Below are 56893 nucleotides of genomic sequence, written 5' to 3'. Positions count from 1 at the left end.
AGGCGCACATGCAGGAAGCCGGTGCCGGCGATCAGGAAACCGACCAGGCCGACCAGGCGCAGCGCCGGGTCCAGATCGTTCTCGCCCTTGCTCTCGCGCTTGAGGCCGAACATGGCGATCCACGCCAGTGCGCCGAGCACCACCGGCAGCAGGAAAGCGATGTAGCCGAACAGCTGCAGCAGCACGTCGGCAATCCAGGCCCCGGCGCGGCCACCCAGGTTGTGCACCGGCGCGACCACGCTGCCGGTATGCGACCAGCCCGGATCCGTGGCTGAATAGGTGAACAGACTGGCCGCCAGGTACAGCAGGGCCGGCGCGATGGCGATCAGGCCCAGATCGCGCCAGAGGCGCTGGCGGCGTGGATTGTCGGTCGCCGCCGCCGCGGCCGTGCGACGTGACGCCTTGCTGTCGTCGGACTTGGAGCGTTCGGGGACCTGCTTCGCCACCTTAGACCATACCTTTGGAATGCGCTGTTAGTGATTGATAATAAATGAGACGGCGTCAGTTTTCAGTTATGCGACGCCCGACAGGGCAATCCGAGGCCCGGAACCACCGTTGGATGACGGCGTTCTGTTCATCCGCTTGAATCGCCCTGCCCCAGCCGCCACTCTATGACCTGCCTTGGATGCTGCGCAAACATCGCCAGCGCCTTGTCCCATCTACCTTTTCGCGAGTTTACATGAGCACCAGCCTGCCCTCCCGCCACCAGCGCCTCGTCATCCTCGGTTCCGGACCGGCCGGCTGGACCGCCGCCGTCTACGCCGCCCGTGCCAACCTGAAGCCGGTCGTCATCACCGGCCTGCAGCAGGGTGGCCAGCTGATGACCACCACCGAGGTGGACAACTGGCCGGGTGACGCCCACGGCCTGATGGGCCCGGACCTGATGGCGCGCATGCAGGCGCACGCCGAGCGCTTCGAAACCGAGGTCATCTTCGACCATATCCACACCGCCGACCTGTCGCAGCGCCCGTTCAAGCTGATCGGCGACAGCCACGAGTACACCTGCGACGCGCTGATCATCGCCACTGGCGCCACCGCCAAGTACCTGGGCATCCCGACCGAAGAGACCTTCAAGGGCCGCGGCGTCTCCGCCTGCGCCACCTGTGACGGCTTCTTCTACCGCGACCAGGACGTGGTCGTGGTCGGCGGCGGCAATACCGCCGTGGAAGAGGCGCTGTACCTGTCCAACATCGCCCGCAAGGTCTACCTGGTCCACCGCCGCGACACCCTGAAGGCGGAAAAGATCATGCAGGACAAGCTGTTCAGGAAGGTGGCCGAAGGCAAGATCGAGACCGTCTGGCACCACCAGGTGGAGGAAGTGCTGGGCAACGATGCCGGCGTGACTGGCGTGCGCGTAAAGTCCACCTTGGACGGCAGCACCCGCGACATCGACGCCCACGGCTTCTTCGTGGCCATCGGCCACCATCCGAACACGACCCTGTTCGACGGCCAGCTGGCGATGAACAACGGCTACCTGGAAATCCGCTCGGGCCTGGGCGGCAACGCCACCCAGACCTCGGTGGAAGGCGTGTTCGCCGCCGGCGACGTGGCCGACCAGCACTACCGCCAGGCGATCACCTCGGCCGGCTTCGGCTGCATGGCCGCGCTGGACGCCGAGCGCTACCTGGACGCGCAGGGGAAGGCCAGCTGAAGCGCTGGTTATGCTCTGTAGAGTCGAGCCATGCTCGACTCAGGCAAGGTCGACGCGAAAGCGTCGGCCTTTGTGCTTTCAGTAGTGCCAGGCCATGCCTGGCAGACCGAAGCCTGCCCTCACGCCCGTACGCACGCCTGCGAGAACTCGACCGGTGCCGTGGCAACGCCATCCGCGTCGCGCAGTACAGCAATCCAGCGCGCGACACCCGGGTCTGGGCCATTGCAGGCGAGATTGATGGTCAGCGGTTTGGCAGGGTCATCGAACGTCGTCGCCGATGGCGTGCACGCGCCTTCCTCCGAACAGGACGCCAGCGAGAGCTCAACCGACACCGGATACTGGGGATTCCCGGCATATCCAAGTTCAATGTCCCGGGCCGCTTGGATCGGCACGTCGGTATCCGGCACCGGATGCAATGCCAGGGGCTCGCAGGTCTTTCCTGATACCCACAGGCGATAGCCCTTCTCCACCCCTTTCATCGACGCCGAGCGGAAGACGGGGTCCTGCAGCGCCTTGGCATCATCCGGATTCGTGTGAAACGCCGTCTCTACGATGATCGATGGCATGTGCGCCTCTCGGTTCTCCCCCTTGTTCAGCGCGTGCGGAGCGGGAGCCACGGTGAATGCCGCATACTCAGGTAGCGAGTGAATCAGCTCCTTCATCGAGCACAGGACACTCTCTGCAAGAGCAGCATCCATCGGCCTACCAGGTTGCACGATCACACGAGTACCGCGCGCGGCCCCCGAGGGTTCTCCATTGCTGTGCAGATGAATCGCCACCTCAGCTCCGTGGTGGTTTGCGAGAAGCGGCCGACTGTTGATGTCTTCACGCTCCTCCCGATCCCAAAGCGTACTGCCTGCGTACGTGTTCCATATCTTTGTCTCGGCCGGATACTGCTCGGCAATCGCGTAGCGCGCAGCTATGGTCCACCACTCCTCACCACTCGGAGGATGAGTCGTTCCCGTGATCTGAACGCGCGGGCGGATGACAGGCATTTGACTCCTTTGCTCGATCATCGCCTTCAGGTCCGCGGCGTACGACGGAGTCAACAGCCCCTCCGAGACGCCATTCCATTCATCCCTTGAGGTCACCCACCGGTTGTCCTTGTAGCTGTAGAAATACCCATGCCCGGCTGCGACAAACGCCATCCCGGACCCAGGCGTTCCACGCGTCCGCCGCAGCGCTTCCCCCGCTTCCCGCGCCGCATCGTCCGCAGCCTTTATCTCAGGAAAGTAGTATTCGATCTCTTTCCCGTCATACAGAAAAACGACACGACTGAACGGAGCCGCCTGCTCGGCCCAATGCAGTAGTCCAAAACTGATCTCGCTTCGCTGATCCTCGAACGACGGCCCGTAATCGGCAGGAAGGAAGACCCGATCCAGCGCCACGGTCACTACACCGTTGGCGATATCTGCTGATACCTCAACCCGGCGACTCCGCGCCTGGCCATCTACAAGACGAACGCTCTCCAGAATGTCGCGCGCCTTCTGGGTCAAGAGGATGTCGAGCCCAGTGTCCTGCTCCACCGCACGAGGAGCGTCAACGGCCTGCGCGGGGCTGATCAACAGTCCGCCGCCCACAAGAGACAGCAGAACAGAAAGGGATCCAAGGCGAAGCTTCTGGTTCATTTTGGCTACTCCATGCAAAGAGTGAATGCACCGCTCCAGCGGCGCAGCTCACTCTGTCCTTTCGAATTCAGGCATTCCGCAACCCAGCGCACACGGATGGACAATTCAAACTTTCCTCATCCCCAACCGGAACAAACCAACCCAGCCCCGCCAGCACCGTTCGCGATCCACCTGGCCTATCCTTGCCAACCATGCCCTCCGCCCGCTTCCTCGACTCCCTGCAGTCCATTCCCGCCACCGACTGGGACGCCCTGCACGACGGCCAGAATCCGTTCGTCAGCCACGCCTTCCTCTCAGGCCTGGAACAGCACGGCTGCCTGCGCGAGGACTGGGGCTGGCAACCCCGGCACTTCACGCTTTGGGAGGGCGAGCGCCTGATCGGCGCCATTCCGGGCTACCTGAAGACCAACTCCCACGGCGAATTCGTGTTCGACCATGCCTGGGCCAACGCCTATGCCCGGCATGGCCGCGACTACTACCCGAAATGGCTGGGCGCGGTGCCGTACTCGCCGGTCACCGGGCCGCGCCTGCTGGCCCGTCACGATTCAGAGCGCACCACGCTGCTGTCGGCGTTGCGCGACGCACTGCCAGCACTGGAGGTGTCATCGGCCCATATCAACTTCCACACCGCAGTGGACGAGGCCCTGTTCGGCGATGACTGGCTGCTGCGCGAGGACGTGCAGTTCCAGTGGCAGAACCCGGGTGACTGGGCGACATTCGAGCAGTTCCTCGGTGCGATGAACCACAAGCATCGGAAGAACATCCGCCAGGAACGGGCCAAGGTCACCCGCCAGGGCATCACCTTCCGCGTGGTGCATGGCGACGACGCCAGCCGCGCCGACCTGCAGGCGATGTACCGCTTCTACCTGCAGACCTTCCTTGAGTACGGCAATGCCCCGGCGCTGACCGAGGCCTTCCTGCGCCATCTGGCCATTTCATTGGGACGCGGGCTGGTGCTGTTCCTGGCCGAGCAGGAAGGCCAGCCGATTGCCGGCGCACTTTGCCTGCGCGGTGGTGACACGCTGTACGGTCGCTACTGGGGCGGCGCCACATTGCCCGGCCTGCATTTCGAAGCCTGCTACTACCAGGGCATCGAATACTGCCTGCGCGAAGGCCTGAGCCGTTTCGAGCCGGGCGCCCAGGGCGAGCACAAACTGGCGCGCGGCTTCCTGCCAGCACTGGTGCGCAGTCGGCATTGGGTGGCCGACGCGGATTTCGCCGAGGCGTTGCAGGAGTGGTGCCGGCAGGAGCGGCGCGATGTGCGGCGGTACCGGCAGGAGCTGCTGGGGCACAGCCCATTTCGCGCGGACGGGTGACCAGCCAACCAGGGTTGGCATCTACCGCGGCATTCGCGCGGGGCCGCGACGACTACAATGCCGGCATGACCCGTCAGCTGCCCTGGCGCCTGGCCGATGCGCCGGACGCGCCCTTCCCTCCGGCCGAGACCGCCCTGCACCAGCCCGACGGCCTGCTCGCGGTGGGTGGTGACCTGCATCCAGCGCGCCTGCTCAACGCCTACGCCGGCGGCATCTTTCCGTGGTTCAGCGAGGGCGAGCCGATCCTGTGGTGGTCGCCTGATCCGCGAATGGTGTTCCGCACCGATGGCGTGCACCTGTCCAGCCGCTTCCGCCGCCAGCTGCGCGGTAGCACGTGGGAGGTCACCGCCGACACCGCCTTCAGCCAGGTGATGCGCGCCTGTGCGGCGGCACCTCGGCCCGGCCAGGACGGCACCTGGATCAGCCCGGCGATGGTCGAGGCCTACAGCCAGTTGCACGATCTCGGCTTCGCCCATTCGTTCGAAGTCTGGGACCGTCAGTCGCTGGTCGGCGGCATCTACGGAGTGGCCATCGGGTCGATGTTCTTCGGCGAGAGCATGTTCAGCGGCGCCAGCGGGGGTTCCAAGATCGCGCTGGCGGCACTGGCGTCCACGATTCACGGCTGGGGCTGGGAGCTGATCGACGCCCAGGTGGAAAATCCGCACCTGCTGCGGATGGGCGCCGAACACCTGCCGCGCTCGGAATTCCTGCAGCACGTGCGCCAGGCCGTGCGCCATGACGGCCGTGAAGGCTCGTGGACACAGGCCGTCGGACGCTTGCCAGCCCGGCATTTGGCCGGCGGTTAACACAAACTTTGCAAGCTGGGCCGGTCACGCGTAAAATACCGCGCCTTAGGCCCAGCGTGGCCGTTTTCTGAACCGCACAGGACTACATGTCGAAAGACGATTCCATCGAGTTCGAGGGCACCGTCAGCGAGACGCTGCCGAACACCACTTTCCGCGTTCGTCTGGAAAATGGGCACGAAATCATCGCCCACATCTCCGGCCGCATGCGCAAGAACTACATCCGCATCCTCACCGGTGACCGGGTCAAGGTTGAAATGACCCCGTACGACCTGACCAAGGGTCGTATCACCTACCGCATGAAGTAAGCGGTCGGCGCGCTGCGCCACTTCGACAAGGCCAGCCCTGGTTGCTGGCCTTTTGTCATGCCTGCCATCCGGCCCTGCCGGAGGTCATCGTGACCGAACTCACCGTGACGTCGGTCAGCCCTGCTTGCGGCAGATTCGCATCTGCATCCGTAGCAGCATCGTGGGACCCGGTCCAGTCCGGACCGCCACCCCCCTGCCCTGCCATGAACATGCTCCCGCTGACCGCTCTGCTCGTCGCCCTTGCCGTGTCCGCCAGCGCGCTGCCTGCGCACGCCGCCGATGCCCCCGCTGCGGCGAACGCCGCTGACTGCATCCAACTGGGCAGCGACCAGCAACTGGTGCGCGCCGGCGCCTCGCGCAACATCCTGCTGCGCAATGGCCAGGACCACTACCTCGTGCATTTCCAGGACGACTGCTCGGCGGCAGGCTACTCGCGGAAACTGAGCTTCGCCACGGACGGCCAGCAGGGCCTGCTGTGCGCTGCCGGCCGCAGCCAGCTGAACACCGATTCCAGCCGCTGCATCGTGTCGCAGATCGAACCAGTTGACGAGGCAACCTTCAAGAAGAAAGCCCGCCAGCGCAGCCGCTGACGTCGCGTACAACAAGGGCGGCCGAAGCCGCCCTTGTCATTTCAGGTCCGCCGAAACCGGCCGGGGGTCAGTTCATTCCACGGTGACCGGCAGCAGGCGCTCCGGTTCGGCCTGGGTTTCGACCACCAGCTCGTCGTCGCGCACATCGATGCTCACCTTGCCGCCGTTGACCAGCTTGCCGAACAGCAGCTCGTCGGCCAGCGGACGCTTGATCCTGTCCTGGATCACGCGGGCCATCGGACGCGCCCCCATCAGCGGGTCGAAGCCGTGGTGGGCCAGCCAGTCGCGCGCGGTTGGCGTGGCCGAAAGGCTGACGTGCTTGTCCTGCAGCAGCATCTCCAGCTCGATCAGGAACTTGTCGACCACGCGCAGGATGTGCTCGAAGCCCAGCGCCTGGAACTGCACCACCGCATCGAGGCGGTTGCGGAATTCCGGGGTGAAGCTGCGGCGGATGGTCTCCATCGCGTCGGTGGCGTGGTCCTGCTTGGTGAAGCCGATCGAGCGCCGCGAGGCCTGCGCCGCGCCGGCATTGGTGGTCATCACCAGCACCACGTTCTTGAAGTTGGCCTCACGACCGTTGGTATCGGTCAGCACGCCGCGGTCCATCACCTGCAACAGGATGTTGAAGATGTCCGGGTGCGCCTTCTCGATTTCGTCCAGCAGCAGCACGCAGTGCGGCGTCTTGACGATCTTCTCGGTCAGCAGGCCACCCTGGTCGAAGCCGACGTAGCCCGGAGGGGCACCGATCAGGCGGCTGATCGAATGCGGCTCCATGTACTCGGACATGTCGAAGCGGACCAGCTCGATGCCCAGCTGCAGCGCCAGCTGCTTGGTCACCTCGGTCTTGCCGACACCGGTCGGGCCGGCGAACAGGAAGTTGCCGATCGGCTTCTCCGGGTTGCCCAGGCCCGAGCGGGCCAGCTTGATTGCCGAGGACAGCGTCTCGATGGCCGGATCCTGCCCGAAGATCACCATCTTCAGGTTGCGCTCCAGGTGCTGCAGCACATCCTTGTCGGTGGCACTGACCTGCTTGGTCGGGATGCGCGCCATCTTGGCGACGATCGCCTCCACTTCCTCGACGTCGATCAGCTCCTTGCGCTGGCCTTCCGGCAGCAGGCGCTGGCGGGCACCGGCCTCGTCGATCACGTCGATGGCCTTGTCCGGCAGCAGGCGGTCGCCGATGTGCTTCACCGACAGGTCCACCGCAGCCTGCAGCGCTTCATCCGAATAGGTCACGCTGTGGTGCAGCTCGTACTTGGACTTCAGGCCCTGCAGGATCTCGTAGGTCTCGCCCACGGTAGGCTCGACGATATCGATCTTCTGGAAGCGGCGGGCCAGTGCCCGGTCCTTCTCGAAGATGCCGCGGTATTCCTGGAAAGTGGTCGAACCGATGCAGCGCAGCTCGCCGGAGGCCAGCGCCGGCTTGATCAGGTTGGACGCATCCATGGTGCCGCCCGACGCCGAGCCGGCGCCGATGATGGTGTGGATCTCGTCGATGAACAGCACTGCGTTGGGCACCTTCTTCAGCGCGGTCAACACACCCTTCAGCCGCTTCTCGAAGTCGCCGCGGTACTTGGTGCCGGCCACCAGCGCACCCAGGTCGAGCGAGTAGATCACCGCGTCGGCCAGCACGTCGGGTACCGAGCCCTCGACGATGCGGCGGGCCAGGCCCTCGGCGATGGCGGTCTTGCCCACGCCGGCCTCGCCCACGTACAGCGGGTTGTTCTTGCGGCGGCGGCACAGGACCTGGATGGTGCGCTCGATCTCGTCGCCACGACCGACCAGGGGATCGATGCGGCCGGACCGGGCCTGTTCGTTGAGGTTGCTGGCGAATTCGGTCAGGGCATCGCCCTTCGGCTCGCCCTCCCCGCCTTCCATGCGGCCCTCGCCGTCGGAGGAGGAGGACGGCTGCTCGCCTTCCTCGCCCAGCTTGGCGATGCCGTGGGACAGGTAATTGACCACATCCAGCCGGGTCACGTCCTGCTGGTTGAGGTAGTAGACGGCGTGGGAGTCCTTTTCGCCGAAGATGGCGACCAGCACGTTGGCGCCGGTGACCTCCTTCTTGCCCGAGGACTGCACGTGGTACACGGCCCGCTGCAGCACCCGCTGGAAGCCCAGGGTCGGCTGGGTGTCACGGCCGTCATCTTCGGCCAGGCGGGACACCGAGGCCTCGATGGCCTGCTCCAGCTCCTGGCGCAGGCGTTCGGCGTCGGCACCACAGGCCTTCAGTACGGCCTGGGCGGACGGGTTGTCGAGCAGTGCCAACAGCAGGTGTTCGACCGTCATGAACTCATGCCGGGCCTCACGGGCGCGCTTGTAGCACTGGCCGATGGTGTGTTCGAGGTCTTTGCTGAACATGGATTACTCCGGCGGCAGATGGGAACAATATGCGGCCTGACTACGCGATTTCCATCACCCTAGCGGATTGCTGCGTTCAGATGGCGTTAGCACTGCAGAACGCTTGATCTTCGTTCACTCCAGAAGACCTCAATCGGCATGAGCGAACCCTACCTGAGCCGCTGGCGATTGCGGCGTGATGGCCCGGCCATCGAAACACCTCACGCCCGGCTCTGGCCGGTGCTGACCGCTGCCGGCGAGCCGGCGATGCTGAAGATCAGCAGCGAAGCGGAGGAGCAGAACAGCCATCGCCTGCTGCGCTGGTGGGACGGCGATGGCGCTGCCCGCCTGCTGGCCCACGCCGGGCCGGCGATCCTGATCGAACGTGCCGGCGGCGACTCGCTGCGGCAACGCTCGATCGAGGGCGACGATGAGGCCTGCACCACGATCCTGTGCCAGGTCCTGCAACGGCTGCACCGGCCACGGAGCGCGCCGCCAGCGGAACTGGTCTGCCTGCGTACATGGTTCGCCGATCTGCTGCAGCCAAGGGCCGCGCTGCCGCCACTGCTGGAACAGTGCAGATCACTGGCGGAGGGGCTGCTGCGTGACGAACAGGAGATCCGGCCGCTGCACGGCGACCTGCACCACGACAACGTGCTGGATTTCGGCGCGCGCGGCTGGCTGGCGATCGACCCGAAGCGGCTGCTGGGCGACCGTGCGTTCGATTACACGACGCTGTTCAGCAACCGGGATCTCTGCGGCCCGGGCATCCACGTTGCGACGCGGCCCGAGCGGTTTGCCGCACGGCTGGAACAGGTCACTGCGCTGGCCGGCCTGGAACGTACGCGCCTGCTGCGCTGGATCGCGGCGAGTGCGGGGCTGTCGGCGGTATGGTTCAGGGATGATGGCGACCCTGCCGAGGTCGACGAGGCCGTGGCGCGGATGGCGCTGGAGGCGCTGGCGGCGGGGTGATCTCGACCTGTAGAGCCGAGCCCATGCTCGACTGTGCTTCCGGGAATGCGGAACATCTGAACGAAAAGCAGCCGAGCGCAGCCTCGGCTCCGCAGGCCTCTGCTTCGGTAGGTGCCCGCCTTGGTGGGCACACTGGGTCCGGGATCGTTGTGCCCGGACGAGAATCGCCAGCCGGTCAGGCCTTTTCCATCGTGCACAGCAGCGGATGCTGGTTCATCCGCGAGTACTCGTTGACCTGGGCAACCTTGGTCTCCGCCACTTCACGGGTGAAGACACCGCAGACGCCGCGGCCGCGGGTGTGGACGTGCAGCATCACCTGGGTGGCCTTGTCCAGGTCCATGCTGAAGAACTGCTGCAGCACATCCACCACGAAATCCATCGGGGTGTAGTCGTCGTTGAGCAGCATCACCTGGTAGAACGGTGGCGGCGCCACTTCCGGGCGCGCGGGCTCTACGGCAACGCCGTGCTCGTGCTGGGAATCGGGGGAGGACTCATGGGGCATCCGTCCATTATAGGGGCTCGGGCAGGCCTGCGTCGGCCCGCCGCAGATTGGACGGCACGCACGCCCACCGTCACAATTGCATCCTCTCCCAACACTGTTTCACAGGATCTTCATGAAAAGGACCCTTCTTCCCGCCCTGCTGATCGCGCTGGCCGCTGCCGGCTCTGCCACTGCCGCAACCAGCGCCGACAAGTCCGTGGCCCGCCACCTGGACAAGCTGGGCTATACCTACGAAGTCGACGAGGATGGCGACTACCGCATGGTCTTCGACGTCGAGGGTGACCGCACCCAGATGGTCTACGTGCGATCGGCGGTGGAGGATTTCGGCAGCCACAACATCCGCGAGATCTGGTCGCCGGCCTACAACGCCAAGACCAAGCAGTTCCCGGTGGCCGTGGCCAACCGCCTGCTGGAAGATTCGCAGGACGCCAAGATGGGCGGCTGGGTGAAGCAGGACACCACCGCCATGTTCGTGGTCAAGATCGACGCCGATGCCACCCCGGACCAGCTCAGCGACGCCATCGATGCGGCCATCCGCACCGCCGACGCGATGGAGCTGGAGCTGACCAAGAAGGACGAGTTCTGAGTTGAACGCCACGCCGGACCCGCGCTGGGCACCGCACGCCACCGTCGCCACGGTAGTGGTTGACGGCGGCCGCGTGCTGCTGGTCGAAGAGACCATTGAAGGCCGCCAGGTGCTGAACCAGCCGGCCGGCCACCTCGAGCCAGGCGAAAGCCTGGCCGAGGCAGCCCTGCGCGAGACCCGGGAGGAAACCGGCTGGACCGTGCAGCTGACCCATTTCATCGGCTGCTACCAGTGGACTGCCGGCGACGGCACCGCCTTCCTGCGCTTCTGCTACGCAGCGCGCCCGGTCTCGCACGACCCGGCCCAACCGCTGGATACCGGCATCGACCGCGCGCTGTGGCTGACCCCGGCCGAGCTGCAGGCTGCCGGTGAGCGCCAGCGCAGCCCGCTGGTCTGGCAGGTGGTGGCGGATTACCTGGGTGGCCAGCGCCATCCGCTTTCGCTGGTCCGGGAGGTCGCATGAGCACGCCGCGCGTGGTGGTGGGCGTCTCGGGTGGTGTCGACTCTTCGGTCGCCGCCTGGCGCCTGGTCCAGCAGGGCGAGGCCGTGGCCGGCCTGTTCATGCAGAACTGGGCCGACGACGGCAGCGGTGACTGCCGCGCCGAGGATGACCGCCGCGATGCGGTCGCCGTATGCGGCCTGCTCGGTATCCCGTTCCACTTCCGGGACTTTTCCAGTGAGTACTGGCAGGGCGTGTTCGAGCACTTCCTGGCCGAATACGCCGCTGGCCGCACGCCGAACCCGGACGTGCTGTGCAACCGCGAGGTGAAGTTCAAGCATTTCCTGGATGCCGCCCGCGAGCTGGGCGCCGAGCGCATCGCCACCGGCCACTACGCGCGGGTGACCCAGCGCGGCCACCAGTGGCTGCTGCTGCGCGGCGCCGACCGTTCCAAGGACCAGAGCTACTTCCTGCACCAGCTGGGCCAGGAGCAGCTGGCGGCCACCCTGTTCCCGATCGGCGACCTGGAGAAGACCGACCTGCGCCGGATTGCGCGCGACGTCGGCCTGCCGACCCATGCCAAGAAGGACTCCACCGGCATCTGCTTCATCGGCGAGCGGGATTTCCGCGAGTTCCTCGGCCGCTACCTGCCGGCCAGGCCCGGCCAGATCCTCGACCCGGCCGACGGCAGCGTGATCGCCGAACATCCGGGCGTGTTCTATTTCACCCTGGGCCAGCGCGAGGGCCTGAACATCGGCGGCGTACGCGGCCGCCCGGCCGCACCGTGGTACGTGGTCGGCAAGGATGTGGCCAACAACGTGCTGTACGTCGACCAGGACCGCGACAGCCCATGGATGCTGTCCGAGCGCCTGCGCTCGGAGCCGGCGCATTGGATCGCGGGCTCGCCACCCGCGCGGCGCTTCGAATGCACCGCCCAGACCCGCTACCGACAGCCCGATGAGCCGTGTACGGTCAACGTGCTGGACGATGGCAGCGTGCTGGTCACCTTCGCGCGCCCGCAGCGCGCCGTTACCCCCGGTCAATCGCTGGTGCTGTATGACGGTGATGTGTGCCTGGGTGGCGCGGTGATCGCCGCCACCGATGCGCCGCTGGAACAGCGCCTGCGCACCACCCCCTCCCCCTTTTGAGGTAATCGCTGCATGAGTTTCACTGTCGACGACCGCGTCCTGGCCCTGGCCGGCATTGCCCAGGCCCTGCAGCAGGTACGCCGCATCGCCGATACCGGCCATTCCGACGCCGCCGCCGTGCGCACCGCCGTGGACAGCGTGTTCCGTGTCGATGCGTCCTCGCCGCAGGCGGTGTTCGGTGACCGCCATGCACTGAAGGCCGGGCTGCGCCTGCTGCACAACTACTTCCGCAACCAGGGCCAGGATCCGATCCTGCCGAAGCTGGCGCTGTCGGTGCTGCAGCTGGAGCGCCGCTTCGTTCAGGATGGCGCCACCGTGAACAAGGTTGCTTCGGGCATCGAGCGTGCCCAGCGCCAGGCCACCGAACTGGGCGACAGCGGCCACCCGGATGTGCTGGCCAGCCTGGGAAGCCTGTACGCGGACACCATCAGCCACCTCAAGCCGCGGGTGATGGTGCAGGGCAACCCGCACTACCTGGGCCAGGCCGGCGTGGTGGCCGAGATCCGTGCCCTGCTGTTGGCGGCGGTGCGCTCGGCAGTGCTGTGGCGCCAGCTGGGCGGCAGCTACTGGGACTTCCTGTTCGGGCGAAAGGCGATGATCGAGGCCGTGGACCGCCTGCTGGCCTGAGGGTGTGGGGTCAGAGCCCTTTCCCATGGAAAAGGGATCCGACCCCGAGACCGCACAGGCGCCGGAAATCCGGCGCATTCAGAATGCACTTCCAGGCACATCGACGTTAAAGAGAAAGGGGGCACGGCCGATACATCCTCCGTGCACCTCCCGAGAACGTCCATGTACTCACGCATTTTCATCCGTCTGGCCGCCCCCCTGGCTCTGACCCTGCTGCTCCCCTTCGCCATCGGATTCGAATGGCCGGCCGCCCTGCGATGGGCGATCCTGACCACGATGACGCTGAGCTGGCTCGGCTTTGCGTGGTGGACCACCCGCGCTCAGGCACACCGTTCCCCGGAACACGCCCGTGTCCTGCGTGAGCAGGACCAGCTGCTGACCGAACTGCGCAATTTCGTCGGCAACGAGATCGAGGGTTCGCGCGGCGAAGTGGAACGCGCCCGTGACCTGATCCGCCAGGCGGTCTCCAGCCTCGGTGGCAGCTTCGATGCGATGAACCGCAAGTCGCGCCAGCAGAGCCAGGCCCTGTCGCGTATCGTCGACCGCGCCGGCGATGAAGGCAATGCCGGCCTCGACGTTGCCCGTTTCGCCCAGCACGCCAGCCACCGCATGGAACAGCTGGTGGAAGCGCTGGAACAGGTGAGCGGCCAGAGCAGCACCACCGTGCAGCACATCGACCAGATGGCGCAGCACCTGGATGGCATCTTCGCGCTGCTGGAAGACGTCAAGTCGATCGCCGACCAGACCAACCTGCTGGCGCTGAACGCCGCCATCGAAGCGGCCCGTGCCGGTGAGGCCGGTCGTGGCTTCGCCGTGGTCGCTGACGAAGTGCGCAACCTGTCCGAGCGCTCGACCACCTTCAACGAGCAGATCCGCAAGCTGGCGCACAGCTCCAAGGACGCCATCGCCAAGGTGCGCGAGACGGTCTCGCACATGGCCTCGCGTGACATGGACCGCTCCCGCGAAGCGCGCCAGGAAGCGGCGGCAATGCTCGACAACGTCGCGCAGATCAATGCCTCGCTCGGCGACGGCATGCGCGAAGTGTCCGAGTGCGCCCGTGCGATCGATGGCAGCGTGGCCGAAGCCGTGCGCGCCCTGCAGTTCGAAGACATCGCCACCCAGGCGCTGGGCGGCGTGCACACCCACCTGGACCGCCTGACCGCGATCAACCGCGAAGCGGTGGCCCTGCAGGAGCTGCTGCACCGCAATGGCGGCGTGTTCGACGAAGAGATCGCCAGCGCCCTGCAGCGCACCGGCAACCGCCTGCGCGAGCTGCGCAGCGAATGGGAACGCCCGCCGCACAAGCCCGTCGCCCAGCAGAGCATGGGCGCCGGCACCGTCGAGCTGTTCTGATCCTGATGTCCGCTGCCCTCGCCGGCAGCCCGCAAGGCCCCGGTTCGTCCGGGGCCTTTGCCTGTAACCCGCCATTGGATGCATCCTGTACGCGCAACATGACCCTGATCCGCGCCCTGCCCGCCCTCACCGACACCGAGCGCCCGCGCAACGCGAGCGTGCGTGAGCAGCTGCAGCAACTGGAAGAGGTCGCCCGCGAGGAGATCCGCGAACTGCAGCAGTTGGCGGACGCGCGCCCCGCCCCGTCGCGGGCGGACGAGGCGCTGCTGGGCCTGGCCTGGGATCTCGGGCTGGATGGCGAAGCCCTGAAGTAGATCCACGCCATGCGTGGATGGACCGTCCCGCATGGCATGATGCCCCGGTCCCGTTCATGGAAGACCGATGGCCATCGCCCTGATCGCAGTGCTCCTGATCGAGACCGTCCTTCTGATGGCCTGGGTGACCGGCTATTTCAGCTGGGGCATCGCCCTGTTCAACGAACGCATCGCGGCATCATCGGCCATGCAGGCCCGGCTCTCGCTGGGCAGCCTGGAGCGTGACCTGCCGCAGGACAAGTGGCTGCGGCTGGCCTTCCATGCGCTGCCCGATGGCAGCATGACGTTCCGCGAGAGCTTCGCGCCGAGCTTCGGCCTGCGCTACTTCCCGGTGATGCGTGGACGCATCGTGCTCAACGCACGGCGGCACGAGGTACGGGTGATCGGCCTGTGCAGCTGGTTCGTGGCGATCCTGTCGCTGCTGCTGTTGCCACTGGTGGCGATGCGTCCGACGGTGGCGCCGATGCTGCTGGTGCTGCCGCTGTTCCTGGCCAGCTATCTGGTCCAGAAGCGCCGCTATGCCGCCATCGTCGAGGCGCTGCGCATGCAGTTGAAGGCGGAATTTTCGAGGTAGATCCACGCCATGCGTGGATGATGCCCCGCGACTCACGATTTTCGGATTGTTTGCATGGATCGTGAGCGCTCGGCCCTTCATCGTAAAGGGCCGATTCCGGTTCAGATCAGCCCGATGACCAGCGCCGCCCTCTGCCTTTCACTCGCTTTGCAGCTCCCGGTTGCTTCAGAACCGCTTGCCGTAGATCCCGACTCCCTGCTCGCCCTTCACCAAGCGCTCCAGTCCTTCGGCGAGTTTCAACAGCCCTACTCCGCACCTGTAGATGTGACCGATCCTGATGCAGGTGTGACCGATGCAACTGTCGAGATCTCCGCCGGGTGTGTGAAGGATGGTCCACAGGTCATCATCCTGGACGCGGATGTAGACGAGGCACCCGAGCGCTATCTGGTGCTGAACGAGCCCTGGCAAAGCCTTTCGGCCGGAACATTGTTGCTCGTCTCTGGAAACACAGCGGCCATCATCTCAACTCAGGAGGCGAACAAGGAAGCCACACAGGCCGAGCGAATGCTGACATTTCTGGATTATCTGCCATTCGACGCCGGGAGGAATGCGTTGGTGGAACCAGGCATCGAAGCGCAGGAATCAAGCTTTGAAACCAGGGCGTTCATGGAGAGCTTCAGTGCGAGCTCCCGGGGCGAGGCGCTCTCCGAGGCGACTCTTGCCGCATGGAAGGGCGTGCTGCCCGACCTGCTGCTGGCGCTGTGGCGACGCGACGGGTTCGCCCGCTATCGCGACGACAGGCTCATCTTGGTCGATCCGCACCTGTACTCAGGGGTTGTCGCAGCCTTCCTGCAGGGCACTCCGATGGAGGGTGCTGATCGGTTCCATGCCTATGCGGTGACACCTTTCGGCCAGATGCTCTTGTGTGGAGAGAACACCTCCATGCATATCAGCATCGACCCGCACAGCGGACAGGTTTCGGCGGACTCGGATGTAGCAGCCACTGCCGACGCGACTGAACGCAACTGGAAACTGGAGTTCCTGCTGCACGTCCTGGATGCGCCCGATCTCGATGCCACCGACGATGACGAGCAGCCCCTGTACGCACGCGCACTCGATTTACTGGGCCACCTGGCTCCCAACGAGATCTACAGCTTCTCACCCTCGGTTGTTGAAGGTGGCTGGCAGGCAGCGCACCTGGTCAAGCGGGATCGTCTCGCTGAATTGAAGTCACTCGCCAAGCAGACAGCAGCAAGACGGTCCTTGCGGTCTGATGCTGAAGACAGGTAAACCCGCGCCGTTCATTGCTGGTCGCGATCTCTGGCATCGGCGCCGACCAACGGTCGGCACCCACCGTGGCAGGCTCCGGCACTCGCCACTGCAGGTGCTGCAAGTAGAACCACGCCATGCGTGGATGATCGCGAGGTACATGCATCCGTGCCGACCAACGGTCGGCACCTACCAGCGTCGGGTGGTCAGCGCACCAGCACCGCTTCGCTGCTGGCGTCGGTGCGCATCGGTAACGGACGCTGCTGGCGCAGCCATTGCGCCAGGTCACGCGGGCTGAGCGGGCGCGAGTACAGGTAGCCCTGGATCTCGTCGCAGCCCTGGCGGCGCAGCATGTCCTCTTCCTGGTGCGTTTCCACGCCCTCGGCCACCACCTTCATGCCCAGCGCGTGGCCCAGGTGGACGATGGCCTGGGTCACCTCGGCCGTACCCGAGTCGTGCAGCATGCCCTGCACGAAACTGCGGTCGATCTTCAGGCGCCCCACCGGGAAGCGGTTGAGGTAGTTGAGGTTGGAGAAACCGGTACCGAAGTCGTCCACCGCCAGCGGCACGCCGTGACGTTCGAGCACGTCGAAGCAGTGGCGCAGGATGTCGGTGTCACGGATCAGCGCCGATTCGGTCAGTTCCAGCTCCAGCCGCTGCGGCGGCCAGCCGTGGGCATGGCAGATGTCGATCACGCGCTCGGCGAAGCCGCGATCACGCAGCTGCACCGCCGACACGTTGACCGCGATGCGGTCGAAATGCAGTCCTGCCCGGTCCCAGGCGGTTGCCTGGCGGCAGGCTTCGTTCAGTACCCAGTCGCCGATGCGCACGATCTCGCCGCATTTCTCGGCGATGGGAATGAACTCGGCCGGGCTGCAATAGCCGATGCCGGGGCGATGCCAGCGCAGCAGTGCTTCGATTGCCGGCGGCTCGCCCTGGTGGGCATGCAGCAGCGGCTGATAGGCCAGGCTGAACTCCTCGCGCTCGATCGCACCGTGCAGCGCGTGCTCAAGCTCCAGCCTGCGCTGGATGCGGGCCAGGGCATCCTGGCTGTAGTACTGGTAGGTGTTGCGTCCGGCTTCCTTGGCCGCGTACATGGCGGCGTCGGCAGCGCGCAGCAGTGAATCGAAATCGGTCTGCGCATCGCCCAGCATCGCGATGCCGACACTGGCACCGACCTTCAGCGTGGTCTCGCCACGGCGCAGCGGCTCGGCCAGCGAGGCAATCAGCTTGCGGGCGACATGTCCCGCATCCTCGGGCTCAGCCAGGTCGCGCAGTACGACGATGAACTCGTCGCCGCTGAAACGGCCAAACAGATCGTTGTTGCGCAGGTTCTGGTGCAGGCGGGTGGCGGCAGCCTTCAGCAGCGCATCACCCGTGGCGTGGCCGAAGCTGTCGTTGATGGTCTTGAAGCCATCCAGGTCGATGAACAGCATCGCCAACGAGGTGCCGCGATCACGCGCCTCCTCGATGGCCTCGGCAGTCTGTTCACCGAGCAGCACGCGATTGGGCAGGCCGGTCAGCAGATCGTAGTGGGCCAGCAGTTCGATGCGCTCGTTGGCCTCGCGCTCGCGGGTGATGTCACGGAACAGGACGACGAAGCGCGGCGGCAGTCCGTCACGACGATCCAGCTCGATCAGCACCTGCACCCAGACACGCAGGCCGGACTGGCGGTAGAAGCACAGGTCCAGCTGCTCGGGCAGGCCGCCGTTGGCGATGCGGGCCAGCGCCGCCTCGAACGCATCGCGCGAGTCTTCGGTATACAGCGCCATCGCCTGGTCGAGGGTGATCGGTTCCTTGCGCAGGCCGTGGATGCGGTAGCACTCCTCGGTCCACTGCATGCTGCGGGTCTGCACTTCGATCTCGCAGCCGCCGATGCGGCCCAGCGCGGAAACCCGGTTCAGCAGTTCGGTGCGCCAGCGGATCAACGCGTCGGTCTGGTGCTGTTCGGTGATGTTCTGCACCTGGCCGAGCAGGCGCTTGGGCTGCCCGTCCATGTCCAGCAGCGGCTGCATCCACAGCCGCAGGTGCTGTGATGGCTCATGGCCGCGGGTCAGCTCCAGCTCGAGATTGGCGGCACGACCATCGCGCCACAGCCGCCGCCATGCCGCACGCAACGCGCCGCGCGAGCGCGGGTGCAGCTGCTTCAGCCAGCGCCGCTGGCCAGGCACGGCGCCGTGCTCCAGCGCCAGCAGCGAGCGCAGCTCCGGCGACCACCAGAAATGCCCGCTGTTGGGGTCGAACGACCAGCTGCCCATGCTGGCGATACGTTGGGCTTCGCTCAGGTGCAGCTGCTGCTCCTGCAGCAGCGATTCGAGCTGCTTCTGCTGTTCGATATCGGTATGCGTGCCGACCATGCGCAGCGGCTGGCCATCGGCGGTGCGCGCGACCACGCGGCCGCGATCCAGCACCCAACGCCACTGGCCATCGGCCTGGCGGAAGCGGAACTGTGCACTGTACTGCTCGCTGCGCCCGCGCAGGTGCTCGTCGAGCGCGGCGCGCACCTGGTCAATGTCCTCGCAGTGCACGCGCGACAGCAGCTCAGTGGCCGTTTCGTCGCCCAGCGCCGGCGTGCGCGCCACCCGGTCACTGGGGATGTCCCAGTCCCACAGGCTGTGGCCGGCGCTGTCCAGTGCAAGTTCCCAGCGCCCGCCCCCGTCGACCGGCACCGGCTCGGGAATGCTCAGGGTGAACGCCAGCAGGTTGCCGGCACCGTCATGCACGGCGCGCAGGTGACCGTCGTAGTGGCCGCGCGGGCCGCCCGGCAGCGTGCAGGGCACGATGCCCCCATCGGCGGCCATCAGGCGCAGATCTTCCAGCATCGGCGCATAGGCAGCCACGGTAGCCGGCAGGCCATGCTCGCGCGCGGCTGGATTGGCCGCCAGCGGGCGCCCGGTACGGTCGACGATGACCAGCGCCGACGCAAGCGGGTGCTGCAGCAGGCTGGCGATGATCCCTTGGTCCACGCGATCTTGCTCCGGATGACACGCCCGTCAGCGGGGCACGCAGTGGTTAACGGCGCCTGCGGCGGATAATTGAGTGGTGACGGCACGCTGCGGGGTAAGATGACCGGCGCCCCTTTCACCCGCCCCGTCCATGCCCGCAGAACCGACCGGCAACGCCCCAGTTCCCGACCCGCGGATGGCGCAGGCGCTGAGCCGTGACCGGCGGCGGGTGGTGTTGAGCTACCTGGTGATGGCGCTGGCCTGGATGATCTCCACCGACAGCGTGGTGCAGGCGCTGGTGCCCGATCCGCAGCAGGCGGCCCTGTGGCAGGGCCTGAAGGGCTCGTTCTTCGCCCTGGCCAGCGCGGGCCTGCTGTACCTGCTGCTGCGCCCGCTGGCCGAGCATGTGCTGCATACCCACGCCCGCCAGCAGGCCTCGGAGCTGCGCCTGCGGCAGATGTTCGAGGGCAACCCCGGCCCGATCCTCGTCTATGACCTGGACACATTGGCGATCCTCGATGCCAACCCAGCCGCCTGCACCGCTTTCGGCTGGGAGCGCGATGAGCTGCTGGAACAGACCATCGACGCCTTGTGGCCACCCGGCCAGGGCCAGGCGCTGCAGGCCAAGCTGGAGGCGATCCGCGAGGCGCCCGAAGAGCTGTGCATCCTGCGCGCGCAGCTGCAGCTGCGCGATGGCGCGCTGCGGCACATGGAGCTGCGCTCCAACGCGATCAGTTACGACGGCCACAATGCGCGCCTGCTGATCGCCATCGACCGCACCGCCGAGGACCTGGCCCAGCTGCGTCGCGACCAGGCGCTGGCACGGGTGGAAGAGGCCCACGAACTGGCCCGCATCGGTGCCTGGGAGCTGGACCCGTCCACCGGGCTGGGCCGCTATTCCAACCAGGTCTATCGCCTGCTCGGCCGCCGCCCGCCCGAAGCGCGCCGCTGGCACCGCTTCGACGAACTGCTGGTGCCGGCCGACCCGGCCACCGCTACCCAGACCGAGCAGCTGCTGGCCGAGCTGTGCTCCGGCGAGCCGGTACAGGTGGACGTGCTGCTACCGCTGCTGTCGATGGACGGGCGCGCGCTGATGGTGCACCTGCGCGCCGCCAGTGGTCTTGATGAAGCTGGCCGCAACCGCGTGCTGGGCACGCTGCAGGACGTGACCGAACGCGAGCAGTCGCGGCGCCTGCTGCGCGAGCGCGAGGAGCAGTTCCGCGAGCTGGTGCGGGTACTGCCCGACGGCGTGGTGATCCTCTCCGACGAGCATGTGCTGTACGCCAACGCCTGGGCCGCCGGCCTGTTCGGCTACGGCAGCCATACCCTGCTGGGCGAGCCCTTGTCGGCGCTGGTCGCTGCCGCAGACCTGCCGCGGGTGCGCAGCCAGCTGCGTGCCGGCCAGCCACATCTGGGACCGGGCCACAGTAGCGTGGTGGCCATGCAGCGCGGCGACGGCCGTAGCTTCCATGCCGGCCTGGCGGTGGGCGACGTGCGCTACGGTGGCCGCGACTGCAAGCTGCTGATCGTGCGCGATCTCAGTGATTCCGAACGCATCCGCAGCGCGCTGGAAACCAGCAACCGCGAACTGCAGGCGATGGCCGGGCGGCTGTTCTCGCTGCAGGAAGACGAGCGTCGTGCGATTTCGCGCGACCTGCACGATGACATCGGCCAGGCCATCACCGCGATCAAGCTGTCGGCGCACGCGGCGCTGGAAGAGGACGATCCGCAGCGGCGTGGGCAGGATCTGGCGCAGATCGTCAGCCTGGCCGACACCACCGTGGCCAAACTGCGCGACATCTCCACCCTGCTGCGCCCCCCGCAGCTGGATGCACTGGGCCTGGAGGCAGCGCTCAGCTGGCAGGCGCGGGTTCTGTTCCGCTCCTCGCCGGTGGAGCTGCGGGCCGAGATCGAGCCGTTGCCGCATCGCCCCGACAACAGCATCGAACAGGCCTGCTTCCGCATCGCACAGGAAAGCCTGACCAATGCGCTGCGCCATGCGCGCGCCAGCCAGGTCCTGCTGCAGCTGCGCGATGTCGGCCAGCGCGGCCTGCACCTGCAGATCCGCGATGACGGCGAAGGCTTCGATCCGGACGGCCCGCGCGGCCTGGGCCTGATCGTGATGCGCGAGCGCGCACAGAGCGTCGGTGGCCACGTGCGGATTGAATCCGCGCATGGCGAAGGCACCCTGGTCGACGTCCACCTCCCCTACCAGGCGGCCAGCAGGGCTGCCGTCGATTCACCGGAATACTGAGCCTATGTGGAATCCCAACCTGCCCCCGGTCAGCATCGATGATGCCCCCGACCGCCTTGGCGCCGGCAACCCCGAGCTGCAGGCGATGGTTGCCGAGGCGGCCTCCGGCGGTATCGCGCTGATGCTGATGCACGTGGACATCGACCACTTCGCATCGGTCAACGAGAACATGAGTGCCGAAGTGGGCGATCAGGCGCTGGTGCTGGTGGCACAGCGCCTGCAGTCTTACCTGCGCGGGCGCGGCAAGCTGTGGCGGCATGGCAGCGACGAGTTCCTGATCGCGGTGCCGCGCACCGCCGATCTGCCGTTGCCGGAGGATTTCGCCGAGGAGATCCGCCAGCAGATGGAGCTGCCACTGTCGGTGCTGCCGTACACGTTGTTCATGACCGGCAAGCTGGGCGTGAGCCTGTGCCCGGAACATGCCAGCAGCACCTCGCGCCTGCTCGACCATGCCGAGGATGCGCTGTACCAGGCCGCCCGCGAAGGCGGCAATGCCGTGCGCATCCATGCGGTGGACACCCCGCCGAGTGCGCACAGCGAGAGCATCATCGCGCGCCAGATCGTCGATGCCATTCCCAATGGCGAGCTGAAGCTGCGCTACCAGCCGCTGGTAAGCGCGCGCGACGGCCACGTGGTGGGCATGGAAGCGCTGCTGCGTTGGCAGTCGCCGACCCTGGGCATGCTGGTGCCGGAGCGCTTCATGCGCACCGCCGAACGCCTGGGCATCATCGTGCAGATCGGCACCTGGGTGCTGGAAGGCGCCTTGAAGCAGGCGCGGCTGTGGCGCGACCAGGGCTTTGATGACTTCACCATCGCAGTGAACGTGTCCACCCTGCAGCTGCTACGGCCGAACTTCTTCGCCGAAGTGATGTCACTGCTGCAGGCGGCGGGCGTACCGGCGCACATGCTGACGCTGGAGATCAACGAGAGTGCGTTGACCAACAACGTCAATTTCGTCCACGAAACGCTGGCCAACCTGCGCAACGAAGGCATCAGCCTGAGCCTGGACAACTTCGGTACCGGCGACTCCAGCCTCAGCGCGCTGGTGCGCTACCCGGTGGACAAGCTGAAGATCGACCGCAGCTTCATCAAGAGCGCACCGGCTGGCAATCGTGAAGCGGCCATCGCCCGCGCGATCATCGCCATGGGCCACCAGCTGGGCATGACCGTGATTGCCAACGGCGTGGAATCACAGGCCCAGCTGGGCTTCCTGCGCCGCAACGACTGCGACGTGTTCCAGGGCTACCTGTTCGGCGAACCGATGTCGGCCGATGCCGCCGGCATGACCCTGCGCCGCCGCTACCTGCGTCCGGAAGCCTTCGCCGAGACGCGCCCGGACCGGACGCTGCTGCTGCTGGATGACGAGGAGAACGTGCTGCGCTCGCTGGTGCGCCTGTTCCGCCGCGACGGCTACCGCATCCTGGCCGCCGGCAACGTGCGCGATGCGTTCGACCTGCTGGCGATCAACGACGTGCAGGTGATCCTGTCCGACCAGCGCATGAGCGACATGAGCGGCACCGAGTTCCTGGGCCGGGTGAAGATGCTGTACCCGGATACGATCCGCCTGGTGCTGTCGGGCTATACCGATCTGAACACGGTGACGGATGCAATCAACCGCGGCGCGATCTATCGCTTCCTGACCAAGCCGTGGAACGACGACGAACTGCGCAAGCACATCCACCAGGCGTTCCGCACGTACGAGGAGCAGCGCCGCAGCAATGCCGGCCCGGCGCCGGTGGAGAGCGGAGATGGCGGCGAGGATCGCCCATTGCGGTAGCCATCCCCTCTGGTAGAGCCGGCCGCTGGCCGGCTGCTCTGGATATCGGGTTCAATGAGATTGCCGGCCAGCGACCGGCACTACCAGAAGCGGTCAGCGCGGCTGCTTGACCGGCAGCACCACGCGGAAGCGCGAGCCCACGCCGGGCGTGCTGTCCAGGTCGATGCGGCCGTGGTGCTTGTTGATGATGCTGTAGGAGATCGACAGGCCCAGGCCGGTGCCACTGCCCACCGGCTTGGTGGTGAAGAAAGGATCGAAGATGCGCTGGCGCAGTTCCGGCGAGATGCCACCGCCGGTATCTTCGAACTCAACCCAAACGTGATCGCCATCAACGCCGGTACGCACCGTGATCGTGCCGCGCTCGGCGATGGCATGGCCGGCGTTGAGCAGCAGGTTCATGTAGACCTGGTTCAACTCCGATGGCAGGCACTCCACCAGGGGCAACTGGCCGAACTCGCGCACCAGGGTGACCTTGTACTTGAGTTCGTTCCAGATGATGTTGATGGTCGATTCCAGGCCCGCGTGCAGGTCGACCAGCTTCCACGACTCGTCGCGGCCGGAATACGAGAAATCCTTCAGGTCGCGCACGATGCGGGTGACCCGCTCGATGCCTTCGCGCGATTCCGCCATCAGCTGCGGCAGGTCGCGGCTGATGAAATCGATATCCAGGCGGTCACGGATATCATCGATTTCCGGGATCAGCGCTTTCGGATCCGGCGCACGCAGGGCACGCTCGTAGGCTTCGATCACGGTGAACAGGCTGCGCAGGTACTCCTGCAGGCTGCCCAGGTTGGAGTGCACGTAACCGATCGGGTTGTTGATCTCGTGCGCGACGCCGGCGGCCAGCTGGCCGATCGACGCCATCTTCTCCGACTGCAGCAGCTTTTCCTGGGTGCCATTGAGGCGCAGGTAGGCCTGGCGCAGTTCGGCATGACGCTGCTGCAGCTCGCGTTCGTAGTCTTCCTGCCCTTCGATGTGGCGGAACAGGGCGAGGAAATGCCCCTGGCCGACCGGACCATGGTGGTACAGATGGGCGATGACCACGCCCTCGCCAAGCGGCAGGCTGCCATTCCAGTGACCATGCTGGCGAGCCTGTTCCAGCGCATCGGGCGGCAGCAGTTCGCGCAGGCGCTGCGGCGGCGGCAACCCGCCGTCCTCGCCACTGGCCAGCAGGTTCTGTGCGGCCGGATTGGCCAGGGCCACCCGCCCGTCATCGGTGAACAGCAGCAGGCCTTCGCGCAGGCGCTCAAGCAGGGCCTGCAGCACCGGCTGCGGCGGAAGGGGGGCGGTAACCAGGGCGTTGGCAGCGGACACGGCGACTCGGGACGTTCGAACAGGCGCCCAATATACGCGGTCATGCAGCGGGCTTCAGCCCGCCGGGAGGGGATATGCGACCGCCGTCGCCTCAGGCGACGGCGAGGGGCCGGCCGATGCTGACCGTGTGCGACTGGCCCTTGGCATCGTAGGCCGAGGCGTCTTCGGTGCGGCCGAGCTGGCGCAGCGCCCAGTTCACCTCGCGGCGGCGGCGCGACAGCAGTACGCCGTTGGCCCGGTTGCGCTCGGCCAGTTCCTGCAGCTGTTCGCCCTCGCCCACCGGCGGCGCGCCTTCCAGCGCACGCAACGCTTCCAGCTTGGCGCCGGTAGCCCGGATCAGGGCGTGCACGTCGTGCTCGACCAGGGCCTGGCGTTCAACGTCCAGGGCCTGGGCGAGACGCTGCAGCGGCTCGCTCATCGCCGCAGTCATCCGTGCAGCTGCTGGTCCAGATCGAGCATGCGCGATGCGATCGCGTCCGGATTGATCTTGTAGGTGCCGTTCTGCAGCGACTCGCGCACGGCGGCCACGCGCTGGGCGTCGATCGCCGGGGCGGTGGTCAGCTCGCGCTCGATGGCCTGCAGATTGGTGGCCTCGCCGGTCAGGCGCAGGCTGTCGGCCGCCTCGACCGGGCGCGCCGCCGCATCGGTGCTGACACCGGGCTTGTTGGCCGGGGTCGTCACGCTGCGCAGTGCCTGGGGGACCTGCAGGTTGCCGTCGATTTTCTGGCTCATGGGGTGTCCTGGAGTTGCCGTTCACAAGGGATAACGGCCGCAGGGCCGTGATCTTTAGGGATATTTTGCGGTAATTCAACGCGCCACGATTACGTCACCTGCGGCATCGACTGTGCCTTGCACGATCCGCCGCGAGGACAGGTTCTCGACCGAGACCCGTTCGTTCTCACCGGCATCACCCATCGCACGGCCGGCAATGCGGACCTCGACCGAACCGCGACGCGACACCAGGGAAACATTGTCTCCTCGCTTGATGAGACGCTGCACCACCAGATCGTTGTTCGACAGCAGGGCCCCGGCCTGCAGCGGACGGCGGGCGACGCGGCCGATCGCTGCATTGGGATCGGACAGCACCGCGCCGGCAATCCGGGCAGCGTCACGCTGGGCAGTGGTGATATCGGCGGCAGTGAGGGTTTCTCCAGTGCCGATTCCGCGGTTGAGCACCAGTACGGTCTGGTTGCGCCGCACCTTTACCGGCACGAACAGGCGCCAGCCGCCCGCATCCGGACAGCTGACCTCCACCGTGGTGTTGGCGGTGGGTTGCACCTGCAACGCGCTGCCACATTTCGGCAGGCGCAGCGCATCGGCCACCAGGGCCTCGCCCTCGCTGCCCGCCGGCAGCGTCGACAAGGCCGCCGCGCGGATGCTCGCCACCGGCTGCCAGTCGGCGGCAGCCGCCCACGGCGAGGCCAGTGCCAGCGCGATGGCGAATAGAGATGTGACCCGGCGCATGGCGCCTCCTTCAATCGGCAAGAGCTGGCCCAGGTGCGTGCAAGGCGTGTGCCAGAGGGGCAGAGCTGCCTCGGTCGAACATGGCGCGCCACCACAATTGCGGTGTGCAGCGCGCAGGTGGCAGAGCACCCTCAAGTTTGGCGCCCAACGCGCCGATACAGCAGCCATGTCCCATGACCTGCTCAACCGGATCGACCAGCGGACCCGCCTGGCCGGCCACAACCGCCTGGCGCTGCTGCTGTTCCGTCTCGGCGGACGTCAGCTTTTTGGCGTCAATGTCTTCAAGGTGCAGGAAGTCCTGCGGCGCCCGGAGCTGTTCCAGGTACCCGGCCTGCCCAGCCAGTTCGCCGGTGTGGCCGACGTGCGCGGCCGCTCGGTGCCGGTGCTGGACCTGGGCCTGGCGATCGGCCACCCCGAACGTGAGCCCGATGCCGATACCTCGCCGGGTTACCTGGTCGTCACCGAATTCAACCGCTCGATCCAGGGGTTCCTGGTCAGCGGCGTCGAACGCATCGTCAACATCGCGGTGGAAGACATCCACCCGCCGCCGGAGCTTGGCGCCGAGTCGAGCTACCTGACCGCGGTAACCCGCTTCCAGGGTGAGCTGATCCAGGTGATCGACGTTGAAAGCGTGCTGGCCGATATCGCCCAGGTGCGCGGTGACGCCGTACTCGATCCGGCGATGGCGATGCCCGCCGATGGCCCCCAGCTGCAGGTGCTGGTGGTGGACGACTCGCGCGTGGCCCGCCAGCAGATCCGCAGCGTGCTGGATCAGCTGGGCGTGGGTGCCACCCTGCTTTCCGATGGCAAGCAGGCTCTCGACCATCTGTTGCAGATCCACGCCTCGGGCGAAAACCCGGCCGAACGCTATGCCATGGTCATCTCCGACATCGAGATGCCGGCCATGGATGGGTACACGTTGACGACGGAAATCCGGCGCCACCCCGGCCTTGCCGGCCTCTACGTGCTGCTGCACACCTCGCTGTCGGGCGTCTTCAACAACGCCATGGTCGAGCGTGTCGGCGCCAACGCGTTCGTCGCCAAGTACTCGCCGCACGAGCTGGCTGACTTCGTGCTGGACCGCCTGCGCAAGGTGGCGATGGCGGCCTGACGGCCACTGATCCGGTAGTGCCGGCCGCTGGCCGGCAACCGCAGATCCATCGGGGAGCCGGCCAGCGGCCGGCACTACCCTCTCGAATTTGGCACACCCCTTGCAGCTTCCCGGGCAACGTTCCCGTGGGAGTGCACCGTGCGCAACCTGATTACCGACTACCTGGGCGTCCACGCCCAGGCCATGCCGTTGCGCGAACAGCGGATGAAGCTGATCGCCAGCAACCTCGGCAATGCCGACACCCCCGGCTACAAGGCCCAGGACCTGGACTTCGATGCCGCCCTGCGCCATGCCCAGGGGCAGGATGCCAACGGCCTGATGGCCACCACCCATGAGCAGCACTACGAAATCAGTAGTGGCCTGAACCCGTTCCAGATCGCGCGCGAGGGCGTGCAGCCCAGCCTGGACGGCAACACCGTCGATCCCGATGCCGAGCGTGCCGCCTATGGCCGAGCCGCGCTCGAGTACCGCGCCTCGCTCAGCTTTGTCGAGAGCAAGGTGCGTTCCATGCTGACCGCGATCACGGGGCAATAAGCCATGAGCAACCTGCCGATCTTCGATATCGCCGGCTCCGCGCTGCAGGCGCAGTCGGTGCGCATGAGCACCATCGCCTCCAATCTCTCCAACGCCGACACCGTGGCCGGGTCTGCCGACGCCGTGTACAAGCCGCTGGAGCCGGTCTTCCAGGCCGTCACCAGCAAGAACGATCCCAACATCACCTCGGTGAAGGTGAAGGAGATCACCCAGAGCGAAGCGGCGCCGATCAAGCGCTACGAGCCGGGCCACCCGCTGGCAGACGCCGATGGCTACATCTACCAGCCCGACGTCGATCCGGTGGCGCAGATGGTCAACCTGATCTCGACCTCGCGCAATTACCAGGCCGGCGTGGAGATGTTGACCACTGCCAAGGAACTGGCCCTGGCCACCTTGACCATGGGCCGCTGAGGCCCGCAGCACCGGATACCGCCATGACCACCGCCGTCAACAACCAGACCAGCCAGGACGTCTATTCCGCGCTGGGCCTGAACGCCCCCAACAGCAACGCCACGAAAAAGAAGAACACGCTCGACCAGGCCGACTTCCTGCGCCTGATGACCGAGCAGCTGCAGCACCAGGATCCGCTGAAGCCGATGGACAACACGCAGATGGTCGCGCAGATGGCGCAGATGTCCACCGTGCAGGGCATCACCGATCTGAACAAGACGGTGAAGGGCTTCCAGGAATCGATGGCCAGCGACCAGGTGCTGCGTGGCGCGGCGCTGGTCGGCCACCAGGTGCTGGTGCCATCGGAAAAGCTGGTGCTGGAGAAGGAAGGCAGCGTCGAGGGCACGGTGGCCGCGCCGTCGGCCGGCATCATCACCGTGGATATCACCGATGCCACCGGCGCCAAGGTCACCTCGCTGAGCGTGGAAGCCAAGGCGGCAGGCGAAACCGCCTTCCAGTGGGACGGCAAGGACGCCAACGGCAAGCGCATGGAACCGGGCAAGTACTCCATCGTTGCCAACCATGTCGATACCGCCGGCAAGAGCACCAAGCTGTCCACCTATGTGCAGGCGCCGGTGGAAAGCGTGACCGTCGGGTCCGACGGCCTGTACCTGAACCTCAAGGGCCTGGGCACGGCCCCGATCGACTACGTGCTCCGCGTCAGCTGAGCCGCACATCCCGCATCAACCAGGAGCATCCCATGGGCTTCAATGTCTCGCTGTCCGGCATCAATGCCGCCAACACCGACCTGAGCGTCACCGCCAACAACGTCGCCAACGTCAACACCACCGGCTTCAAGCAGTCGCGCGCCGAGTTCGCCGATCTGTTCGCCTCCACCAGCTATGGCCTGTCGAAGAACCAGACCGGCTCGGGCGTGCGCGTCTCCAACGTCGCCCAGCAGTTCATCCAGGGCCACAACGAGCAGACCGGGCGCAGCCTGGACATGGCCATTTCCGGTGAGGGCTTCTTCACCATGAACATGAACGGTTCGCGTGTGTACTCGCGTGCCGGCAACTTCCAGACCGATTCGGCCGGCTACGTGGTCAATCCGCAGGGCGCGCGCCTGCAGGTGTTCGCGCCGAATGCCGATGGCACCAACTTCGACGCCGGCCGCCTGGTCGACCTGCAGCTGTTGACCACCGACAGCCCGCCGAAGCAGACCAGCGAAGTGAAGGTGGGCTTCACCCTGCCGGCCAACGCCAAGCAGCCGACCGTGGCCACGTTCGACCCGACCGACTCCAACAGCTACAACCACTCCAGCGGCGGCATCACCGTGTACGACTCGCTGGGCGTGAGCCATATCCAGGTCTCGTACTTCGTGAAGGGCGCCAACCCCAACGAATGGACCGTGCACAACTATGTCGATGGCCAGCCCGCCGGCACCCCGACCGCGGTCACCTTCGACAACAGCGGCAAGCTGACCGCCCCGGCCAACGGCAAGGTTGGCCTCGGCACCTTCACCCCGACCACGGGCGCTGGCCAGCTGAACATGACGCTGGACATCAGCGGTTCGACCCAGTACGGCGAGAAGTTCGCCCTGCGCAACACCCAGCAGGACGGCTATGCCGCCGGCAAGCTCAACGAGATCACTGTGTCCGAGTCGGGCGTGGTCTATGCGCGCTACTCCAACGGCGACGACAAGCCCCTGGGCCAGGTCGCACTGACCACCTTCAACAACACCCAGGGACTGGAATCGAAGGGCAACAACCTGTGGGTGGAGACCTTCGAGTCGGGCACGCCGCGCACCGGCATGCCGGACACCTCCAATCTCGGCAAGATCCAGGCCGGCTCGCTGGAAGCGTCCACCGTCGATCTCACCGAGCAGCTGGTCAACATGATCACCGCGCAGCGCAACTTCCAGGCCAACGCGCAGATGATCACCACGCAGGACCAGATCACCCAGACCGTCATCAACATCCGTTGATGAGCTGCTGACCCTGTCACGGAACCCCCCGCATGGATAAAGCCCTTTACGTGGCGATGACCGGTGCCCGCGCCTCCCTGCAGGCGCAGGGAACGCTCAGCCACAACCTCGCCAACTCGGATACTCCTGGCTTCAAGGAAGCGCTGGCCAACACCGAAGCCTTCCCGATCAAGGGTCCGGGCTTTGCCTCGCGGGTGGATGCGCTGCACGTCGACGCCGGCTTCAACCGCCGGCCCGGCGCGCAGCACATCACCGGCAAACCGCTGGACCTTGCACTGCAGAGCGGCACCTGGCTGGCGGTGCAGGCGAGCGATGGCAGCGAAGCGTATACGCGCGGCGCAGCCCTGTCGGTGACGCCGAACGGCCAGCTGGTGACCTCTGGCGGCCGCACCGTGCTGGATGACAACAACAACCCGATCGCCATTCCGCCCTACCAGGCGATGGAGATCGGTGCCGACGGCACGATCTCGATCATCCCGCAGGGCGAAGGCCCGCAGACGATGGCGCAGATCGGCCGGATCAAGGTGGTGCAGGCGCCGGACGAGCGCCTCGAACGTGGCCTGGATGGCCTGTTCCGCAACACCGACCCGCGCCAGCCGTTCGCACCGGCACAGGGCACCGCCGTGCACAGCGGGCAACTGGAAGGCAGCAACGTCGATGCTGCCGGTGCGCTGGTGCAGATGATCCAGCTGCAGCGCCAGTACGAAATGCAGGTGCAGGTGATCAAGCACGGCGACGACAACGCGCGCAGCGCCAACAGCCTGCTCCGCCTGGGCAGCTGACGGATTTCCGGCGCCGCCCGGGCACGGCGCTGGCACACCGCTTGCACACCCGCTACCAAGGGCCGCATTGCGCGGCCGGCTTGACCCAGACAGGACTCCGAAGATGAACCAGGCATTGTGGATCGCGAAAACCGGACTGGATGCGCAGCAGATGCGCATGTCGGTGGTTTCCAACAATCTCGCCAACACCAACACCACCGGCTTCAAGCAGGACCGCGCCAGCTTCGAGGACCTGCTGTACCAGCAGGTGCGCCAGCCGGGCGGCTCTTCGTCGGCGCAGACGCAGCTGCCGACCGGCCTGCAGCTGGGTACCGGCGTGCGCGTGGTCGCCACCGCCAAGAACTTCGAGCAGGGTGGCCAGCAGCAGACCGGCCGCGCACTGGACGTGATGGTCAACGGCCGCGGCTTCTTCGAAGTGCAGATGCCCGACGGCAGCTCGGCCTACACCCGTGATGGCTCGTTCAAGATCAACCAGGACAGCGAGCTGGTTACCAACAGCGGCTACCCGGTGCAGCCGGGCATCCAGATTCCCGAGGGCGCGCAGTCGGTCACCATCGGCAGCGACGGCACCATCAGCGTGAAGATGGCCGACAACGCCGCCTCGGTGGAAGTCGGTGCGCTGACCCTGACCGACTTCGTCAATCCGGCCGGCCTGCAGGCGCGCGGCGAGAACCTGTTCCTGGAGACCACGGCCTCGGGCCCGGCCCAGAACGGCAATCCCGGCCTGAACGGTCTCGGCACCGTGGTGCAGGGTGCGCTGGAAGGCAGCAACGTCAATGTGGTGGAAGAGCTGGTGTCGATGATCGAAACCCAGCGCGCCTACGAAATGAATGCCAAGGCGATCTCCACCACCGACTCGATGCTCGGCTATCTCAACAACAAGATCTGACCGGCCCAACCGGGAAACCGCCATGTCGCCCATTTCCAACCTCGCCCGTACTGCCCTCGCCTGCACCGTGGTCGCTCTGCTCGGTGGCTGCGTGATCGCGGGCGACGTGCGCCCCTATCCGGCGATGGCACCGATCCAGCCGATCATGCCGCCGCAGGCCGCGCCGACCGCCGGTGCGATCTACGCCGCTGGCCCGACCCTGCAGCTGTATTCGGACCGCCGCGCGCGCGATGTCGGCGACCTGCTGACGATCACCCTGCTGGAAAACACCACCGCGCAGACCAGCGCCAACACGGCCACCAACAAGGAATCCAACCTGAGCCTGGGCACGCCGTCCATCCTCGGTGCGCCGGTCACCCTGGGCGGCAAGGACATCCTCAGTGCCACCGCCAAGGGCGCGCGTGACTTCACCGGCAAGGGCAACAGCGCGCAGAGCAACCGCCTGCAGGGCAGCGTCACGGTCACGGTGATCCAGCGCCTGCCCAACGGCAACCTGGTGGTGCAGGGGCAGAAGAACCTGCGGCTGAACCAGGGCGATGAACTGGTGCAGGTGCAGGGCATCGTGCGCCCGGGCGACATCAGCCAGGACAACACCATTCCCTCCAGCCGCGTGGCCGAGGCCCGCATCGTCTACGGCGGCCGCGGACCGGTCGCGCAGTCCAACGCGATGGGCTGGCTGAGCCGCTTCTTCAATTCCGGCCTGACGCCGTTCTGAGTATGGCCATGAAACTCTTCTCCTCTTCTTCCTGGCAGCGACGCATGGCGTCGCTCTACTGTGGCGTGTTCATGGTCTTCGCGGTGGCCGCCCCGGCCAGCGCCGAGCGCATCAAGGACCTCGCCCAGGTCGGCGGCGTGCGCGGCAATGCGCTGGTGGGCTATGGCCTGGTGGTCGGCCTGGATGGCAGCGGCGACCGTACCAGCCAGGCGCCCTTTACCGTGCAGAGCCTGAAAAACCTGCTCGGCGAGCTGGGCGTGAACGTGCCGCCGAACGTCAACCCGCAGCTGAAGAACGTGGCCGCCGTGGCGATCCATGCCGAGCTGCCGCCGTTCGCCAAGCCCGGCCAGCCGATCGACATCACGGTGTCTTCGATCGGCAACGCGGTGTCGCTGCGCGGCGGTTCGCTGCTGATGGCCCCGCTGCGCGGCGCCGATGGCCAGATCTATGCCATCGCCCAGGGCAATCTGATCGTGGGTGGCTTTGGCGCGCAGGGCAAGGACGGTTCCCGTGTCTCGGTGAACGTGCCCAGCGTCGGCCGTATTCCCAACGGCGCCACCGTGGAGCGTGCCCTGCCCGATCCGCTGGCCAACGGCGGCGACATCACCCTGAACCTGCACAACAATGATTTCACCACGGTCTCGCGCATGGTCGCCGCGCTCAACAACGCGTTCGGCGAAGGTGCGGCACGCGCGATCGATGGCGTGACCGTCGCCGTCACCGCACCGACCGATCCGGGCGCACGCATCGGCCTGCTGGCGCGCATCGAGAACCTTGAACTGACCCCCGGCAGCGCCCCGGCCAAGGTGGTGGTCAATTCGCGCACCGGCACCGTGGTCATCGGCCAGCAGGTGCGGGTCGGCCCTGCGGCGATTTCGCATGGTTCGCTGACGGTGACGATCCAGGAGAACACCAACGTCAGCCAGCCCAATGCGCTGTCGGGCGGCCGTACCGTGGCCAGCCCGCAATCCACCATCACTGCCACCAACGACGGCAGCCGCATGTTCAAGTTCAGCGGCGGCACCACCCTGGACGAGATCGTGCATGCGGTGAACGCCGTGGGTGCGGCACCGGGCGACCTGATCGCGATCCTGGAAGCCCTGAAGCAGGCCGGCGCACTGAGTGCCGAGCTCGAGGTGATCTGACATGCGCATCAATCCCGCATTCGACCTGCACCCGGCGCAGCAGAACGATCCGGCGAAGATCGACAAGGTCGCACGCCAGCTGGAAGGCCAGTTCGCACAGATGCTGGTCAAGAGCATGCGCGATGCGAGCTTCGGCGACTCGCTGTTTCCCGGCGAGAACAAGATGTTCCGCGACATGTACGACCAGAAGATTGCCGAGGCGATGACCCGCGGCAAGGGCCTGGGCCTGTCCGGCATGATCACCCGCCAGCTGTCCGGCCAGGCCGCCGAAGGTCCGGCACTGGATACCCGCGTGGATCCGGCCAAGGCCAGCCGCGCTTACCAGCTCAACGCGCCGGCCAGGCCGGCACCGTCGCTGCCCCTGGAAGATGGCAGCCAGGCCGTGCGCATGCTGCAGCAGATGGCCGCAGGCGCGCAGCACGGTGCGCAGGCCGCGCTGGCACCGATGGAGCAGGCACTGGACCTGATCGCCGGCCGTGAGAGCAGCGGCCTGCACCGCTCGTTGGGCACCGAGGATCCGTACATCGGCAGCCTGCAGGGCGAGGACTGGGCCGCCAACAGCGACCAGTGGACGGCGACGGCCAGCAATCGCGGCACGGCCATGAGCCCGGCCGATGCCCTGGCCACGCGCACCGCCGTCGCCCAGCTCGGCGAGCATACCCCGGAGGGCTTCGTCGCCAGCATCTGGCAGCACGCACAGAGCGCGGCCAGGGAACTGGGCGTGGATGCCCGCGCCCTGGTCGCCCAGGCAGCGCTGGAGACCGGCTGGGGCAAGCGCCACATCAAGCATGCCGATGGCAGCACCTCGCACAACCTGTTCGGCATCAAGGCCACTGGCTGGAACGGCCAGCGCGCCACGGCCGGCACCCATGAATATGTCGATGGCGTGCGCCGCAACGAAACCGCCAGCTTCCGCGCCTACGGTTCAGCTGCCGAGAGCTTTGCCGACTACGTGCGCCTGCTGAAGACAAGCCCGCGCTACCAGCAGGCCCTGCAGGCCGGCACCGACGTGCAGGGCTTCGCCCTTGGCCTCCAGCGCGCCGGTTACGCCACCGATCCGCGCTACGCCGCCAAGATCGCTGCGATCGCCGGCGGCCCGACCATCGAGCGCGCCGTAGCCGCCGTGGCCGACGCCGGCTCGCGCCTTGGCCAGACCTTCGCCAGCACCGCGACCGCGGCGCTGGGTATCACTCGTCGTTGAGGAACACCATGTCCAGCGTACTTTCCACCGGTACCGGTGCCCTGCTCGCCTTCCAGCGAGCGTTGGCGACCACCAGCCACAACGTGGCCAACCTCAATACACCCGGCTACAGCCGGCAGAAGGTCAACTTCGCCACCGCCGATCCACAGAACTATGGCTACGGCACGGTCGGCAACGGCACCCGCATCACTGACATCCGTCGCACGGCCGACCAGCTGGCGATCTCGCGCCTGCTCGACAGCAGCGGTGAGCTGGCGCGCCTGAAGCAGCTTTCGGGCATGGCCGACCGGGTCAACGCCCTGTTCTCCGATGCCGCCACGAACGTGGCCGGCGTCTGGTCGAACTTCTTCGACTCGGTCAGTGGCCTGTCGTCCAACGCGGCCGGCACCGCCGACCGCCAGAACATGCTCGACGGTGGCAAGGCGCTGGCCAACCGCTTCGTGCAGCTCAACACGCACCTGAACAATCTCAACAGCGAGGTCAACAACGGCCTGCTGGCCGGTGCGACCGAGGTCAACCGCCTTGCGCAGGAGATCGCGCAGATCAACGGTGCCATCGGAACCAACATCGCCTCGGCTGCACCGGACCTGCTCGACCGCCGCGACCAGCTGATCACCCAGCTGATCGGCTACACCGGTGGCACCGCGGTGATCCAGGACGGCGGCATCATGAATGTCTACACTGCCGGCGGCAACGCGCTGGTGGTGGGTACCACGGCGACCAAGGTCACCACCGTAGCCGATCCTTACCAGCCCGAGCGCCTGCAGTTGGCACTGGAGACCCAGGGCAACACCATCCGTCTCGACCCGAAAGCGGTCGGTGGCCAGATCGGGGGCCTGCTGGAATTCCGCGACACCGTGCTGACGCCTGCGCAGGCCGAACTGGGCAAGCTGGCGGTGGGCCTGGCCGAGAGCTTCAACCAGGTCCACCACCAGGGTGTGGATCTGTATGGCCAGATGGGCGGGGACTTCTTCAACATCGGCAGCCCACGCGTGACCGGCAACAACAGCAATACCGGAACCGCCAGCCTCAGCGCCACCTATGGCGACCTGGGCAAACTGGACGCGCAGAACGTGGTGCTGCAGTTCGATGGCACCACCTGGAAGGCCAGCCGCGCCGACACCGGCGCCAGCATTCCCCTGACCGGTACCGGCACCGCCGCCGATCCGCTGGTGATCAACGGCGTGAACCTGGTCGTCGGCGGCACCCCGGCGGCCAATGACCGCTTCCTGCTGCAGCCCACCGCCGGCGTGGCCGGCAGCCTGGAGATGGCCATCACCGATCCGTCGCGCATTGCCGCGGCCGCCGCAGTCAAGGGCGCAGCCGCCACCGCCAACACCGGTACCGGCAAGCTGAGCGGCGTCACCGTCACCGATTCGGCCAACGCGAACCTGCGCAATCCGTCGGCGATCGTGTTCACCTCGGCGACCACCTACACCATCGACGGTGGCCCGCCGCAGACCTATACACCTGGCCAGACCATCAGTGCCAACGGCTGGAGCTTCGTACTGGACGGTGCGCCGAAGGTGGGCGATACCTTCAACATCACCCCGACCCCGGCCGGTTCGTCGGACAACAGCAACGCCTCCAGGTTGGCCAAGGTGGAAAGCACGAAGGCCTTCAACGCCGGAACGGTGACACTGAACGGTGCACTGGGTGGCCTGACCACCCAGGTCGGCGCCGCCGCCCGCTCGGCCGAGTACTCGCTCGATGCGCAGCTGGTGATCAATGACAAGGCACAGGAAGCCCGCGATGAGGTCTCCGGCGTGAACCTGGACGAAGAGGCCGCCGACATGCTGCGCCTGCAGCAGGCCTACCAGGCCGCCTCACAGCTGATCTCCACCGCCGACAGCATGTTCCAGACCATCCTGGGAGCCGTCCGCCGATGAGCAGCCGCATCTCCACCAGCATGATGTTCAACCAGTCGGTGTCGCTGATGATGGCCAAGCAGGCCAAGCTCAGCCACCTGGAGCAGCAGATTGCTACTGGCAGCAAGATCGTCAGCGCCAAGGACGATCCGGTTGCCGCCGGCACTGCAGTCGGCCTTGACCGCAGCCTGGCCGCACTGGACCGCATGAAGCTCAACGCCGGCAATGTGCAGAACCGCCTGGGCGTGCAGGAAAACACCCTGGCGCAGGTCAACGACCTGATGGCGCGCGTCAACGATCTGACCATCCAGGCCAGCAATCCGGCACTGAGCGCGGCGGACAAGAAGACGCTGATCACCGAGGTCAACCAGATCCGCGATGGCCTGCTGTCGCTGGCCAACGCCGACGATGGTACCGGCCGCTACGTGTTCGGTGGCACCAACGACGGTGACCCGCCGTTCGCCAAGATCAACGGCAAGGTCGTCTATCGCGGCGACCAGACCCAGCGCCAGGTTGAAGTCGGCCCCGATACCTATGTGCGCGACGCCCTGCCCGGCAGCGAGATCTTCATGCGCATCCCCACCGGCGACGGCTTCGTTGACGGCAGCGCCGCGGCCGGCAACACCGGCAACGGCGTGCTGACCAACATCACCCGCGACGGCAGCGACAGCTGGAACGGCCAGGGCTTCAGCGTGCGCTTCACCACCGGCACCCAGTACGAGGTGGTGGATGGTGCGGGCAACGTGACCGGCACCGGCACCTACAAGGCTGGCGACGACCTGGAAGTGAACGGTGTGCGCCTGCGCATCACCGGCGCACCTGCAGCGGGCGACAGCTTCAGCGTACAGGCCGCCAGCAGCCGCGACATCTTCGCCACCATGGACAACCTGGTCGCCGCGCTGGGTGCCGACACCGGTACCACCGCGCAGATGACTGCGCAGCAGAATCAGCTGCAGAGCGCACTGCGCGACGTCGCGCGCGCCTCGGAGCGGATGATCGATTCGCGCGCTGCCGGTGGTGCGCAGTTGAAGGCGCTGGACAACGCGGCGGAGATGCGCGAGGCCAATGGCGTGACCCTGAAGACCACGCTGTCGCAGATGCGCGACCTGGATTACGCCGATGCACTGAGCCAGTACCAGCTGCAGAGCACCGCACTGCAGGCGGCGCAGACGATCTTCTCGCAGATGCAGTCGATGTCGCTGTTCAACAAGCTGCGCTGACGCCTCTCCTGCGTCACCCCTGAAAGGCCGCGATGCCCTGCATCGCGGCCTTTTTCGTTTGAGCGCCTGCCCGCCACCACGCGGCCCTCTGGCCATCTCCGGCCGATTCTCCGTGATTGCCCATCAAGCCGGGTCGCACCCCGCCGATACCTTCATCAGCGCTGGTCAGGCCCTGCCCGACCGCCCCTCCCGGGCTCGCTTCCATCCTGGCAACAGGGCTGAAAACCCCGGGAAAACAGCTTCAGGCAACGAATTCTGGCTTCAGCGGAATTCACGGCTAAAGGTTGTTGACAAAGCGCCGTTATTCATTTGGCAACGGCGAAGCACACAGCCACACAAAAAAAACAGGCGGCGCTTCGTTTCATTCACCAACGGGTTCCATATAAGAGGAGACGACCCCATGGCACAGGTAATCAACACCAATACGATGTCGCTCAACGCTCAGCGCAACCTGAGCACCAGCGGCAGCTCGCTCGCCACCACCATCCAGCGCCTCTCGTCCGGCCTGCGCATCAACAGCGCGAAGGACGACGCGGCCGGCCTGGCCATCAGCGAGCGCTTCACCACCCAGATCCGTGGCCTGGACGTGGCCATCCGCAACGCCAACGACGGTATCTCGCTGGCCCAGGTCGCCGAGGGTTCGCTGAACGAAGTCGGCAACAACCTGCAGCGCATCCGTGAACTGGGCGTGCAGGCCTCCAACGCCACCAACTCGGCCAGCGACCGCAAGGCCCTGCAGGCTGAAGTGACCCAGCTGGTTTCGGAAATCGATCGTGTGGCCAAGCAGGCCGACTTCAACGGCACCAAGCTGCTGGACGGCAGCTTCACCAGCCAGCTGTTCCAGGTGGGCGCCAACGCCGGCCAGGCCATCGCCATCAACAGCGTGGTCAACGCCAAGGCCGATTCGCTGGGGGCTGCCACCTTCGCCAACGGCTACACCGGCACTGCGCTGGCGGTGGACAAGGCCACGGCCGACACCACCTACTCCGGCCTGCAGGTCTCGGTCACCCCGCCGGGCGGCACCGCCACCACGGTCACCATCAGCGACTTCACCGTGAAGGCCGGCGAGTCGATCACCTCGGCCACCGCTGCGGCGATCAACAACAAGCTGGGTGAAACCGGCGTGGTGGCCTCGGTCAATGCCGGCGTCATCAGCCTGGCTTCGGTCAAGGATGGCCAGACCTTCGCCCTGGGCGTCAGCGCAGCAACCCCGCCGGCCGGCGTCACCGCGGCGACCATCGCCGGCCTGGGCCTGACCGAGACCAGCACCAACGGCGGCACCCTGACCGGTGCAGCGGCCAGCTTCGTCAAGGACCTGAACGTCACCACCGCCGAAGGCGCACAGAAGGCGATGTCGATCGTCGACAAGGCCCTGGAATCGGTCAACAGCGTCCGCGCCGACCTCGGCGCGATCCAGAACCGCTTCACCTCGGTGGTCGCCAACCTGCAGACCTCCTCGGAGAACCTGTCCGCATCGCGCAGCCGCATCCGCGATACCGACTTCGCCAAGGAAACCGCCGAACTGACCCGCACCCAGATCCTGCAGCAGGCCGGTACGGCCATGCTGGCCCAGGCCAACCAGGTACCGCAGAACGTGCTCAGCCTGTTGCAGCGCTGACATGAGCCGCCCCCGGGGCACGTCGGGGGCGTCTGACCCAACTCACGTGCAACCGCTCAAGGACCTCTCCTCATGGCACAAGTCATCAACACCAATACGATGTCGTTGAATGCTCAGCGTAACCTGAGCACCAGCGGCAGCTCGCTGGCTACCACCATCCAGCGCCTGTCCTCCGGTTCGCGCATCAACAGCGCCAAGGACGACGCCGCCGGCCTGGCGATCTCCGAGCGCTTCGGCACGCAGATCCGCGGTACCGACGTCGCCATCCGCAACGCCAACGACGGCATCTCGCTGGCCCAGGTCGCCGAAGGTTCGCTGACCGAAATCGGCAACAACCTGCAGCGCGTCCGCGAGCTGTCGGTGCAGGCCGCCAACGCCACCAACTCGGCCAGCGACCGCAAGGCCCTGCAGGCCGAAGTGACCCAGCTGGTCTCGGAAATCGACCGCGTCGCCAAGCAGTCGGACTTCAACGGCACCAAGCTGCTGGACGGTTCGTTCTCCAGCCAGCTGTTCCAGGTCGGTGCCAACGCCGGCCAGGCCATCGCCATCGACAAGACCATCGATGCCAAGGCCAACGCCCTGGGCGGCGCCAAGTTCGACACCAACTCGCTGGCCCTGGCCGACCCGGGCACCAACGCCGACTTCAAGGTCACTGGCCTGCAGATCAATGGCGTCACCATCGCCGACGTCGATGTCAAGCAGGGTGCCGACGCCGCTGCTACCGGCAAGGCCTCCCGCGAGGCGCTGGTGACTGCCATCAACGCCAAGATCGGTGAGACCGGTGTCTACGCCGAAGTGAACGGCACCGCTGGCGTCACCCTGACCTCAGTCAAGGACAGCGTCAACGCCGATGGCTCGTTCAAGGCCATCACCGCTTCGGTGGGCACCTGGACCGGCGCCACCGCCCCGACCTTCACCGCTACCACTGCTGCTGCAGCGCCGGCCGCGAAGTACGCCAGCAACCTGGACGTCAGCACCGTGAAGGGCGCCCAGCAGGCGATGGAAATCGTCGACAAGGCCCTGGGTGCGATCAACAGCACTCGTGCCGACCTGGGCGCCGTGCAGAACCGCTTCACCTCGGTGGTGGCCAACCTGCAGACCTCGTCGGAGAACCTGTCGGCTTCGCGTAGCCGCATCAAGGACACCGACTTCGCCAAGGAAACCGCAGAACTGACCCGCACCCAGATCCTGCAGCAGGCCGGTACGGCCATGCTGGCCCAGGCCAACCAGGTGCCGCAGGGCGTGCTCAGCCTGCTGCGCTGATCCGCTTACTGATCGACCTCCGGGCGCTGCATGACGCCGCGCCCGGATCCTGAAACACGTTCCACCTTCGCCAAAGGAAATGCACCATGGCACAAGTCATCAACACCAACACCATGTCCCTGAATGCTCAGCGCAACCTGAGCACCAGCGGCAGCTCGCTGGCCACCACCATCCAGCGCCTGTCCTCCGGTTCGCGCATCAACAGCGCCAAGGACGACGCCGCCGGCCTGGCGATCTCCGAGCGCTTCGGCACGCAGATCCGCGGTACCGACGTCGCCATCCGCAACGCCAACGACGGTATTTCGCTGGCCCAGGTCGCCGAAGGTTCGCTGACCGAAATCGGCAACAATCTGCAGCGCGTCCGCGAGCTGTCGGTGCAGGCCTCCAACGCCACCAACTCGGCCAGCGACCGCAAGGCGCTGCAGGCCGAAGTGACCCAGTTGGTCTCGGAAATCGACCGCGTCGCCAAGCAGTCGGACTTCAACGGCACCAAGCTGCTGGACGGCACCTTCTCCAGCCAGCTGTTCCAGGTCGGCGCCAATGCCGGCCAGGCCATCGCCATCGACAAGACCATCGATGCCAAGGCCGGCTCGCTGGGCACCTCGACCTTCGCCACCGGCGCGACCGCCGCCCTGGCCGCCAGCACCGACGGCGCACGCTTCTCCGGCACCGTGATGGGCGTGGACATCGGCACGGTTGAAGTCAAGGCCGGCGCCACCACGGCGGATGCCTCCAAGGCCGTCGCCACCGCCATCAACGCCAAGATCGGCGAGGCCGGCATCTACGCCGAAGCCAATGCCGACGGCTCCCTGAAGCTGAGCTCGGTGAAGGAAGGCAAGGCCGTTGCCGCTGCCGATATCGCCCTGATGCGCAGCGACTACGACGCCACCGCCAAGACCTGGGGCACCGCAGCGGCTGCCGGCGCCTACACTGCTGGCACCGACACCTCGGCCAACGTGCAGAAGCTGGACGTGAGCAGCGTACTCGGTGCCCAGCAGGCCCTGGAAGTGGTCGACAAGGCCCTGGGTGCGATCAACAGCACCCGCGCCGACCTCGGTGCGATCCAGAACCGCTTCACCTCGGTGGTGGCCAACCTGCAGACCTCGTCGGAAAACCTGTCGGCATCGCGCAGCCGCATCAAGGACACCGACTTCGCCAAGGAAACCGCAGAGCTGACCCGCACCCAGATCCTGCAGCAGGCCGGTACGGCCATGCTGGCCCAGGCCAACCAGGTGCCGCAGGGCGTGCTCAGCCTGCTGCGCTGATCCACGGCAATAAGGCGCCGCTACCGTCGGGTCGAACCGACGGTAGCGGCAACCGGGAAGCCACGATGCACGAAGGCGCGGGCCATGCCCGGCCCGGGATCAGTCCCGAACCGGCTTGGCATCGCCCGCTCCTGCGGACCTCTCTTTCAGCGCTGTACCTTTGACTGTACGTACCGGGCGGCTTCGTCTCCCCCCGATTGTCAGTAGCCTGATCCCTCCCCTGCATTGGGGGAGGGCTTTTTGCAGACTCCCGGCAGCCCGCGGTGAACCCACCCGCACCCTGCCCCAGCCCTCCTGCAACCCGCGTGCCAGAACCTGCGCCAGGCGATTGGCACGGCACGTGCATCAACGAAGCCCTCAAGACCCAGCGGCGCAGGCCGCTATTTTCGTTGACGACGGGCCAGCGCACGACGGCCGGGCCCGGATACCAGGAGAAACGACGTGGCAGACTTTGGATACGGTGGCATTGGCTCGGGACTGGATATTTCCAGCATCGTCAACCAGCTGGTCGCAGCTGACCGCAAGCCCGCCGACAATGCGCTGAACCTGCAGCAGTCCAAGGCCAAGATGCAATTGTCGTCGATCGGCACCATCACCTCGGCCTTCGACAAGCTGAAGACGGCGCTGACCGCACTGAAGGCCACCACCGCGTTCGACACGCGCACGGTGACCGCCAGCAAAGGCGGCGACAAGGGCACCGACGAGATCCTGACGGCGTCGGTCGCGCTGTATGACGTTGGCACCACCAAAGCCGCGGCCTCCAACGGCACGCACGTGGTCAATGTCACCTCGCTGGCCACCGCGCACAAACTGATCGCCGATACTTCGGTACCCAAGACCGACACGTTTGCTGCCGGAACCTTGACGCTGACCGTTGGCGTGGGCGACAAGGCCAAGACCATGAACGTGGAGGTGGAGGACGGCGACACGCTGACCACCATCCGCAACAAGATCGATGCGGCCGGCCGCAAGGAAGGCGTGCAGGCCACCCTGATCAGCTCCGGCGACAACCAGTACCTGTCGATCGCACAGGAGAAGACCGGTGCCGCCAACGCGATCAAGCTCGAGTACGCAGGCAGCGACGCCAAGCTGGGGGGGCTGGTCAACAGCCTGAAGCAGAACACCGCCGCCGCCGACGCCGAGCTGACCATCGATGGCGTGAAGGTCGTCAGCGCCAGCAACACCGTGGCCGATGCGGTTCCGGGCCTGACCCTGAACCTGAAGATGCCGGGCACCAGCACGGTGACCATCAGCACCGACACTGCGGCGGCCACCAAGGTGATGCAGGAGTTCGTAACGGCCTACAACGCCGCACTGGCGGCGATCAACACCGAAACCAAGTACGACGCCAAGACCAAGGAAGCCTCCACGCTGACCGGCGATGCGCAGATGCGCGGCGCCACCAGCCAGCTGCGCTCGGTGATGTCGAGCGTGCTCAAGGACCTGGCCGGTGACAAGCTCGATGCCAAGGCGATCGGTCTGGATACCCGCGGCTACCCCAATGCCGACGGCACGCTGATCCTGGACACCACCAAGTTCGCCGCCGCACTGGCCAGCCAGCCGGAGAAGATGCGCCAGGCGATCACCGGTGATTCCGGCGGTGCCGGCAAGCTGTACACGCTGGTCGACGGCTATGTCAGCACCACGGTCGGCAAGGAAGGCGCGTTCGTCGCGCGCACCAAGGGCCTGAACACCACGCTGGACAACATCGACAAGCGCCGCAAGGACCTCGACACGCGGATGAAGAGCGTGGAAGAGCGCTACAAGAAGCAGTTCATCGCGCTGGACAGCCTGATGGGCAAGTTGCAGCAGAGCAACACGGCGCTGCAGCAGCAGCTGGCACAGTTGAACCGCTGACGATGCGTGCGTGGCACTCAAGTTTGCCGCGCAATGCACCGATAACGGACGCAACAGCAATCATCGCCGCGCCGCCGGCACCGATCCCCACGATCACCCGACGGCACCCCGCGCAAGGAGAATCACGAATGTACGGTTCCAGCCGTCAATATGCCGAGCAGTACCGCCAGGTGGGAGTGACCAGTGCGGTCGCCGATGCCGATCCGCACAAGCTGGTGGCGATGCTGCTGGCCGGCGCGCTGGAGCGCGTGCGTCGCGCCCTGGCCAGCCTCGAGCGGGGCGACCAGGCCGGCAAGGGCAAGGCGATCGGCGAAGTCTGCGCGATCGTCGGCCACCTCAACGGCTCGCTGGACCATGAGGCCGGCGGCGAGATCGCCGGCAACCTGTCGGCCCTGTACGATTACGTGCTGCAGCGCCTCACCGAAGCCAACCTGCACAACGACCGCGCCGCGCTGGATGAATCGCTGCAGCTGCTGGGCGAGATCGACAGCGCCTGGAACGCGATCCCGCACGAACAGCGCCGCCCGGCCGCGGTGGCGCCATGAGCCTGCCCGAGCTGCACGCGCAGCTGGATGCCTTCGAGAAAGCACTGGGCGATGATGCCCTGGACCAGGCCGACAGCCTGCTCGACGGGCATGACAGCACCCTGCATGCCCTGCTCAGCCAGCCGCTGACCGCTGCGGACCACGCGCCGCTGAGCGCCCTGTTCGAGCGCCAGCAGAGCCTTCTGGGCCTGCTGCGCCAGCGCCGCGATGCAGCGGCCGCACTGATGAATGACGGCCAGCGCTCGCTTCGCGCCGCCCATGCCTACCTGCAGGCAGGATCGCTGGCATGACCCAGCTGCCGACCACGTCGCTGCACCATCCTGCCGAAAGCGAGCTGTTCGACGAAACGCTCAGCTGCGAGCTGGCCCTGCCGGCCGAGTTCCAGGCGGGCAGCGCGGCCGGACGCACCAGCGGTGCCGAAGGCCTGCTGCGCAGCCTGGCACTGGTCGAAGACAGCCGTGTTGACGAGCACGACGAACGCAACGAGGCCACCCTGCAGCTGCAACGCCTTGAAGCCAAGCTGGACCTGGCGATGGTGCTGCTCGGCCGCTTGGTGCGCCAGCAGGGCCTGGAACTGCCCCTGCGCCCGGTGCGCTGGTCGCGCCGTGGCATCCGCCTGCAGCTGGGCCCGCGCAGCGGTGCCAGCCCCGGCCAGGCCGGCGTGGTGCGCCTGCAGCCCAGCGACTGGCTGCCCGACCACATCGACCTGCCGGTGGAAGTGATCGCCGAGGCAGCCGACGGCGGCGGCGGCCACTTCCTATGGCTGCGCTTCCAGCGCCTGGGCGACGGCCTGGAAATGGCCATGGAGCGGCACCTGTTCCGACTGCACCGCCGCCAGGTGGCCGAGGCACGCCGGGCGCGCTGAAAGCTGCCACCATCACGCTTGGCGGGCAAGCCTTGGCGCGCCCGTTCAGCTAAGTTAAGGTGGACTCCCCTACACGGATCTGTTGCGTGCCTGTGCGAGTTCTCATCGTCGACGATCACACCCTCGTCCGCGCCGGCCTGGCGCGGCTGCTGCAGGGGTTTGCCGACGTGCAGCTCGTCGCCGAGGCCAGCAACGCCGAACAGGCATTGCAGCTGGCCCTGCAGCACGCGCCGGATGTGGTGCTGATGGATCTCTCGTTGCCGGGCCGCACCGGCCTGGAAGCGCTCAGCGACATCCGCCTGCGCGCCCCCGGCACCCGGGTGGTGATGATGACCATGCACGACGATGCCGCGCATGTGCGCGATGCCCTGGATCGTGGCGCGGTCGGGTTCGTGGTGAAGGATGCTGCACCGCAGGAGCTGGAACTGGCGCTGCGCGCCGCGCATGCCGGCCAGGTGTTCCTGAGTCCCCAGATCTCGGCCAAGATGCTGGCCCCCATGCTGGGCCGCGAGAAGCCTACCGGCATTGCCGCGCTGTCGCCGCGCCAGCGCGAGATCCTGCGCCGCATCGGCAAGGGCGAAAGCAACAAGGAAATCGCCGCCGACCTCGGCATCAGCGTGAAGACGGTGGAAACCCACCGCGCACGCATGATGGAGTCATTGGGCTGCCGCCGCGCCAATGACCTTTTGCTGCTGGCCGCGCGCCACCAGCACGAGCTGGAGTAAGCGCCAGTAGCGGGCAAGGCCCTGCACTGACGACGAATTCCCGTCACCCCGACATTCCCTGACAGGAATCCGTACACCGGCCGCCGCGAACCCCGCCGCTTCGGCACGACGAATCAATGACTTGGCGGCCCGCTTCGTCAATATCCCGAGCCAATGTAGGGATAACCCCTACATCCTGTCGGGACAACCACGACCCCCCTCAGGAACCCCCCGATTCCGCCCACGCCGGATCAAAAGCAAGATGCGTTCCACAAGGCGCCGGGGAGCGGCGCCGGGGAACCACGATGAAGGCTGCACTCTCGACCCAGCTGGGCCAACAACTTCACCTCACCCCTCAGCTGCTGCAGTCGATCCGGCTGCTGCAGCTCGATGGCCTGCACCTGGAACAGGAAATCCAGCGCCTGCTGGACTCCAACCCGCTGCTGGAGATCGAAGAGGCCGAAGCGCCTGCCGCTGACGCCACCGAGGCCGCCGCCACCACGCTGGAAACCGCTGCGTTCGACGAGTTGCCGGAGTCTTCGATGTGGGACGTGGCCGGCGCCAGCTGGCAGGACGGCGACGACGATCGCATGGCGCGCATTGCCGCCGGTGAGTCGACCGACCCGCAGCTGCGCGTGCTGCAGCGCCTGGCGCTGGACATGGACGACCGCGAACTGGCGGTGGCCGCGTTCTGGCTCGACCACTGCGATGAGGCCGGCTACCTGCAGGCGCCGCTGGCGCAGCTGCAGCTGCTGGCCAGCGCCCAGTTCGACATCGCCGCCGAAGGCGTCGAGGCCATCCGCCAGCAGCTGCTGCACGGTGAACCCGCTGGCATGGCTGCGCAGGACCTGCGCGAAGGCCTGCAGGCACAGCTGCGCAGCCTGCACGGCGTGGTCCCTGCTCGCCACCTGGCCGCCCGCATCCTCGATGGCGCGCTCGATGCGCTGGCTGCGCACGACTACCCCGCCCTCGCCCGCCAGCACGACGCCGAGATCGACGACGTGCGCGAGGCGGTGCGCCTGATCCTCTCGCTGCAGCCGCGCCCCGGCGACAGCCTGCTGCCCGAACGCAACGCTGTGGTAGTGCCGGACGTCGTCGCCTGGCACGCCGATGGGCAATGGAAGGTGGCACTGAACCCGGCCACCAGCCGCCGCGTCTCGATCAACAGCCAGTACGAACAGGCGCTGGCCGAAACCAGCGAAGCCGCGCCGGCACTGCGCGAGATGCTGCAGGAGGCACGCTGGTTCAGCCGCGGCCTGTCGATGCGCTACGACACCCTGCTGCGCACCGCGCGGGTGATCGTCGAGCGCCAGGCCGCCTTCCTGGTCCGTGGCGAAGAGGCCATGGCCCCGCTGACCCTGAAGGAAGTGGCCGAGGAAATCGGCATGCACGAGTCCACCGTCTCACGCATCACCACCGGCAAGTTCCTGCAGACACCGCGCGGCACCTTCGAACTGAAGCACTTCTTCGCGGTGCGCCTGGAAGGCGCCAGCGTCTCCGGCCAGGCGGTGAAAGCCATGGTCCGCCGCCTGATCGACGCCGAACCCGCCGGCCGTCCGCTGGCCGACGAGGCCATTGCCGGCCTGCTGTCACGCCAGGGGGTGAACATTGCCCGCCGAACCGTCGCAAAATACCGAGAACAACTGGATATCGCCCCGGCCCGCGAACGGCGCCGGCTCAGCGCCAGGCAACCGCAGCTGGCCCGGGTGGGCTGAAAAGGATGTTGGACATGAACAAGCTCACGGTCCTGCTGGTCGATGACCACGAGGGCTTCATCAACGCGGCGATGCGCCATTTCCGCAAGATCGACTGGCTGCAGATCGTCGGCAGTGCCGGCAACGGCCTGGAAGCGATCGAGCGCTCGGAAACGCTGCGCCCGCAGGTGGTGTTGATGGACCTGGCCATGCCGGAGATGGGTGGCCTGCAGGCCACCCGCCTGATCAAGTCGCAGGACGATGCACCGTACATCGTGATCGCCAGCCACTTCGATGACGCCGAGCACCGCGAACACGCGCTGCGTGCCGGTGCCGACAACTTTGTCAGCAAGCTGTCCTACATCCAGGAAGTGATGCCGATCCTGGAAGGCCTCAGGGAGGAACAGTCGTGAGTGAATCGCGCATCCTGGTGCTGGACAACGACGCCGTGCGCGCAGAGCGCACCGTTGCCCTGCTGGAATTCATGGACTTCAACCCGCGCTGGGTATCCGACGCGGCCGACTTCGACCTGGGCCGGCAGCGCCAGAACGACTGGATGGCGGTGATCGTCGGCAGCCTGGACGACAGCCCCGCCAGCACCGCGCTGTACAACTGGCTGGGCGGCAGCAGCCTGCCGCCTCCGGTGCTGCTGGCCGATGGTGATGCTGCAGTGTTTGCCCGGCAGCACGGGCTGCATGAAGCGAACATCTGGCCGCTGGAAACGCCGCTGCGCCACGCACAGATGGAAGCCCTGCTGCGCCGCGCCAGCCTCAAGCGCCTGGATGCCGAGCATCAGGCAGGCGCCGCCCAGGACCAGGGCCCCACCGGCAACGGCCCGGCAGTGACCGCCCTGCGCACCATGATCGAGCAGGTCGCCGCATTCGATACCACCGTGCTCGTGCTGGGCGAATCCGGTACCGGCAAGGAAGTGGTGTCGCGCGCCATCCACCAGCGCTCGCCGCGCCGTGACGGCCCGTTCGTGGCGATCAACTGCGGCGCCATTCCGGCCGACCTGCTGGAAAGCGAACTGTTCGGCCATGAGAAGGGCGCCTTCACCGGCGCGCTGACCGCGCGCAAGGGCCGTTTCGAAATGGCCGAGGGCGGCACCCTGCTGCTCGACGAAATCGGCGACATGAGCCTGCCGATGCAGGTGAAGCTGCTGCGCGTGCTGCAGGAACGCAGCTTCGAGCGCGTCGGTGGCAACCAGACCATCCGCTGCAACGTGCGCGTGGTGGCCGCGACCCACCGCGACCTGGAGACCCGCATCGCCGAGGGCAAGTTCCGCGAGGATCTGTTCTACCGCCTCAACGTGTTCCCGATCGAAGTGCCCGCGCTGCGCGAGCGTCGCGAAGACCTGCCAGCGCTGGTGGAAACCATCGCCGCGCAGCTGGCCCGCACCGGCCGTGGCGAAGTGCGCTTCACCCCGGAAGCGCTGCAGGCCCTGGCCGGCTACGAATGGCCGGGCAACGTGCGCGAGCTGACCAACCTGGTCGAGCGCCTGGCGGTGCTGCATCCGGGTGGTTCGGTGCGCGTGCAGGACCTGCCGGCCCGTTACCGTGGCGATGCGGCACTGGCCGCCGCCACGCCGGCACCGGCACAGCCGGCCGCCAGCGAAGAACGCCTGGACCTGCGCAGCTTCTCGTTCCACACCCCGGGCAGCGGCAACCAGCCGGCGCTGGAGCACGGCATCGCCGTCAATCGCCCGGCGGCGCCGGCGGCGCTGCCTGACGAAGGCATGGACCTGCGCAACCACATGGCCAACATCGAACTGGGCCTGATCAACGAAGCACTGGAACGCACCCAGGGCGTGGTCGCCCACGCCGCCCAGCTGCTCGGCCTGCGCCGCACCACCCTGGTGGAAAAGCTGCGCAAGTACGGCATCGAGCGCGAGCAGGCCGAACTGGCCGGCTGAAACGCATCGCCAGCATGAAGGGGGCACGAACGCCTGGGCTTGCCCGGGCGTTGGTGTTTCTGGCGCCTGGGCTCACATCCCTTTGCTGCGGAACGCGATCTGAGCCCATTGCTTTTGCATGTTTTCCTAGAGACAACACGGCCGCAGTGCGGAGTATGGCAAGGACATCCCAAGGAGGTTCCACCATGCATCGCCTTGCCCTGCTCGCCACCCTGCTCTGCCCGGCCCTGGCCACCGCGGCCAACTGCACGCTGCCTGTCACGCTGGACCAGCGCCACTTCACCAACCTCAGCGACCCGCTGTACGCCCCGGACAACCCCAACGCCGGACGCATGGTGCAGCTCAGCTTTGCCGGCAGCCAGTACGTGCTGGACATCCTCGGCACTGACTTGCGCATCGGCGGCAGCTACCGCTACCAGCGCCTGGCCCCGCATATCGCGGAAATCCAGATGACCGAGGCCCACCCGGCCGGTCCCGCCCACTACACCCTGCTGCTGACCTGCCAGAGCGACCGCCAGGGCCGCTTCATCTACACCCAGCACGACGGCCCCATCGCCCCGCGCCGGCGCCAGAATTCCGGCCGCTGGACCCTGCAGCCCTAGGCCAGAAAACCGACGCCGGATAAATGGCGCCACGACCGGGGTCAGAGCCGGTTGCGTTGCAACGGGATCCGACCCCGTGCCGACCAACGGTCGGCACCCACCACCATCAGAAGCACCATCAGAAGCACCATAGGCAGCAGGTTCCAACAGATCGCGGCCAACTGTCGAAGGCGGGGTGGGTCCGGTTGCGGGGGCGTGAGCGCCATGGATGGCGCGACCGAGCCTACAGGGACGTATTCACGGCGTCCCCCGCAACCGGACCCACCCCGCCACCCCACGGATAGCCCGATTTTGACGTTGATGTTGACGTCGCGTCGGCGGGTGCAGGGCGCAGCCCTGCCACCAAACACCCACACCCTCACGTCACTGAATCGAAAACCGGTTTCGGCACGGCACTTGCACTGGTTCCAGCAGACAACCCCATCCCTGTTTCTGGAACCGTTGCAGATGTCCCACTCCGTCACTTCGATCCTTTCGCAGATCCGCTCCTATCAGACCCAGATGGGACAGCCGGCGCTCAACCCGCTGGGCGAAGCGCCGCGCAGCAACGCCCTGCCGGGCACGGTGCTGGACGCGCCGCAGGCCCAGCCGGCCAGCTTCACCGAAACCCTGCGTGGTGCGATTGCCGGCGTCAACGATGCGCAGCAGAAGTCCGGCGCCCTCGCCAAGGCCTTCGAAATGGGCGACCCCAGCGCCGACCTGGCCAAGGTGATGGTCGCCTCGCAGCAGTCCCAGATCGCCTTCCGCGCCACCGTGGAAGTCCGCAACCGTCTCGTCCAGGCCTACCAGGACGTGATGAACATGCCGCTGTAAGGAACATTGACGCATGGCACTGACGCTCTCCAAGGACAGCCTGAACGCCGAGAAGGCCGGGCAATGGTTCGACCGCCTGCAGAGTCTGCAGATCACCCGTCGGCTGGGCCTGATGGCGATGATCGCGGTGGCGGTGGCGGCAGGCCTGTCCGTGTTCTTCTGGTCACAGAAGCCGGGCATGGTCCCGCTGTACACCGGCCTGGACCAGAAGGCGACCGCTGAAGCGACCGACCTGCTGCGCGCGGCACAGATTCCGTTCGCGCTCGATCCGGCCACCGGTGGCATCACCGTGCCGGAAAAGAACCTGCACGACGCCCGCCTGAAACTGGCCGGCTCCGGCCTGACCGACAGCGGCAAGCTCGGCTTCGAGCTGATGGAACGCGATCCGGGCTTCGGCGTCAGCCAGTTCGTGGAAAGCGCGCGCTACCAGCACGCGTTGGAAACAGAGCTGTCGCGCACCATCAACACGCTGCGCCCGGTACGTGATTCACGCGTGCATCTGGCCATTCCCAAGCCCAGCGCCTTCACCCGCCAGCGTGACGTGGCCAGCGCCTCGGTCACCCTGGAACTGCGTGGCGGCCAGCAGCTGGAACGCAGCCAGGTGGATGCCATCGTGCACATGGTCGCGGCCAGCATTCCGGACCTGGCGCCGGAACGGGTGACCGTGGTCGACCAGAGCGGGCGCATGCTCAGCATCACCGACCCGAACAGCGAGGCGGCGGTCAACGCCGCGCAGTTTGAGCAGGTGCGCCGCCAGGAAACCTCGTTCAACCAGCGCATCCGCGAGCTGCTGGAGCCGATGACCGGCCCCGGCCGGGTCAATCCGGAAGTGAGCGTGGACATGGACTTCTCGGTGACCGAGGAAGCCCGTGAGCTCTACAACGGTGAACCGCAGAAGCTGCGCAGCGAGCAGATGAGCGAGAACACCACCAGCACGCCGGGTCCGCAGGGCGTGCCGGGTGCCACCAGCAACAGCCCGCCGGGCCAGCAGGCCGCGCCGGCCGCCGCGCAGGCCCCGACCGAAAGCAGCAAGAACGCCACCCGCAACTACGAGCTGGACCGCACCCTGCAGCACACCCGCCAGCCGGCCGGCCGCATCAAGCGCGTGTCGGTGGCGGTGCTGGTGGACAACGTGCCGCGCGCCGGCGCCAACGGCAAGGTCAGCCCGCAGCCGCTGTCGGCCGCGGAACTGACCCGCGTCGAGGCGCTGGTGAAGCAGGCCGTCGGCTTCAACGCCGAGCGTGGCGACACCGTGTCGGTGATGAACGCCCCGTTCGTGCGTGACACCACGCCGGTCGAAGGCCCGGCCTGGTGGGAACTGCCATGGGTGCACGATGCCGGCCGCATGCTCCTCGGCGCGGTGGTGGTGCTGGCGTTGTTGTTCGGCGTACTGCGCCCGGCGCTGCGCGCGATCACCGGCCAGAACAGGAAGGACGACCCGCAGGCACTGGAGCCGCACACCGCGGACGTGCAGCTGGTGGATGACGATGGCTTGCCGCTGCCGGCGCTGGGCACCGACCGGGCAAGCCTGGGCGGACCGGATGCGCTCGCACTGCCGGTGGATTCATATGAGGAACGACTGCGGATGGCGCGTGAAGCCGTGAAGACCGACTCCAAGCGCGTGGCCCAGGTGGTCAAGGGCTGGGTGGCCAATGACTGAGGCACAACTGACCGGTGTACAGCGCGCGGCCGTGCTGCTGCTTTCGCTGGGTGAGCTGGATGCGGCCGAAGTGCTGCGCCACATGGAACCCAAGGAGGTGCAGAAGATCGGCATCGCCATGGCCACCATGACCGACATCACCCGCGAGCAGGTGGAGCGAGTGATGGACCAGTTCGGCCAGGAACTGGGCTCGAAGACCTCGCTGGGCGTGGGCTCGGATGACTACATCCGCAACATGCTGGTGCAGGCGCTGGGCAGCGAGAAGGCCGGCAACCTGATCGACCGCATCCTGCTCGGCCGCAACACCACCGGCCTGGACGCGCTGAAGTGGATGGACCCGCGTGCGGTGGCCGACCTGGTGCGCAACGAGCACCCGCAGATCATCGCCATCGTGATGGCGCACCTGGAAACCGACCAGGCTGCCGACGCGCTGAAGCTGCTGCCGGACCGTACCCGCGTGGATGTGCTGCTGCGCATCGCCACCCTCGACGGTATTCCGCCGAACGCGCTCAATGAACTCAACGAGATCATGGAGCGCCAGTTCGCCGGCAACCAGAACCTGAAGTCGTCCAACATCGGCGGCGTGCAGTGCGCAGCCAACATCCTGAACTTCATGGACAGTGGCCAGGACCAGGCGATCCTGGGCGAAATCGCGCGCATCGATGCGCCGTTGAGCAACCGCATCCAGGACCTGATGTTCGTGTTCGACGACCTGGTCGACCTGGACGACCGCGAGATGCAGCTGGTGCTGCGCGAGGTGAGCGGCGAGCGCCTGGGCCTGGCCCTGCGCGGTGCCGACATCAAGGTGCGCGACAAGATCACCCGCAACATGTCGCAGCGCGCGGCCGAAATCCTGCTCGAAGACATGGAGGCCCGCGGTCCGGTGCGCCTGTCCGACGTGGAAGGCGCGCAGCGCGAGATCCTGGCCATCGTCAAGCGCATGGCCGATGAAGGCACCGTCACCATCGGTGGCAGCGCGGAGGCCATGCTGTGAGCAACGTCGTGCGCTGGCTTGCCCCGGACCTGCTGGCCCAGCCCGAACCGGTGCTGGAGCAGGAGGGTGCGTTCGAACTCACCGAGCCGGCTCCGGAACACGATCCGGAGCCGCCGCTGCAGCTGCCGACCCTTGAAGAGATCCAGGCAATCCAGGACAGCGCCGAGAAGGAAGGGTTCGAACAGGGCCATGCCGACGGCTACGGCCAGGGCCAGGCCGAAGTACGTCGCCTCGCCGCACAGATCGAAGGGATCCTGGACAACTTCAGCCGGCCGCTGGTGCGGCTGGAGAACGAAGTGGTCGGCGCCCTCGGCGAACTGGCGGTGCGCATCGCCGGCGCACTGGTCGGCCGCGCCTACGAAGCCGAGCCGGCACTGCTGGCGCAGCTGGTCGGCGAAGCGATCGACGCCGTGGGGGGCAGCACCCGCGAGGTGGAAGTGCGGCTGCACCCGGATGACATCGCTGCGCTCGCCCCGCTGCTGAACCTTTCACCGGCGCAGCGCCTCGTACCGGATACCAGCCTCAGCCGTGGCGACCTGCGCGTGCACGCCGAAGCCGTGCGCATCGACGGCACCCTGGAAGCCCGCCTGCGCGGTGCGCTGGATGCGGTGATCCGCCAGACCGGAGCCACGGCATGAGTGCCGGACCACAAACCACTCCGCCGCCGGCCGACTGGGCCGTGGCCCGCAACCTGCGCCTGGCCCGGCGCCTGGATGGCCTGCGCGTGGACACCGCGCATGGTCGTGGCCTGATCCGCGAGGGCGTGTTGCGCCGTGCGGTCGGGCTGACCCTGGAAGCGGTCGGCTGCGAAGCGCCGCTGGGCGCCAGCTGCAAGGTGGAAGTGGTCGACGGTGGCTGGGTCGACGCCGAAGTGGTCGGCTTCGCCGGCGAACGCACCTACCTGATGCCCAGCGCCGAACTGCATGGCCTGCTGCCCAACGCCCGGGTGGTGCCATCGGCGCGCCGGGGCGGCGTGGAAGTGGGCGAAGGCCTGCTCGGCCGCGTCATCGACAGCGACGGCGTGCCGCTGGATGGCAAGGGCCCGATCCGCGCCGAAGGCCATGTTGGCATGGCCGGCGTGTCGATCAATCCGCTGGCGCGTGAACCGATCACCCAGCCGCTGGACGTGGGCGTGCGCGCGATCAACGCGCTGCTGCCGATCGGCCGCGGCCAGCGCGTCGGCCTGTTCGCCGGCTCCGGCGTCGGCAAGTCGACGCTGCTGGGCATGATGACCCGCTACACCGCCGCCGACGTGATCGTGGTCGGCCTGATCGGTGAACGTGGCCGCGAAGTGCGCGATTTCGTCGAGACGACGCTGGGCGAGGAAGGCCTGCGCCGCGCCGTGGTGGTCGCCAGCCCCGCCGACCGGCCGCCGCTGGCGCGACTGCATGGTGCCTACCGCGCCACCGCCATTGCCGAGTGGTTCCGCGACCAGGGCCTGAACGTGCTGTTGCTGATGGACTCGCTGACCCGCTTCGCCCAGGCGCAGCGCGAGATCGGGCTGTCGGTCGGCGAACCGCCGACCACCCGCGGCTATCCGCCGTCGGTGTTTGCCAAGCTGCCGGCACTGGTCGAACGCGCCGGCAATGGCGCCAAGGGCCGTGGCTCGATCACCGCGTTCTACACGGTGCTGACCGAAGGCGATGATCCGCAGGATCCGATCGCCGATGCCGCGCGCGCGATCCTCGATGGCCACATCCTGCTCTCGCGCCGCGTGGCCGACAGCGGGCTGTACCCGGCCATCGACGTCGAATCGTCAGTCAGCCGCGTGGTCACGGAAATCGCCGACGAACCGTGGCGCCTGCGCATCCGCAAGTTGAAGCGACTGGTCTCGGCCTACTCGGCCAACCGGGACCTGATCGCGATCGGTGCCTACCAGCGCGGCAACGACGCGGCCACCGACGAAGCCCTGGAACGCTGGCCGGAAATCATGGAGTTCCTCGGCCAGGACGTTGCCAAGGCCGCAGATCTCCCGCACAGCCAGGCGGCGCTGCAGCGCCTGGTGGAACAAGAGAGTTAAGCCATGAACCAGTCCAAGCGCATCGATCCCCTGCTCAAGCGGGCCCAGGAACATGAGGACGCGGTCGCCCGCGACCTGGCCGAACGCCAGCGCGTGCTCGACACCCATCTCTCGCGACTGGACGAACTGCGCCGCTATGCCGAGGAGTACGCCAACGCACAGATGGCGGCGACCAGCCCGGCACAGTTGCTCAACCGCCGCGCCTTCCTCGATCGACTGGACAGCGCGGTCGAGCAGCAGCAGGCCACGGTCAATGGCAACCGCGAAAAAGTGGAGGCCGAGCGCGCACGCCTGATCCTCGCCAGCCGTGACAAGGCGGTGCTGGAGCAGCTGGCCGCCAGCTACCGGGCGCAGGAAAAGGTGGTGACCGACCGCCGCGACCAGCGCGAGATGGACGACATTGGCGCACGGCGTGCACGCCTGGTGCAGGCCGAAGACCAGGACGGCGCCGAGCAGGGAGGCCGCTCGTGATGCCCGCCCCGCTCGCCAGCAGCGCCAACACGGCCACGCCCGCCACCAGCAACAGTGCCGCACGCGCCTCGCGCAGCGAAGGCGGAAAGGACTTCAGCCAGCTGCTGCAGGGCGGCGCACCGTCTGCACCCACGCCAGCCGGCAGCGCCACGACACCGATGTCATCCACGCCGAGCCCGCCATCGACCGCCGACAGCAATGGCCAGGCACCGGGTGAACGCACCGCGGACGCCGAAGCGGCAACTGCTGAAACGCCGTCGCTGCCGCCGGTTGCCGTGACCCCGGCTGGACCCGGCACCGAAAAGGACAAGCCCGCCGCGACCGAGGACGCCCCGTGGCCACCGCCCGGCCTGGCCGGCCTGGTGCTGGCGATGCCGATGCCTGCCGATCCGGCCGCTGCTCTGCCAACCACCGCTGCACCGGCGGTGGCCAGCGACGGTAGCGCGCTGCCTGCTGCTGCCCCCGCCACGAACGCGACACTGCCTGCAGCCGCGCCGGCAGCGGCAACCGCAGCCCCAGTGGCGGCCGACGGCAAACCGGCGGCGACCAGCCCGGAGGATGCCACCGCGCTGCCACTGCCGGAGATGATCCTGCCCGGCAAGCGCGCCGAGCGTGGCGAAGGCAGCGACGTGGCTGCACTTGGCGACCGCACCAGCGTAC

At 66.9% G+C, this 56893-nt stretch carries 56 protein-coding genes (2 of these 56 running past the window's edge); 47 read left to right on the top strand and 9 right to left on the bottom strand.

Features of this window, described 5'->3' with window-relative positions; translation table 11 throughout:
• A protein-coding gene (locus AC5P8U_RS08290; RefSeq protein WP_111104379.1) for a DNA translocase FtsK crosses the window boundary here: on the bottom strand, positions 1-446 show its start. 1915 nt of this gene lie to the left of the window's left edge; 446 of the gene's 2361 nt are visible here — the first part of the coding sequence; it begins with the start codon at positions 444-446; its stop codon lies beyond the left edge, outside the window.
• 233 nt (positions 447-679) lie between these two features.
• Here AC5P8U_RS08290 and trxB point away from each other — a divergent pair, with 233 nt between their 5' ends.
• On the top strand, positions 680-1651 hold the full coding sequence (gene trxB / locus AC5P8U_RS08285; protein ID WP_005416486.1) for a thioredoxin-disulfide reductase: 972 nt from the start codon (positions 680-682) through the stop codon (positions 1649-1651).
• A gap of 119 nt (positions 1652-1770) precedes the next feature.
• On the opposite strand, the gene AC5P8U_RS08280 is transcribed toward trxB, so the two are convergent.
• Complete coding sequence (locus AC5P8U_RS08280; RefSeq protein WP_353080006.1) at positions 1771-3279, bottom strand: N-acetylmuramoyl-L-alanine amidase family protein; 1509 nt, start codon at positions 3277-3279, stop codon at positions 1771-1773.
• A 191-nt stretch (positions 3280-3470) separates the two neighbouring features.
• On the opposite strand from AC5P8U_RS08280, the gene AC5P8U_RS08275 reads away from it, so the two are divergent.
• The 4 genes from AC5P8U_RS08275 (at position 3471) to AC5P8U_RS08260 (ending at position 6296) form a co-directional block, all read left to right on the top strand.
• A complete protein-coding gene (locus AC5P8U_RS08275) occupies positions 3471-4595 on the top strand; it encodes a GNAT family N-acetyltransferase (RefSeq protein ID WP_188241056.1) in 1125 nt (374 codons plus the stop codon).
• 65 nt (positions 4596-4660) lie between these two features.
• Entirely contained in the window at positions 4661-5401 is a 741-nt protein-coding gene (gene aat, locus AC5P8U_RS08270) for a leucyl/phenylalanyl-tRNA--protein transferase (protein WP_188241057.1), read from the top strand.
• Between the two features lie 86 nt (positions 5402-5487).
• On the top strand, positions 5488-5706 hold the full coding sequence (infA, locus tag AC5P8U_RS08265) for a translation initiation factor IF-1 (RefSeq protein ID WP_005409596.1): 219 nt from the start codon (positions 5488-5490) through the stop codon (positions 5704-5706).
• Between the two features lie 89 nt (positions 5707-5795).
• Entirely contained in the window at positions 5796-6296 is a 501-nt protein-coding gene (locus tag AC5P8U_RS08260) for a hypothetical protein (protein WP_342365974.1), read from the top strand.
• Between the two features lie 72 nt (positions 6297-6368).
• Here the strand turns inward: AC5P8U_RS08260 and clpA are convergent, their stop codons facing one another.
• On the bottom strand, positions 6369-8654 hold the full coding sequence (gene clpA / locus AC5P8U_RS08255) for an ATP-dependent Clp protease ATP-binding subunit ClpA (RefSeq protein ID WP_061478688.1): 2286 nt from the start codon (positions 8652-8654) through the stop codon (positions 6369-6371).
• Between the two features lie 138 nt (positions 8655-8792).
• On the opposite strand from clpA, the gene AC5P8U_RS08250 reads away from it, so the two are divergent.
• The gene (locus AC5P8U_RS08250) at positions 8793-9605 is read left to right on the top strand and encodes an APH(6) family putative aminoglycoside O-phosphotransferase (RefSeq protein WP_447896909.1); all 813 of its coding nucleotides are present in this window, start codon (positions 8793-8795) and stop codon (positions 9603-9605) included.
• Between the two features lie 175 nt (positions 9606-9780).
• Here the strand turns inward: AC5P8U_RS08250 and clpS are convergent, their stop codons facing one another.
• On the bottom strand, positions 9781-10107 hold the full coding sequence (clpS, locus tag AC5P8U_RS08245) for an ATP-dependent Clp protease adapter ClpS (protein ID WP_005416477.1): 327 nt from the start codon (positions 10105-10107) through the stop codon (positions 9781-9783).
• A 112-nt stretch (positions 10108-10219) separates the two neighbouring features.
• Between clpS and AC5P8U_RS08240 the strand changes: the two genes are divergently transcribed.
• The 8 genes from AC5P8U_RS08240 (at position 10220) to AC5P8U_RS08205 (ending at position 16378) form a co-directional block, all read left to right on the top strand.
• Positions 10220-10693 (top strand): hypothetical protein, encoded by a 474-nt coding sequence (locus AC5P8U_RS08240; RefSeq protein ID WP_005416476.1) that lies wholly within the window; start codon positions 10220-10222, stop codon positions 10691-10693.
• 1 nt (position 10694) lies between these two features.
• Positions 10695-11156: an NUDIX hydrolase gene (locus AC5P8U_RS08235; protein WP_072166979.1), complete on the top strand. Its 462-nt coding sequence runs from the start codon at positions 10695-10697 to the stop codon at positions 11154-11156.
• Positions 11153-12280 (top strand): tRNA 2-thiouridine(34) synthase MnmA, encoded by a 1128-nt coding sequence (gene mnmA / locus AC5P8U_RS08230; protein ID WP_072166978.1) that lies wholly within the window; start codon positions 11153-11155, stop codon positions 12278-12280. Before AC5P8U_RS08235 ends, mnmA begins: the two co-directional genes overlap by 4 nt.
• A 12-nt stretch (positions 12281-12292) precedes the next feature.
• Entirely contained in the window at positions 12293-12907 is a 615-nt protein-coding gene (gene hflD / locus AC5P8U_RS08225) for a high frequency lysogenization protein HflD (RefSeq protein WP_049412377.1), read from the top strand.
• A gap of 162 nt (positions 12908-13069) precedes the next feature.
• The gene (locus AC5P8U_RS08220; protein WP_088497504.1) at positions 13070-14260 is read left to right on the top strand and encodes a methyl-accepting chemotaxis protein; all 1191 of its coding nucleotides are present in this window, start codon (positions 13070-13072) and stop codon (positions 14258-14260) included.
• Positions 14261-14358: 98 nt separating this feature from the next.
• Positions 14359-14574, top strand: a complete 216-nt coding sequence (locus tag AC5P8U_RS08215; RefSeq protein ID WP_233652866.1) for a hypothetical protein — start codon at positions 14359-14361, stop codon at positions 14572-14574.
• A gap of 67 nt (positions 14575-14641) precedes the next feature.
• On the top strand, positions 14642-15148 hold the full coding sequence (locus AC5P8U_RS08210) for a hypothetical protein (RefSeq protein WP_088497506.1): 507 nt from the start codon (positions 14642-14644) through the stop codon (positions 15146-15148).
• 54 nt (positions 15149-15202) lie between these two features.
• Positions 15203-16378, top strand: a complete 1176-nt coding sequence (locus tag AC5P8U_RS08205) for a GAD-like domain-containing protein (protein ID WP_353762412.1) — start codon at positions 15203-15205, stop codon at positions 16376-16378.
• 185 nt (positions 16379-16563) lie between these two features.
• On the opposite strand, the gene AC5P8U_RS08200 is transcribed toward AC5P8U_RS08205, so the two are convergent.
• Complete coding sequence (locus AC5P8U_RS08200) at positions 16564-19323, bottom strand: bifunctional diguanylate cyclase/phosphodiesterase (RefSeq protein ID WP_088497508.1); 2760 nt, start codon at positions 19321-19323, stop codon at positions 16564-16566.
• Between the two features lie 130 nt (positions 19324-19453).
• Here AC5P8U_RS08200 and AC5P8U_RS08195 point away from each other — a divergent pair, with 130 nt between their 5' ends.
• Together AC5P8U_RS08195 and AC5P8U_RS08190 are read left to right on the top strand one after the other, a co-directional pair.
• Complete coding sequence (locus tag AC5P8U_RS08195; RefSeq protein ID WP_353080010.1) at positions 19454-21556, top strand: sensor histidine kinase; 2103 nt, start codon at positions 19454-19456, stop codon at positions 21554-21556.
• A 4-nt stretch (positions 21557-21560) separates the two neighbouring features.
• Complete coding sequence (locus tag AC5P8U_RS08190; RefSeq protein WP_005416466.1) at positions 21561-23333, top strand: EAL domain-containing protein; 1773 nt, start codon at positions 21561-21563, stop codon at positions 23331-23333.
• A 93-nt stretch (positions 23334-23426) separates the two neighbouring features.
• On the opposite strand, the gene AC5P8U_RS08185 is transcribed toward AC5P8U_RS08190, so the two are convergent.
• From AC5P8U_RS08185 to flgA, 4 genes are all read right to left on the bottom strand, one after another.
• Complete coding sequence (locus AC5P8U_RS08185; RefSeq protein WP_053496680.1) at positions 23427-24647, bottom strand: ATP-binding protein; 1221 nt, start codon at positions 24645-24647, stop codon at positions 23427-23429.
• A gap of 91 nt (positions 24648-24738) precedes the next feature.
• Positions 24739-25077 carry a FlgN family protein gene (locus tag AC5P8U_RS08180; protein ID WP_014037132.1) on the bottom strand — a complete coding sequence of 113 codons (339 nt, stop codon included), beginning with the start codon at positions 25075-25077 and terminating at the stop codon, positions 24739-24741.
• On the bottom strand, positions 25074-25379 hold the full coding sequence (gene flgM / locus AC5P8U_RS08175; protein WP_005409579.1) for a flagellar biosynthesis anti-sigma factor FlgM: 306 nt from the start codon (positions 25377-25379) through the stop codon (positions 25074-25076). The genes AC5P8U_RS08180 and flgM overlap by 4 nt, the downstream gene beginning before the upstream one ends.
• A gap of 75 nt (positions 25380-25454) precedes the next feature.
• Positions 25455-26111 (bottom strand): flagellar basal body P-ring formation chaperone FlgA, encoded by a 657-nt coding sequence (gene flgA / locus AC5P8U_RS08170; protein ID WP_447896908.1) that lies wholly within the window; start codon positions 26109-26111, stop codon positions 25455-25457.
• A gap of 166 nt (positions 26112-26277) precedes the next feature.
• Between flgA and AC5P8U_RS08165 the strand changes: the two genes are divergently transcribed.
• The 31 genes from AC5P8U_RS08165 to AC5P8U_RS08015 form a co-directional block, all read left to right on the top strand.
• On the top strand, positions 26278-27222 hold the full coding sequence (locus AC5P8U_RS08165) for a chemotaxis protein (RefSeq protein WP_019659622.1): 945 nt from the start codon (positions 26278-26280) through the stop codon (positions 27220-27222).
• A 138-nt stretch (positions 27223-27360) separates the two neighbouring features.
• Positions 27361-27756, top strand: a complete 396-nt coding sequence (flgB, locus tag AC5P8U_RS08160; RefSeq protein WP_005409576.1) for a flagellar basal body rod protein FlgB — start codon at positions 27361-27363, stop codon at positions 27754-27756.
• Between the two features lie 3 nt (positions 27757-27759).
• Positions 27760-28167: a flagellar basal body rod protein FlgC gene (gene flgC, locus AC5P8U_RS08155; protein ID WP_072166972.1), complete on the top strand. Its 408-nt coding sequence runs from the start codon at positions 27760-27762 to the stop codon at positions 28165-28167.
• A 23-nt stretch (positions 28168-28190) separates the two neighbouring features.
• The gene (locus AC5P8U_RS08150) at positions 28191-28874 is read left to right on the top strand and encodes a flagellar hook assembly protein FlgD (RefSeq protein WP_005416460.1); all 684 of its coding nucleotides are present in this window, start codon (positions 28191-28193) and stop codon (positions 28872-28874) included.
• Positions 28875-28906: 32 nt separating this feature from the next.
• On the top strand, positions 28907-30130 hold the full coding sequence (flgE, locus tag AC5P8U_RS08145) for a flagellar hook protein FlgE (RefSeq protein WP_005416459.1): 1224 nt from the start codon (positions 28907-28909) through the stop codon (positions 30128-30130).
• Positions 30131-30162: 32 nt separating this feature from the next.
• Entirely contained in the window at positions 30163-30912 is a 750-nt protein-coding gene (locus AC5P8U_RS08140; RefSeq protein ID WP_049412405.1) for a flagellar basal body rod protein FlgF, read from the top strand.
• A 103-nt stretch (positions 30913-31015) separates the two neighbouring features.
• The gene (gene flgG, locus AC5P8U_RS08135) at positions 31016-31801 is read left to right on the top strand and encodes a flagellar basal-body rod protein FlgG (protein ID WP_005416457.1); all 786 of its coding nucleotides are present in this window, start codon (positions 31016-31018) and stop codon (positions 31799-31801) included.
• Positions 31802-31823: 22 nt separating this feature from the next.
• A complete protein-coding gene (flgH, locus tag AC5P8U_RS08130) occupies positions 31824-32516 on the top strand; it encodes a flagellar basal body L-ring protein FlgH (RefSeq protein ID WP_005416456.1) in 693 nt (230 codons plus the stop codon).
• Positions 32517-32518: 2 nt separating this feature from the next.
• The gene (locus AC5P8U_RS08125; RefSeq protein ID WP_072166970.1) at positions 32519-33661 is read left to right on the top strand and encodes a flagellar basal body P-ring protein FlgI; all 1143 of its coding nucleotides are present in this window, start codon (positions 32519-32521) and stop codon (positions 33659-33661) included.
• A gap of 1 nt (position 33662) precedes the next feature.
• Positions 33663-34862 (top strand): flagellar assembly peptidoglycan hydrolase FlgJ, encoded by a 1200-nt coding sequence (gene flgJ, locus AC5P8U_RS08120; RefSeq protein ID WP_353080012.1) that lies wholly within the window; start codon positions 33663-33665, stop codon positions 34860-34862.
• 8 nt (positions 34863-34870) lie between these two features.
• Positions 34871-36751 carry a flagellar hook-associated protein FlgK gene (gene flgK / locus AC5P8U_RS08115; RefSeq protein WP_053496686.1) on the top strand — a complete coding sequence of 627 codons (1881 nt, stop codon included), beginning with the start codon at positions 34871-34873 and terminating at the stop codon, positions 36749-36751.
• Entirely contained in the window at positions 36748-37950 is a 1203-nt protein-coding gene (gene flgL / locus AC5P8U_RS08110) for a flagellar hook-associated protein FlgL (RefSeq protein WP_053496687.1), read from the top strand. The genes flgK and flgL overlap by 4 nt, the downstream gene beginning before the upstream one ends.
• A gap of 400 nt (positions 37951-38350) precedes the next feature.
• The gene (locus AC5P8U_RS08105) at positions 38351-39568 is read left to right on the top strand and encodes a flagellin (RefSeq protein ID WP_005416451.1); all 1218 of its coding nucleotides are present in this window, start codon (positions 38351-38353) and stop codon (positions 39566-39568) included.
• Between the two features lie 72 nt (positions 39569-39640).
• Positions 39641-40831, top strand: a complete 1191-nt coding sequence (locus AC5P8U_RS08100) for a flagellin (RefSeq protein ID WP_095377991.1) — start codon at positions 39641-39643, stop codon at positions 40829-40831.
• A gap of 86 nt (positions 40832-40917) precedes the next feature.
• A complete protein-coding gene (locus AC5P8U_RS08095; protein WP_353080014.1) occupies positions 40918-42096 on the top strand; it encodes a flagellin in 1179 nt (392 codons plus the stop codon).
• A 441-nt stretch (positions 42097-42537) separates the two neighbouring features.
• Positions 42538-43953 (top strand): flagellar filament capping protein FliD, encoded by a 1416-nt coding sequence (fliD, locus tag AC5P8U_RS08090; RefSeq protein WP_061478707.1) that lies wholly within the window; start codon positions 42538-42540, stop codon positions 43951-43953.
• A gap of 128 nt (positions 43954-44081) precedes the next feature.
• On the top strand, positions 44082-44498 hold the full coding sequence (gene fliS / locus AC5P8U_RS08085; protein WP_005416447.1) for a flagellar export chaperone FliS: 417 nt from the start codon (positions 44082-44084) through the stop codon (positions 44496-44498).
• Positions 44495-44788 (top strand): hypothetical protein, encoded by a 294-nt coding sequence (locus AC5P8U_RS08080; RefSeq protein ID WP_139727060.1) that lies wholly within the window; start codon positions 44495-44497, stop codon positions 44786-44788. Before fliS ends, AC5P8U_RS08080 begins: the two co-directional genes overlap by 4 nt.
• Entirely contained in the window at positions 44785-45363 is a 579-nt protein-coding gene (locus AC5P8U_RS08075) for a PilZ domain-containing protein (RefSeq protein ID WP_061478708.1), read from the top strand. The genes AC5P8U_RS08080 and AC5P8U_RS08075 overlap by 4 nt, the downstream gene beginning before the upstream one ends.
• Positions 45364-45455: 92 nt before the next feature.
• Positions 45456-46088: a response regulator gene (locus AC5P8U_RS08070; protein ID WP_005413261.1), complete on the top strand. Its 633-nt coding sequence runs from the start codon at positions 45456-45458 to the stop codon at positions 46086-46088.
• 284 nt (positions 46089-46372) lie between these two features.
• Entirely contained in the window at positions 46373-47782 is a 1410-nt protein-coding gene (gene rpoN / locus AC5P8U_RS08065; protein WP_072166964.1) for an RNA polymerase factor sigma-54, read from the top strand.
• A 14-nt stretch (positions 47783-47796) separates the two neighbouring features.
• Positions 47797-48174, top strand: a complete 378-nt coding sequence (locus AC5P8U_RS08060; RefSeq protein WP_005409556.1) for a response regulator — start codon at positions 47797-47799, stop codon at positions 48172-48174.
• Positions 48171-49673, top strand: a complete 1503-nt coding sequence (locus AC5P8U_RS08055) for a sigma-54 dependent transcriptional regulator (protein WP_072166963.1) — start codon at positions 48171-48173, stop codon at positions 49671-49673. The genes AC5P8U_RS08060 and AC5P8U_RS08055 overlap by 4 nt, the downstream gene beginning before the upstream one ends.
• Positions 49674-49858: 185 nt before the next feature.
• Positions 49859-50275, top strand: a complete 417-nt coding sequence (locus AC5P8U_RS08050) for a hypothetical protein (RefSeq protein ID WP_227838308.1) — start codon at positions 49859-49861, stop codon at positions 50273-50275.
• A 447-nt stretch (positions 50276-50722) separates the two neighbouring features.
• Positions 50723-51088 (top strand): flagellar hook-basal body complex protein FliE, encoded by a 366-nt coding sequence (gene fliE / locus AC5P8U_RS08045; RefSeq protein ID WP_061478712.1) that lies wholly within the window; start codon positions 50723-50725, stop codon positions 51086-51088.
• Positions 51089-51101: 13 nt separating this feature from the next.
• Positions 51102-52748: a flagellar basal-body MS-ring/collar protein FliF gene (gene fliF / locus AC5P8U_RS08040; protein ID WP_227838170.1), complete on the top strand. Its 1647-nt coding sequence runs from the start codon at positions 51102-51104 to the stop codon at positions 52746-52748.
• Between the two features lie 7 nt (positions 52749-52755).
• Positions 52756-53742 (top strand): flagellar motor switch protein FliG, encoded by a 987-nt coding sequence (fliG, locus tag AC5P8U_RS08035; RefSeq protein ID WP_024958226.1) that lies wholly within the window; start codon positions 52756-52758, stop codon positions 53740-53742.
• Positions 53739-54380, top strand: coding sequence for a FliH/SctL family protein (locus AC5P8U_RS08030; protein ID WP_447897391.1), 642 nt, complete (start codon positions 53739-53741; stop codon positions 54378-54380). The genes fliG and AC5P8U_RS08030 overlap by 4 nt, the downstream gene beginning before the upstream one ends.
• Positions 54377-55762, top strand: coding sequence for a FliI/YscN family ATPase (locus AC5P8U_RS08025; RefSeq protein ID WP_065178546.1), 1386 nt, complete (start codon positions 54377-54379; stop codon positions 55760-55762). Before AC5P8U_RS08030 ends, AC5P8U_RS08025 begins: the two co-directional genes overlap by 4 nt.
• A gap of 3 nt (positions 55763-55765) precedes the next feature.
• Positions 55766-56233: a flagellar export protein FliJ gene (gene fliJ / locus AC5P8U_RS08020; protein WP_005416437.1), complete on the top strand. Its 468-nt coding sequence runs from the start codon at positions 55766-55768 to the stop codon at positions 56231-56233.
• Positions 56233-56893 carry the 5' portion of a flagellar hook-length control protein FliK gene (locus AC5P8U_RS08015; RefSeq protein ID WP_445391107.1) on the top strand. 509 nt of this gene lie beyond the right edge of the window, so the window shows 661 of its 1170 coding nt (coding positions 1-661); it begins with the start codon at positions 56233-56235; its stop codon lies beyond the right edge, outside the window. The genes fliJ and AC5P8U_RS08015 overlap by 1 nt, the downstream gene beginning before the upstream one ends.

The organism is Stenotrophomonas sp. YJH_SMC_81 (genome assembly GCF_059370875.1).
Note: the sequence above shows the minus strand (reverse complement) of the source record. Positions and strands in the feature narration are given on the sequence as shown.

What these genes read in the sequence shown, in the direction of transcription:
- trxB (WP_005416486.1), top strand. Translation starts at nt 680, where the DNA reads ATGAGCACCAGCCTGCCCTCCCGCCACCAGCGCCTCGTCATCCTCGGT.
- AC5P8U_RS08280 (WP_353080006.1), bottom strand. Translation starts at nt 3,279, where the DNA reads ATGAACCAGAAGCTTCGCCTTGGATCCCTTTCTGTTCTGCTGTCTCTT.
- AC5P8U_RS08275 (WP_188241056.1), top strand. Translation starts at nt 3,471, where the DNA reads ATGCCCTCCGCCCGCTTCCTCGACTCCCTGCAGTCCATTCCCGCCACC.
- aat (WP_188241057.1), top strand. Translation starts at nt 4,661, where the DNA reads ATGACCCGTCAGCTGCCCTGGCGCCTGGCCGATGCGCCGGACGCGCCC.
- infA (WP_005409596.1), top strand. Translation starts at nt 5,488, where the DNA reads ATGTCGAAAGACGATTCCATCGAGTTCGAGGGCACCGTCAGCGAGACG.
- clpA (WP_061478688.1), bottom strand. Translation starts at nt 8,654, where the DNA reads ATGTTCAGCAAAGACCTCGAACACACCATCGGCCAGTGCTACAAGCGC.
- AC5P8U_RS08250 (WP_447896909.1), top strand. Translation starts at nt 8,793, where the DNA reads ATGAGCGAACCCTACCTGAGCCGCTGGCGATTGCGGCGTGATGGCCCG.
- clpS (WP_005416477.1), bottom strand. Translation starts at nt 10,107, where the DNA reads ATGCCCCATGAGTCCTCCCCCGATTCCCAGCACGAGCACGGCGTTGCC.
- AC5P8U_RS08240 (WP_005416476.1), top strand. Translation starts at nt 10,220, where the DNA reads ATGAAAAGGACCCTTCTTCCCGCCCTGCTGATCGCGCTGGCCGCTGCC.
- mnmA (WP_072166978.1), top strand. Translation starts at nt 11,153, where the DNA reads ATGAGCACGCCGCGCGTGGTGGTGGGCGTCTCGGGTGGTGTCGACTCT.
- hflD (WP_049412377.1), top strand. Translation starts at nt 12,293, where the DNA reads ATGAGTTTCACTGTCGACGACCGCGTCCTGGCCCTGGCCGGCATTGCC.
- AC5P8U_RS08220 (WP_088497504.1), top strand. Translation starts at nt 13,070, where the DNA reads ATGTACTCACGCATTTTCATCCGTCTGGCCGCCCCCCTGGCTCTGACC.
- AC5P8U_RS08215 (WP_233652866.1), top strand. Translation starts at nt 14,359, where the DNA reads ATGACCCTGATCCGCGCCCTGCCCGCCCTCACCGACACCGAGCGCCCG.
- AC5P8U_RS08210 (WP_088497506.1), top strand. Translation starts at nt 14,642, where the DNA reads ATGGCCATCGCCCTGATCGCAGTGCTCCTGATCGAGACCGTCCTTCTG.
- AC5P8U_RS08205 (WP_353762412.1), top strand. Translation starts at nt 15,203, where the DNA reads ATGGATCGTGAGCGCTCGGCCCTTCATCGTAAAGGGCCGATTCCGGTT.
- AC5P8U_RS08195 (WP_353080010.1), top strand. Translation starts at nt 19,454, where the DNA reads ATGCCCGCAGAACCGACCGGCAACGCCCCAGTTCCCGACCCGCGGATG.
- AC5P8U_RS08190 (WP_005416466.1), top strand. Translation starts at nt 21,561, where the DNA reads ATGTGGAATCCCAACCTGCCCCCGGTCAGCATCGATGATGCCCCCGAC.
- AC5P8U_RS08180 (WP_014037132.1), bottom strand. Translation starts at nt 25,077, where the DNA reads ATGACTGCGGCGATGAGCGAGCCGCTGCAGCGTCTCGCCCAGGCCCTG.
- flgM (WP_005409579.1), bottom strand. Translation starts at nt 25,379, where the DNA reads ATGAGCCAGAAAATCGACGGCAACCTGCAGGTCCCCCAGGCACTGCGC.
- flgA (WP_447896908.1), bottom strand. Translation starts at nt 26,111, where the DNA reads ATGCGCCGGGTCACATCTCTATTCGCCATCGCGCTGGCACTGGCCTCG.
- AC5P8U_RS08165 (WP_019659622.1), top strand. Translation starts at nt 26,278, where the DNA reads ATGTCCCATGACCTGCTCAACCGGATCGACCAGCGGACCCGCCTGGCC.
- flgC (WP_072166972.1), top strand. Translation starts at nt 27,760, where the DNA reads ATGAGCAACCTGCCGATCTTCGATATCGCCGGCTCCGCGCTGCAGGCG.
- AC5P8U_RS08150 (WP_005416460.1), top strand. Translation starts at nt 28,191, where the DNA reads ATGACCACCGCCGTCAACAACCAGACCAGCCAGGACGTCTATTCCGCG.
- flgE (WP_005416459.1), top strand. Translation starts at nt 28,907, where the DNA reads ATGGGCTTCAATGTCTCGCTGTCCGGCATCAATGCCGCCAACACCGAC.
- AC5P8U_RS08140 (WP_049412405.1), top strand. Translation starts at nt 30,163, where the DNA reads ATGGATAAAGCCCTTTACGTGGCGATGACCGGTGCCCGCGCCTCCCTG.
- flgG (WP_005416457.1), top strand. Translation starts at nt 31,016, where the DNA reads ATGAACCAGGCATTGTGGATCGCGAAAACCGGACTGGATGCGCAGCAG.
- flgH (WP_005416456.1), top strand. Translation starts at nt 31,824, where the DNA reads ATGTCGCCCATTTCCAACCTCGCCCGTACTGCCCTCGCCTGCACCGTG.
- AC5P8U_RS08125 (WP_072166970.1), top strand. Translation starts at nt 32,519, where the DNA reads ATGGCCATGAAACTCTTCTCCTCTTCTTCCTGGCAGCGACGCATGGCG.
- flgJ (WP_353080012.1), top strand. Translation starts at nt 33,663, where the DNA reads ATGCGCATCAATCCCGCATTCGACCTGCACCCGGCGCAGCAGAACGAT.
- flgK (WP_053496686.1), top strand. Translation starts at nt 34,871, where the DNA reads ATGTCCAGCGTACTTTCCACCGGTACCGGTGCCCTGCTCGCCTTCCAG.
- flgL (WP_053496687.1), top strand. Translation starts at nt 36,748, where the DNA reads ATGAGCAGCCGCATCTCCACCAGCATGATGTTCAACCAGTCGGTGTCG.
- AC5P8U_RS08105 (WP_005416451.1), top strand. Translation starts at nt 38,351, where the DNA reads ATGGCACAGGTAATCAACACCAATACGATGTCGCTCAACGCTCAGCGC.
- AC5P8U_RS08100 (WP_095377991.1), top strand. Translation starts at nt 39,641, where the DNA reads ATGGCACAAGTCATCAACACCAATACGATGTCGTTGAATGCTCAGCGT.
- AC5P8U_RS08095 (WP_353080014.1), top strand. Translation starts at nt 40,918, where the DNA reads ATGGCACAAGTCATCAACACCAACACCATGTCCCTGAATGCTCAGCGC.
- fliS (WP_005416447.1), top strand. Translation starts at nt 44,082, where the DNA reads ATGTACGGTTCCAGCCGTCAATATGCCGAGCAGTACCGCCAGGTGGGA.
- AC5P8U_RS08080 (WP_139727060.1), top strand. Translation starts at nt 44,495, where the DNA reads ATGAGCCTGCCCGAGCTGCACGCGCAGCTGGATGCCTTCGAGAAAGCA.
- AC5P8U_RS08075 (WP_061478708.1), top strand. Translation starts at nt 44,785, where the DNA reads ATGACCCAGCTGCCGACCACGTCGCTGCACCATCCTGCCGAAAGCGAG.
- rpoN (WP_072166964.1), top strand. Translation starts at nt 46,373, where the DNA reads ATGAAGGCTGCACTCTCGACCCAGCTGGGCCAACAACTTCACCTCACC.
- AC5P8U_RS08060 (WP_005409556.1), top strand. Translation starts at nt 47,797, where the DNA reads ATGAACAAGCTCACGGTCCTGCTGGTCGATGACCACGAGGGCTTCATC.
- AC5P8U_RS08050 (WP_227838308.1), top strand. Translation starts at nt 49,859, where the DNA reads ATGCATCGCCTTGCCCTGCTCGCCACCCTGCTCTGCCCGGCCCTGGCC.
- fliE (WP_061478712.1), top strand. Translation starts at nt 50,723, where the DNA reads ATGTCCCACTCCGTCACTTCGATCCTTTCGCAGATCCGCTCCTATCAG.
- fliF (WP_227838170.1), top strand. Translation starts at nt 51,102, where the DNA reads ATGGCACTGACGCTCTCCAAGGACAGCCTGAACGCCGAGAAGGCCGGG.
- AC5P8U_RS08025 (WP_065178546.1), top strand. Translation starts at nt 54,377, where the DNA reads ATGAGTGCCGGACCACAAACCACTCCGCCGCCGGCCGACTGGGCCGTG.
- fliJ (WP_005416437.1), top strand. Translation starts at nt 55,766, where the DNA reads ATGAACCAGTCCAAGCGCATCGATCCCCTGCTCAAGCGGGCCCAGGAA.